Here is a 57,671-nt window from a genome sequence, read left to right as displayed (position 1 = left end):
CGTTTTAAATGGCGCACCCTAATACCTGCCGTAGCGGTGTATGGCGGTGTACACGTAATGAGCAAAGGCCCTTTTACCTTTCCTGAAGATAAAACCAGTTTTAAGGGTATGGTAATACTGCAACACCATTTTGGACGATGGGTATGGGTAAACAATATTATTTTTGACAAGGTAGGTACCACCTACCCCAGCACTAACTGGATAACCACTTTTACACACGGGCTTAGCAAAAGAGCATCGGGATTCCTTGAATTCCAGGCTATAAAAAGCGACTATTATGCCGATGCGATAGCCCGTGTGGGAGGCACATACCTGATACACGAAGACCTTCAGGTAGACGCCTCTATAAGCGGCAACTTTAAAGACACACCCTCTGTACTGTATGGAGGTGTGGGACTTTCATGGAGGTTTGATGCCGACTATAAAGATATACTTATAGGCGGCAAAGGCGACCGTGAAGACGAGTTAAAAGCCGAACAGGAAAAACAGAAAAAGGAACAGGAAAAACATAAGAAAGACCGTAAAGCAGCCCGCGAAGCCCGAAAAAAAGAACTTGAGCAGCCTATGGGGCCTGCAGAACCATAACAATACACATGATAACGATAAAAGAAGCCGTTACCAAAAAAGAGATAAAGGAATTTATTAAGTTTTCGTTTACGCTATACAAAGACAATCCTTACTGGATACCGCCATTGGTCAGCGACGAACTGGAAACGTTTGACAAAGAAACAAACCCCGCCTTTGACACTGCCGAAGCCCGGTTTTTTATGGCGTATAAAAACGGGGTTGCTGTAGGCAAAATAGCCGCTATAATTAACTGGCAGGAAGTAAAAGAGCAAGGCAAAAGCAAAATGCGTTTTGGCTGGCTGGACATGATAGACGACATAGAGGTAACCAAAGCCCTACTGGAAAAGGTTGCCGAAATAGGCCGCAAAAACAACCTGGAACACATGGAAGGCCCACTGGGTTTTAGCAACCTGGACAAAGCTGGTTTTCTTACCCTGGGCTACGACCAAATAGGCACTGCCATAAGCTGGTACAATCATCCTTATTATATAGACCATTTATTACAACTGGGCTTTATAAAGGAAAAAGAATACATAGAAGGTTATTTCCCTATAGAAAACATAGACGGCCCTACCCTGCAACGCGGCAGCGAAATGGTACAAAAGCGCTACGGAGTGCGCGCACTAAGCTTTACATCATCTAACGATATTATGCCGTATGTAGATGAAATGTTTGATGTGTTTAATGCTGCTTATGCCAAACTGGCATCGTTTGTAGCGGTAACCGACAAACAGAAAGCCTACTTTAAAAAGAAATATATAGGACTGATAAATCCCGGACTGATAAAGTTTGTACTGAACGAGGAAGGAAAAATGGTAGCTTTTAGCATTATGATGCCTGATTTTGCTCCGGCATTAAAAAAAGCTAACGGTTCGTTATTGCCTTTCGGGTGGTATCATTTGCTTAAAGCCAAAAACAAGATGGAAGCCGTAGCATTTTACCTTATAGGCATTTTACCGGAATACCAAAACAAGGGTATCCATGCCATATTGTTTTCAGAAAATTATAAAGCCATTTCTAAACTGGGCGTAAAACGCTGCATACGTACCCCGGAGCTCGACGAGAATAATGCAGTACACAACCTGTTTAAATCATTTGACTCGGTAATCCACAAAAGAAGGTGTACGTATATAAAAAACCTTTGAGCTTCTTAGCCTCTGAGCTTCTTAGCAAAAATACTTAGAAACTAAGAAGCTCGGCAGTTAAATAAAAAAGCCTCCCGAAAAGGAGGCTTTTTTGTATGGATAAGCTAAGATTACTTTTGGAATTTAGCGTATTTGTTTTTGAATTTGTCGATACGACCGGCAGTGTCAATAAGTTTAGATTTACCAGTGTAGAAAGGGTGAGAAGTACGAGAGATCTCCATTTTCACTACAGGGTATTCAACACCTTCGTGAATAATTGTTTCTTTAGTATCAGCAGTAGATTTAGTGATAAAAACCTCGTCATTAGACATGTCTTTAAAAGCAACTAGCCTGTAAGACTCTGGGTGAACACCTTTTTTCATCTTTTTGTTTCTTTATTTCGCTGCCCTTATTTTGCGGCTTCCTCTTACAGAAGGTATAAACTCAGGTACAGCTTTGTTTATATTAAATTCAATTCAGGCTGCAAAAGTACAATTATTTTTGTAATATCAAACTACTACGCATATTTTTTAAGAAGTGTAACATAAGGTATGAAGTTGCGACATATAAAGCATAAATCGTATATTTGTCAAACCAAAAACAAAACAATTGCATCATGAATGAAGCAGTAAAGAAAAACGGCATAACCTTTGGCCTTGTAATAGGAGGAATTTCAGTGGTTTTACTAACTTTAATGTATGCCATAGACCTAAAGCTGTTTGTAAACATGTGGATAGGTATTCTTACGTTTTTTGTAAATCTTGCCATCGGCATTTACGCTATCGCTAAAGTAAAAAAAGCACAAGGAGGATACGCTTCTTTTAAAGAAGCTTTTACAACTTATTTTATAGTAATGCTTATTGGCGCGGGTATATACTCTATTTACACTTTTTTTATATTCAATGTAATAGACCCGGACATTAAACCGGTTGTAACGGAGCACGTTGTAGAAACAACCGCTAAAATGATGCAAGGCATGGGTGCTAAAACAGCCGATATTACAAAAACACTTAATGAAATACGTAAAGCCGACAGTTTTAGCATAGTAGCATTGGCTAAATCATATATATGGGGCCTTATAATGCACATTATTATAGCACTTATAGTAGCAGCGGTAATGAAAAAGCAAGATCCTTTTGGGGGCATGAAGCCGGAAAGCCCGGAAAATATAGGCGGAGAATAATATAAATGGACATATCTGTAATAATACCCCTTCTTAACGAAGAAGAATCGCTTGGCGAACTACACAGCTGGATAGCGCGCGTAATGGCGCAGCACAATTATAGCTACGAAATATTTTTTATAGACGACGGCAGCACCGACGACTCTTGGGGTGTGGTAAAAAGCCTGTCTGAAAAAGACCCGAATGTAAAGGGCATACGCTTTTTCCGTAATTATGGTAAAAGCCAGGCGCTGCATGCAGGCTTTGGCCGTGCGCAGGGCGATGTGGTAATAACCATGGATGCCGACCTGCAGGACAGCCCCGACGAAATTCCGGGACTGTATGAAATGGTTATGGGCGGCGGTTATGACCTGGTAAGCGGCTGGAAGAAAAAACGCTACGACTCGGTTGTGGCAAAAAACCTGCCCAGCAAGCTGTTTAACTGGGCTGCAAGGCGCACATCGGGCGTACATCTAAACGACTTTAACTGTGGGCTTAAAGCCTACAAAAATATAGTGGTAAAAAATGTAGAGGTATCGGGCGAAATGCACCGTTACATTCCTGTACTTGCCAAGAATGCCGGTTTTGCCAAAATAGGCGAAAAAATCGTTATCCACCAGGCGCGTAAGTATGGTTCCTCTAAATTTGGTATGAACCGTTTTGTAAATGGCTTCCTGGATCTTATCACTATTTGGTTTCTATCAAAATTTGGCAAACGCCCTATGCACCTTTTTGGCGCTATGGGTGTGGTAATGTTTCTTATAGGTTTATTTTCGGCAGCATACATAGGCTTCCTTAAGCTATATAAGCTGTACAACCATGAAAAAACCATACTGGTAACCGAAAATCCGTGGTTTTACATAGCGCTAACCACCATGATAATAGGCACACAATTGTTTTTGGCCGGATTCCTTGGTGAAATAATTCTTCGTACAAAAAACAACGAAGAACGTTATAAAATCAGCGAAACTTTATAATTTTAGTATCTGATCAACGCGTTATAAAAAACAAGACAATTATGGAAATCGAAAAAGCTTTACTGGATAAGGTAAACGTATGGCTAACGCCTGCCTTTGACAGCGAAACACAGGCTGCTATAAAGCAGTTAATGGAAACGTCTCCCAAGGAACTGGAAGATGCTTTTTATCGCAACCTTGAATTTGGAACCGGTGGTATGAGGGGCGTTATGGGCGCCGGTACTAACCGTATAAACAAATACACCCTGGGCAAGGCTACACAGGGGCTTTCTGATTACCTAAAAACATCGTTCCCGGGCCAGGAACTAAAAGTGGCTATAGCATACGACTGTCGTAACAATAGTGACACTCTTGCAAAAGTAGTAGCCGATGTATTTTCGGCAAACGGAATTAAAGTATACCTTTTCTCTGAACTACGCCCTACCCCTGAACTTTCATTTGCCGTAAGGCACCTGGGCTGCCAGGCCGGTATAGTACTTACCGCTTCGCACAACCCACCAGAATATAACGGATACAAAGTATACTGGGCCGATGGTGGACAGCTGGTTCCGCCACAGGATAAAGAACTTATACAGGTTATAGAAGCGCTGGAATACAGTGCTATAAACTTCGATGCTAAGCCTGAACTTATAGAATATATAGGCGAAGAAATAGACAAGGAGTTTATAAAAATGTCGCTTGTAAATGCTACATTCAGTACTTCTGCCGAAGCAAGAAAAAACCTAAAAATAGTATACACCCCACTACACGGCACATCGGTAAAACTGATACCGGACCTGCTTGAAAATGCAGGTTACAGCAATGTAACCATAGTAGCAGAACAGGCAGTACCGAATGGTAACTTCCCTACGGTAAAATCGCCAAACCCGGAAGAACCGGAAGCACTGAAAATGGCAGTGGAGTTGGCCGACCAGCTTAATGCCGATGTAGTTATAGGTACTGACCCGGATGCAGACCGCCTTGGTGTGGCCGTGCGCAATGGTAACGGTATTATGACCCTGCTAAACGGCAACCAGACTATGGTGCTGATGACAGAGTTCTTACTAAGTGAGTGGAAGAAGAAAGGCAAACTAGACGGTAAGCAGTTTATAGCCTCTACCATAGTATCTACACCAATGATGCACGAACTGGCCAGCGCATACGACTTGGAATGTAAAGTGGGCCTTACCGGCTTTAAGTGGATTGCAAAAATGATTGTAGATTTCCCTGAACAGGAGTTTATAGGCGGTGGCGAGGAAAGCTTCGGTTATATGGTAGGCGACAGCGTACGCGATAAGGATGCTGTAACCTCTACCCTACTCCTTTGCGAAATTGCTGCACAGGCCAAGGCTAATGCCAGCTCACTTTTCCAGGAACTACTTAAACTATATGTAAAATACGGTTTCTATAAAGAATACCTTATTTCGCTTACCAAAAAAGGACGCGACGGTGCTGCTGAAATTAAGCAGATGATGTTAGACATGCGTGAAAACCCACGCAAGGAAATCAACGGACAGCGTGTACTTATGGTAGAAGACTACCAGTCGTCTGTAGCCAAAAACCTGCTAAGCGGCGAAGAAGAACAAATTAACCTGCCTAAGAGCGATGTGCTTATCTATTACCTTGAAGACGGTACCAAGATATGTGCGCGCCCAAGCGGTACGGAGCCTAAGATTAAATTCTATTTCAGTGTAAACGATACATTGGATGACGTGAAAAACTTTAAGCGTGTAGAAGAAGCGCTTGACCAGAAAATAAAGAATATCGTAGAGGAACTTGACCTCAAATAATTAGATGAGTGATTATAAAAAAATCGCGCGCTTAGCACTGCCTTATAAAAAGTACATTGGCCTCAATGTATTTTTTAACGTGCTAAGCGCGTTTTTTAGCACCATATCGCTGATAGCGGTTATACCTGTGCTAAAAGTTATTTTTCAGGACACAAAACCCGTAATTAATGAACCTCATTATACTGGGTTTACCGGGCTTAGGGGATATTTAGAAGATCTTCTAAATTACACTCTTAATATCCATATTCAGCAAGAGGGTATTTTTACTGTATTGATGTATATCATTACAGTGATTATTGTTATTTTCATGTTGAAAAACCTTACCACCTATCTGGCGGTTTATTTTATTACTTATTTACGAAATGGTCTTATAAAAGACATTCGTGAAAAAATGTATGATAAGATGCTTAAGCTTCCTGCTTCATACTATTCAGACACAACCAAAGGCGACATGATTTCACGCCTTACAACTGATGTGAATGAAATAAGTAATTCTATGCAAAACATATTGGAAATGGTTGTAAAAGAACCGTTGACTATATTGTTTACATTGGGTGTTATGATGGCATTAAGCATTAAGCTCACAACGTTTGTATTTGTATTCATTCCTGTTGCAGGTTTCCTTGTTTCAAAAGTAGGTAAAAGCTTAAAAAAGAAGTCACTACTACTACAACAAGAACAAGGCCAGGTACTTTCTGTCTTAGAAGAAACATTAGCGGGATTAAAGATCATAAAATCATTTACGGCCGAACCAATTTTTGGCAAGAAATTCAACACCACCAGCGATAAGCTTTTTGATCACAGCAACACTGTTGCAAACAGACAAAATTTAGCGTCACCAATGAGTGAATTCCTTGGAATACTGATTATATCGGTATTGTTAGTATATGGTGGCTACCTGGTTTTTGAAGATAAAACTATGGAAGCTGGTTTCTTTTTAGGCTACATCCTTATGGCGTATAACATCCTTACGCCTGCCAAAGATATTTCTAAAGCAAGTTATGGGTTAAAGCGTGGTACCGCCTCGGCTGAGCGTATTGTGCAAATACTGGAAGCTCCTGTAGCCATAGATGACAAACCGGATGCAATAGAAAAAAACGACTTTGTTACAGGCATTACACTCGAAAACATTACCTTCAGTTATACAAGTGAAAAAAATGTACTTACTGATTTTTCCCTTACCGTACCTAAAGGAAAAACCATAGCATTGGTAGGCCAGTCGGGTTCAGGAAAAAGTACCATAGCCAGTCTTCTTACCCGTTTTTATGATGTAAACGATGGTGCTATAAAAATAGACGGCCTGGATATACGCGACCTAAAACTGCAATCACTACGCAGCCTTACCGGGCTTGTTACCCAAGACAGTATTTTGTTTAATGACACCGTAAGGAACAACCTCCTTGTGGGTAAACCTGATGCTACTGACGAAGAGCTTATAGCAGCGCTTAAAGTAGCTAATGCCTATGAGTTTATTCAGGGGCTTGAAAACGGCATTGACACCAATATAGGTGACGGTGGCGGTAAGCTATCGGGTGGACAAAAACAACGTATAAGCATAGCGCGTGCGGTACTGAAAAACCCGCCGATTATGATACTTGACGAAGCCACTTCAGCGCTGGATACCGAAAGTGAAAAGCTGGTACAACAGGCACTGGATAATATGATGCAAAACCGTACTTCGGTAGTTATTGCGCACAGGCTAAGTACCATACAAAAAGCCGATGTTATCGTAGTAATGAAACACGGTAAAATTGTAGAACAAGGCACTCATGACGAGCTTATTGCACTCGACGGGACTTATAAGAAACTTGTAATGATGCAGTCTTTTGAATAATGTTTATTCGGTTATGCGGTCATTTGGTAATTCGTAAAGACCGAACTTAAAATACATTTATAGCCGCAGTAACTTGCGGCTATTTTTTTATCCACCTCCAGCGTAAACAATAACAAAAATATAATCCGTACAAGTCTGTTTTTACCGTACCTTTAGGAAACCAATACCTTAAAAGCACCTTATAGCTATGTACGTTTGTAACGAACACATTCCGCTACCCGACCCTGATACCGTGGTATGGAAGTACCTTGACTTATCTAAATTCCTGGATCTTCTTATGGCGCGGAAGCTCTTTATGGCGCGTTCAGACAAGTTTGAAGACCAATACGAAGGCACATTCAGCGAACCCACGTTTGAGGAAATGAAACGCCTTTCTATAAACGAACCGGGATTCTTAGACCGGTATAAAAACCTGCGGAAAAACATTGTGGTGAGCAGTTGGCACATTAATCCGTATGAGAGTTTTGCCATGTGGCAGATTTTTACCCGAAACAACGAAGGACTGGCCATACAAAGCACCATAGGGCGCTTACAGGAAGCCATGCAGCCCGAAACGCGTTTTGAGCAATACATAGGCGACGTTAAATATATCGACTACAAAAAGGAGTTTATACCGTTTGACAACGAGTTTTTCCCGTTCCTGTTTAAGAGGCATAGCTTTCAGTACGAAAAGGAAGTACGTATTGTAACAAATGTTTCGCGCTTTAACATGGAAATCAACGAGGGGTTAAAGATAGATGTGGATATTAATAAACTGATAGAACGGATTTACATTCACCCGAAATCTGAAAACTGGTATAAAAGACTGGTAACAGAACTAATGAACAAATTAGGATTTGATTTCATTATAGAAAAATCAGACCTGGAAAGTGACATCTTAATCTAAGAACATAAAAAAAGCCACTGATTAGTGGCTTATATTTTCTACGGCTTTAGGGTCGTGCTTGTGTTTAAACATCAAGGCAAAAGCTATGGCTATTACCAGTGCATAGGCCGCAAACGCCAGCCAGATGTTGTGCCAGTCACGCAGCTCTATGGCAGTGCTAAGAGTACCATCTGTAGCAACCGTAGCGCCCCTTTCTTTTATAAATCCAAGCAAATGGTTATTACTTTCTGTTGTATCAAGGTGAGATGCAAGGGCATTAACGGTTGTAAATTTCTCGGTAAAGTATTTTCCAATAACCCATCCGGCTATGGTGCTACCACCCCATGCCCCAAAACCATTAGTCATCATCATAAAAATACCCTGGGCAGATGAACGTATATTTTGCTTTGTAGTGGTTTCTATAAATAGTGAGCCTGATATATTAAAGAAATCGAAGGCCATACCGTATACAATGCACGACATGATAATCATCCACAGGCCATTAACCGGGTCGCCAAAGGCAAACAGGCCGAAACGCAGTACCCACGCCAGCATGCTGATGAGCATAACCTGCTTAATACCAAAACGCCTTAGGAAGAAAGGAATAGCCAGAATAAATAGCGTTTCGCTAACCTGCGATATAGACATGATGATGGTAGAATACTTTACTACAAACGAATCGGCATATTTAGGAAAATGCTTAAACTCGTCAAGGAACACATCGCCATAGGCATTGGTCAACTGTAACGCACCGCCCAAAAACATTGAGAATACAAAGAACAGTGCGGTTTTATAATTGGCAAACAACTTAAAGGCTTCAAGCCCCAGGGTTTCTACAAAAGTAGCATCACTCTTACTGTTTTGCGGTTTGCAGGGCGGCAGGGTAAAGGCATAAATTCCTAAACCTACAGCGGCTATACCTGCAATATAAAACTGGTATTCATTAGCCTTGCTCCCGGTAAGGTTGGTAATCCACATAGCGGCTATAAAGCCTATGGTGCCCCAAACACGTATAGGCGGAAAATCTTTAACCACATCGCCCCCATTGTTTTTGAGGAGAGTATAAGATACAGAATTGCTTAGCGCAATAGTGGGCATATAGCAGCACATAGCGGCAAGCATTACATTTACAAAAGTACCCGGGTCAGCAACCTGAGGAATATAAAAAAGCACTCCTGCGTATAATATTTGTAATGTACCGTAAAGTTTTTCGGCATTAATCCACTTATCGGCAATAATACCGGTAAACGTAGGCATAAATATAGAGGCGATACCCATGGTGCCAAATACAAGGCCAAACTGGGCGCTATCCCAATGGCGGGTACCAAACCAGTAATTTGCAATAGTGATAAGCCACGCTCCCCAAACAAAAAACTGTAGGAAGCTCATTAAAACAAGACGGTTTTTAATACCCATATAGCGTTGTATGTATTAACATATTATTAACGAAGGTAAAACTATCACTATTTTTCGTTTTTAAAAAACAGAACCTCGTTAAATATTACAACGTTAGCGCAAAAAGTTATTTTATTGCAGGTTTATGGTAAGCCCGAAAAGGCTGGTAGCAGCTGCTATGGTGTAGCGGGAGTAAGAGTAATCTAAGCGAAGGCTGTTAAAGCGCAGTGAAAAACCCGCCGAGATACCCGCAAAAGTACGCTTATCTACAAGGCCAAGCTCCTGCGAACGGCGGAAATTGTACCCCGCCCTTATATTAAAGCTCTTACCCGGAAAAAGCTCGGCACCTACTATTACGTGGCGCATGGCGTTATTAAAAAAAGACACCTTCTCCTCAGTGGTAGTGCCATCCAGGTCTTCGGTAGCGCGGTTAGGATTGCTAAAGGCTATGTTCCATTGTTGCAGGTTTTCCAGGGTAAGGTGCCAGCGCACCGGCACGTTTTCTACCTCCTGGCTTATACCGGCTATTACCTCCAGTGGAAGTGGTTCGTACTGGCCGGCATAGGTAGTAAACTGCGTACCTATGTTCCTTATGGCAAGGCCAATGTTTATATCGTTATCTTCATCAATATAAATACCCCCCAAATCTACAGCACCACCCCACGAGTTGTAACTCTCCAGGGTAGATGAAATCAGCTTGGCATTAGCACCAAGATAAATATCTGTGTACGGAACATTATAGGCATACCCAAACGAAAGTGCAATTTCACTACCCGAAAATGTACCTGTACTGGTGCCCTGCTCATCATATCCGGCAAAATCGCCGTAGTTTACGTAGTTTACCCCCATGTGAAAGGTTTGTACGTGTCGGTCGTAAGTATAAGCATAAGCCGCAGTACCGTATGTTACTTCGCCATAATAACTGCCGTAATTTACAGAAAGGTGGTTGTCCATTTCGGCATTAATGGTAGCCGGGTTAAAAATAGCCTGGTTAACGTCTTCATCGTAAAGTGTAACTACTTTTCCGCCCAGCGCTGCCTGACGTGGTGAGGTAACAAGGTTTAAAAACTGGTAGGTATACTTACCCCCTATCTGGGCAAAAGATGCCATGGAGGCAAGCAGAAACAATAGTAAGTACCGGTTTTTAAACATCATTATTGTATGGCGATTTGCATTAGTATAACGCAGTTGCGAAGATATTATTTTTTAAACAAAAAAACGGCTAAGATTTTTAGCCGTTTTTGATATTATAAGTTTGCCCAGTTATTTATAAGCTGAGCTATTTCTTAGAGTGTTTTTGCATTCTTAGCCTTTTGGTCGGTAATGGCATTTTCCAGTACCTCGTGCATATAACGTACGTAGTGGAATGTAACCCCCTCCAGGTAATCCTGCTTTATTTCTTCTATATCGCGCCTGTTTTCTTCACAAAGGATGATTTCCTTAATACCGGCACGCTTGGCAGCCAGTATTTTTTCCTTGATGCCTCCTACCGGAAGCACACGTCCGCGCAGGGTGATTTCGCCTGTCATGGCAAGGTTTTTCTTCACCCTTTTTTGTGTAAAAGACGACACCAGCGATGTAAGCATGGCTATACCGGCACTTGGACCATCCTTAGGTGTAGCACCTTCAGGCACGTGTATGTGTACGTTGTAGTTGTTTATCACCTCCGGGCTAATGCCTATATCCTCTGCATTGGCTTTTATGTATTCTAGTGCTATAGTAGCCGATTCCTTCATTACCGTACCCAGGTTACCCGTCATGGTAAGGTTGCCTTTACCTTTGCTTAGTAACGACTCTATAAACAGTATATCGCCGCCTACGCTGGTCCAGGCAAGGCCAGTAACCACACCGGCCACTTCATTGGTTTCATACTTGTCGCGCTCCATTTTTGGTGCTCCAAGTATCTTTATTATATCCTCATCGGTTACCTTAACGTTGTATTCCTCCTCCATGGCTATAGATTTGGCTACATTACGCACCACCTTGGCAAGCTGTTTTTCCAGGCCACGCACACCACTTTCTCGGGTATAGCCGGTAACTATCTTTTCAAGCTGTTTTTTACCTATAGTTACATCTTTTAAAGTAATTCCATGCTCCGTAATCTGTTTTGGCAACAGGTGTTTGCGGGCTATTTCCACTTTTTCCTCTATGGTATAGCCGGTCATGTTTATTACCTCCATACGGTCGCGCAGGGCAGGCTGTATGGTAGCCATATTGTTTGAGGTAGCAATGAACATTACCTTGCTCAGGTCGAAGCCCATTTCAAGGAAGTTATCGTAAAACTCTTTATTTTGTTCAGGATCCAGCACTTCAAGCAATGCCGATGACGGATCGCCCTGGTGGCTGTTGCTCAGCTTGTCTATTTCGTCAAGCACAAACACAGGATTACTGGTACCCGCCTTTTTAAGACTCTGGATGATACGCCCCGGCATAGCCCCTATGTAGGTTTTGCGGTGTCCGCGTATCTCAGCCTCATCACGAAGCCCACCCAATGAAATACGGATGTACTCGCGTCCAAGGGCTTCGGCTACGCTTTTGCCAATACTGGTTTTACCCACACCCGGAGGGCCATAAAGGCACAGTATAGGCGATTTCATATCCTTGCGCAGCTTCAGTACGGCAAGGTATTCTATAATACGTTTCTTAACATCGTCAAGCCCATAATGGTCGCGGTGCAGTATTTTATCGGCACGCTTCAGGTCGAAGTTATCCTTACTGTATTCATTCCACGGCAAATCCAGCAGCAATTCTATATAATTACGCTGAATGGCATACTCTGCCACCTGCGGGTTCATACGCTGTAGCTTGGCCAGTTCCTTATCAAACTGTGCCGAGGTTTTTTCGTTCCACTTTTTGGTTTTTGCCTTGGTACGCATTTCCTCTATTTCCTGGTCGTGGCTTACGCCACCCAACTCTTCCTGTATGGTTTTCATCTGCTGGTGCAGGAAATACTCACGCTGTTGCTGGTCCAGGTCAAAACGCACCTTGCTTTGTATGTCGTTTTTAAGCTCAAGCTTTTGCAGCTCAAGGTTCATAAAACGAAGTGTTTCAAGTGCACGGTCTTTAAGGTTACTCACCGCAAGCAAGTTCTGCTTATCAGTTACAGGAAGGTTCATGTTGCTGGAAACGAAGTTTACCAGGAACGAATCGCTTTCTATATTTTTTATGGCAAAAGTAGCCTCAGTAGGAATGTTCGGGCTTTCTTTTATAATCTGGATAGCAAGCTCTTTAATAGAATCGATAATGGTAGTAAACTCACCATCTCCTTCATCCGGTCGCTGCTCAGAAAACTCGCGTATTGTAGCTTTAAGGTACGGCTGATCGCTAACCACCTCAGCAATTTCAAAACGCTTTTTACCCTGAATAATTACGGTAGTATTACCATCGGGCATTTTCAGCACACGCAATATGCGTGCTACAGTACCCACAGTGTGTACATCGCCGGCACCGGGCTCTTCTACCCTTTCGTCTTTCTGTGCTACAACACCTATTACCTTACCTTCGGCATTAGCATCGTTTATAAGGCGGATGGATTTATCCCTGCCTGCAGTAATGGGTATTACCACGCCGGGAAACAACACCATATTACGCAGCGGCAGTATGGGTAGCGTAGCCGGAAGCTCCTCATTATTCATCTCCTCCTCGTCTTCGGGAGTCATTAGCGGAATAAGATCGGCATCGGTATCCAGTTCGTTTAGTGACAAACTGTCAATATTTAGAATTCTTTGTTTAGACATATCAGTTTACAGGTCATTTTGTCATTTATAACCGTACAGGCACGCTGCAGCATTTTTTACATAAAACGCTGTACTATGCAAATTTAGCATATTTATCCTGTAACAGCAGGTATTGCTGCACAATGTTAAGACAATGATTGTGCCAATAAAAAAATCCGCCATAAATGTGGCGGATTTCTGTATGGTAAGAATATGTAATTAATAATTGTAATCTATATTAAAAGAACCTGAGGTAACCGTATACAAGGTTTCTCCGGCATCATTTTTAACTACAAAGCTAAATGTCCCCGTTAGCCAGCCACCTGTATTACCCGAAATACCTACAGTACCTTCGCTCACGGTATACTCAGTACCAGTAGCGTCTTTATAAGTAATTTCAAATGGGCTGTCGGCAGCAGCAAGGTCATAAGTGCCGTTACTTACGGTTTCATTTGCATTTATAGTTATCCAGTGATCCGGACCTACAGCTGCAAAAGATATGCTCGGGCTTGAATATGCAACATAACCTATACTGTTTTTATAGTCGTAAGCAGTACCGTTTACGGTTGCAGCCATTTCATCGCCTGTAACATTATCTGTGGTATAAGTAATGTCTGTAAACTGTCCGCTGGTAAATTCCATAGTATCAGTATCCGATTCACCCATACCGGTAAAGCTGAACGTACCCGTTAACGTATGGTTTGTGGTATCTATATCCGTAATGGTTACCGTAGCCTCAGAATCGAAACTGGTATAGCCTATATCATCTGTAGCACTGGCATAGTACCCCATAATAACGTTATCTCCGGTGTAGGTACCTGTTTCGGCTCCATATACAACAATAAATACGCTTTTGCCCGAAGCATCAGTGGCTTCTATACCTATCATGCCCACACCTAACGTAGCGGTTATAGAAGTACCTGTAAATGTGGTACCCCCGGCACTAACAGTAAAAGTACCTGTAGAAGGTTCTGCAATGGTACCGGTATAGGTAATATTGGTAAAAATACCGTTAGTAAATACTATGTTGGGTTGGCCGTCGCCTGTGTATATACCGGTGAAACTAAAAGTACCGGTTATTTTATGGGTAGTAGTGTTTATAGATGTAATGTTTACGGTGCCGTTTGTACCTGAATCGTCACTGTTTACATAAAAATTACCTCCCGAGGTTATAGCCGGCGTGTACATTATGGTAGCATTAGTATACGTACCTACAGTAGTACCGGGAACGGTTATCATAAAGGTACTGCCATCCGATTTTATAGCAGTTAGTACTATAGAACCGTTAAGTACCGATGCCTGTGCTGTTGAAGCCTCATAGGTACTACCATTAAAATCTACCTGAAAGGCGGCAGGAGCATTGCTATTAGGGTCTTCGCCGGTTAGCGCCGGGTCTATAGGCTCTACGTCGCACGAGGTAAATCCTATAGCCATAAACAATATTACAAAGTAAGAAAGTAACTTTAATCTTTTCATAAATAGAATTTTACCTCCAAATATAATTTTTAATTTATTACAAGCCACATCATTGCAAAAAAAAACACCCTGAAGGGTGTTTTTTAACGTATTTCGAAATGTTTATTCGTCGTAATCTATTTTGTAGTTACCGGTAACTGTATGAATTACCTGACCTGCATCATTTTTCACATTAAAAGTATAACTACCGGTTGCAATACCACCGCTAAGGTTACTAATCGTAATTGTACCTTCGTTTATCTCATATTCCACACCACTGGCATCCCAAAACGTAGCCCTGTTTACAGATGATCCACTATTTGAAATATTATAAGTACCTAAACCCAGTGCAGCGTCGGTAGCAATATACAACATATGGTTAGGAGCCATAACTTTACAGCCAAATTCGGTACCGCTGTATTCAATATAAAGAAAATCTACAGAATAGTTGTAGAAAACACCATCAACAGTGGCTTTCATCTGGTCGCCCACTGTATCGTCTGTAATATAAGGCACATCTGTAAACACTCCATTAGTAAAATTTTTCATTTCACCATCTACAGATGTCCCTGTTCCTGTACCAGAACCTTCACCGGTAAAGCTAAAGGTACCCGAAATAGTATGGTTCACCTCGTCAATTTCTGTAATATTTATCGTTGCGGTAGTACCCGGACTATATTCTGGGTCAACAGTGTAACCATAGTAGTTTCCGGTTTCTTCACCCCCTGAATAATATTCAGCAATATATACCTGACTCCCTGTATAAGTACCTTCCGTATTTCCAAAAACTATAAAACCTATACTTTCTCCGCTACTTCCCCTTAATCCGGTAACATGAATCATACTCATACCCACACTTGCATAATAACTATCAGCAGTATAGGTAGCACCATCATAATCTACTTTAAACAAAGCATTTGTCGATGGGGTTTCGGTTATGGTACCGGTATAGGTTATGTTGTTAAAGATACCGTTTGTAAACGCTATATCCGGCTGGCCTGTACCTGTGTAAACACCTGTAAAATTAAACGTACCGGTTATTTTATGGGTAGTAGTGTTTATTGAGGTAATATTTACGCTACCGTTATACAATGAACCGTTACTACCTGTATTCATGTAACTTAAGGTAGAAGTACTGCTTGGCGTATATATCATTACAGCATTTGTATACGTACCGGTAGTAGTACCCAATACCGATATGGTAAAGTAACCTCCGCTTGCATTAGAGCCCGATATCATTATCATGCCGTTTTGTACTATGGCGCCTGTAGTTGTAGCCTGATAGGTACCACCGTTAAAATCTACCTGGAAAGCAGCTGCGGTATTGCCGCCGGGAGTTTCCTGTGCAAGATCCGGGTCTATGGGTTCTGTCTGGCAGGAAACCATACCAAGAGCTATAAATAGAAATGTAATAATTGAAAGTAATTGTCTTTTTTTCATGTGAGTAGTTTATTCAGCGCCAAATATATACCTTTTAACATTTTATTAGCAATAATTATATAGCTTTTATTCGCAAAAAAAGCCTCTGTAAAAAACAGAGGCTTCAATTATTCCTATAACTATTTTTTTTTAATAATTTACATCAAACGTACCATTGGTAATTTCATGCGAAGTAGTTCCTCCTCCAAAAGGTGTGGCTGTAAAATAGAACGAACCGGTAATATGATGGTTTGCAGTATCATGACTGGTTATAGTAAGTACGCCATCTGTTGCAGAGAAAATATCGCTTGTGCTGTTTGAGGCATTGTACTGGCCTACATACGTAAGCATATTAAAGTTATAGGTTCCCTGCGTAATGGTTGCCGGAATTGTAAGCCCCATAGTTTCAGAGCTGCCACGCGTAGCGCTAATCATTATGTTACCCATAAGCGACATAGCGTTTACCGATGTAGGTGTATAAGTAGCTCCGTCAAGTTTTGCGGTAAATACGTTATCTGTAGGCCCTGCTACCTGAGTAGCATATGATACGTTTGTAAACTCTCCGTTTGTAAACACCTTGGTTTGGTACTCATACACTATTTCCTCTTCAGTTGAGTTTACTTCATCAATAATATATCGGCCACCCGTAAACTGAAAAGTACCTGTTACAGTTTCATTTTCAGTATCAATTTCAGTAATAATTACTTTGGCAGTGTCTACATATCCGGGTTCAGCCCCGCCTTCTCCCCACACAGGTGTAGCTACATAGCCACTTTCTTCACCCGGTACCATATAAGCCATTGCCAGGATACCGTCGGCTGAACTTGGGTCAGGCTGTTGTGCCGCAAACTCAAATGTTCCTACATGCGGGTTGGGTACCGTAACCTGAAAAAAGCTTCCGTCGGGCATAATACCCGATATCGCAAGATATTCCTCATTATAAACAGCCTGTGTAGTGGCGGCTGTTTTAGTAGAACCATCATATTTCACCTTAAATACACCTGGCTCTGTAGTATTATTATCGTCATCGCCGGGGTTGTTGTCATCCGGGTTCTGGGCGGCCAGTACAGGATCTATTGGTTCGGTTTCGCAAGATGCCAGCGTTACCAGAAACAGGGCTATCAGGGCCCTAAGTACAGTTTTTTTCATTATTGGATTTCAATTAAAAGATATAACAATTGGTTGTTGCCAAAATTACACGATTTTATTAAAAAACCTATTCTTTTTTAGGCACACGGAACAATAAAATGATTCCGAACACAAAGAAAATGGTTAAAAACACCACTGAGTAACGCATACTACCAAACATTTGGTCTACAGCACCATACAGCCCCATACCTATTACTATGCCTATCTTTTCGGTTACGTCATAAAAACTGAAGTAGCTTGCAGTATCTGTAGTTTCGGGCAAAAATTTACTATAGGTACTGCGCGAAAGGCTTTGTATGCCCCCCATAACCAGCCCTACAAAGGCGGCTGTGATATAAAAATGCAGTGGTAGTGTTACAAAATATGCACATACACATATTACTGCCCAAACGATGTTTATAAAAATTAGTGCCTTAATATTACCCACCCTTGCCGATAGCTTTGAAGTAAGAATAGCACCCGCTACTGCCACAAGCTGTATAAGCAATATACTTACTATAAGCCCCATGCTTTTAGCATCATCATCGGGCCAGGCTATTTCCTCGGCTCCAAAGTATGTGGCAGCAAGCATTACGGTTTGTACCGCCATGCTGTATACAAAGAAAGCACCAAGGTAGCGTTTCAGGGTACGGTTGTGCTCCATTTGTCCCCATACTTTCTTTAACTCCTTAAAGCCATTTAGCAGCACATGCGTAGTAACCTTGTTAGCAATTTTTGTACCCTTAGGCAGGTAATAGTAGGTATACTGGCTAAACAATATCCACCATACCCCTACCGACACAAACGAAATACGCATGGCACTCACCGCAGCAGGGCTGCCCTCCGAACCTTCTATGCCAAATTTATCCGGAAACATAACCATACCTAGGTTAAACACCAGCAGTATTACGCTGCCCAGGTATCCCATAGAATAGCCACGGGCACTTACCGAGTCCTGCTGCTCCGGGTAGGCTACATCGGGCAGGTAAGAGTTGTAAAACACAAGGCTGCCCCAAAAACCAATAAGCCCCATAAGGTAGGTAAACAGGCTGAAGTACAGGTTTTCTTTACTGAACCAATACAGCCCGATACACGATAGCGAACCTATGTAACAAAAAGTTTTTAGGAAGTTTTTCTTATTACCCGAATAGTCCGCAATACCCGAAAGGAAGGGCGAGATGCAAGCTACAATAAGAAATGCAAACGCCGTGGTAAAACTCATTACCGCCGTGCTTTTCATTTCTGTACCTAAAAAAGCTACAGGCGTACCCTTAGGAAATGTTATATCATAAAAAATGGGGAATACCGCCGAAGCTATTACAAGGCTGTATACAGAGTTTGCCCAGTCGTAAAACGCCCAGGCATTAAGCAGCTTTTTACTGCCTTTTTCGAGTTGTGCCATAATGGTTACCGGTTTTTAAGGTAAACCAAAACTACACTATTTTTTGTTTCGTGGATTTGTTTATTTGCGGATTTGTTTATTTGTTAATGGATTGCCGGCAATAAAAAACCACCCCGAAGGATGGTCTTCATTATTTTAAATTATGAATTATGAATTCTAAATTACCCGAATTAACAAATCCACAAATAAACGAATAACCTATAAAAACTACTCCTGCTTTTTCAACTTTGATTTATAGTTCTTTTTCAGCTTATCCAGCTTTGGTGCTATAACCATGCTACAGTACGGCTGGTCGGGGTTTTGCGCATAATAATCCTGGTGGTAGTCTTCCGCCGAGTAAAATACGCTGGCCTTAGTTACCTTAGTTACTACCTTTTTCCCGAAAATATCCTGCTCAGTAAGTAGCTTTATAAAGTTTTCGGCAGCTGCCTTTTGCTCCTCAGTGGTATAAAAAATTTCGCTGCGGTATTGTGTACCCACATCATTCCCCTGACGGTTTATTGTTGTAGGGTCGTGCGTGGCAAAAAACACCTCAAGCAAGTCTTCATAGGCTATCTCGGCAGGGTTATAGGTTATTTGTATCGCTTCGGCATGGCCTGTATAACCACTACACACTTCTTTATAGGTAGGGTTTGGCACTGAGCCGCCTATATACCCCGAAACAACTTTCTCTACACCCTTCAGTTCGGTAAAAAATGCCTCGGTACACCAAAAGCAACCGCCTGCAAAAATGGCAGTTTCCGTTTTCTTGTCATTCATTGTTGTGTCTCCTTTGCTTGCTAATTTATTGTTGTTTGTTTTGTTGTATTTAAATCCCTCCAGCGGGTTGGTGTTCCCCTGGCAGGAAATGCCCATAAGGGCAAGTAGAATAATCGCAGCTTTTTTCATAGTGCTCCTTTCGTGTAAAGTTACGGTTTACCATCCGGTAAGCGGATGTGTTTAACATATAGATACATTTCTATATACGAAATATTGTGCCAAAAGGGTTTATTTTGACATAAATAGTTTGTTTCTTTGTTTTTAGGAAAAACCTGTCTTATATAATGATTGAAGCGAAAAAGATTCACAAATATTATGATGCACTACACGTACTAAAAGGTGTAGACCTAACCATAGCAAAAGGCGAAATAGTATCTATAGTCGGTGCATCGGGAGCCGGTAAAACCACCCTGCTGCAAATACTGGGTACGCTGGACAAGCCCGATACCGAAAATGGTTCTTCATTAATAATAAACGGACAGAATGTACTGCAACTGAAAGACAAGGCGCTGTCTAAATTCCGCAATAGGGAGCTGGGTTTTATTTTCCAGTTCCACCAGCTTTTACCCGAATTCACCGCGCTGGAAAACGTATGCATACCCGCCTATATAGCCGGAAAACCTAAAGGCGAAACCGAAGCCGAGGCAAAAAAACTATTAGACTACTTAGGCCTTAGCCACAGGATAGACCACAAACCCGGAGCCCTGTCGGGTGGTGAGCAGCAGCGTGTAGCTGTGGCAAGATCACTTATAAACAAGCCTGCTGTGATTTTTGCCGATGAACCATCGGGTAACCTGGATACGGTTTCAGCAGAGAACCTCCACAAGTTGTTTTTTCAGCTGCGCGACGAAATGGGGCAAACCTTTGTAATTGTTACCCACAACGAAGAACTGGCTAATATGGCCGACCGTAAACTGGTAATGAGCGACGGAAAAATAATATAATCCTTATGATTATCATCCTTATATACTGGCTATTACTGTTTTTCCTGTTTTTGCCAATAGGGTGTATTACCGTTAAGCAACTTAAAATACAAACATCGCACATAAGCATCATTTTGCTTATGGGTATGTTTACCTCCACCCTATTCTTTACTCTCGCTTCGTTTTTTGTTCCGCTGGGGGTGGTTTCATTTGTGGTTATTGCGTTACTAAGCGCCACAAGCTGGCTGTACTGTAAAAACGAATGCCTCCTTTACCTTAAAAACTTCAGGGAAGATTTCATTTCCCTCCCCGTATACCTAAAAGCCGGATTGTATATACTGGCTGCCGGAGCAGCCCTAAAGAGTGCCGGAGTACCGTTTATAACCGACAACGAAAGCTACTACATACAAAACATAAAATGGTTTAACGAATACGGTACAGTAAAGGGACTGGCTAACCTGCATGTGTTTTTTGCGCAGGCTTCGTTTTGGCATTATCTACAAGCTGGGCTTAACTTTCATTTTATAACCAATCGCATAAATGACATTAACGGTTTTACTTTTATACTGTGTATTTTCTTTTATTTTACCGAAGGCAGAAAGAAGGAAAATGCTTCGTGGCTGTTGTTAACAGCAGTGTTCTCGGTACTGTTATTCCAGTTTCTGGATACCCCTTCACCCGACCTGCCGGTATTAGTACTGTGTCCTATCATGGTATATTTTTACCTTGAACAAGGCAATGACAACAACCGTACAACTGCCCTGAGCCTCTTTATCTTCCTGTTGGTAATAAAAATAACGGTACTGCCTTTGGGCATACTATTTTACAGGGAACTATTTTCAAAAAAAACTTTGCCGCTCTTTGCTAAAGCAGCCATACCTGCACTGGCTATATGGATAACGAAAAACATTATAATAAGCGGCTATCCGCTATACCCCATTACAGCACCAAGACTAAACACCTCATGGACGGCACCGCGGAAACTGGTAGACTTTGTTGTAAAAATCACTTCAGACCACGGATACTATAAAGGAGCCGCCCCTGCCGGAAACCCCGCCCTGGGCACCAAATTACTATCATGGTACCACCTGCCCGGGATAGCCGGAATTGTTAATAAACTAGCGTTATTACTCTTTACAGTTACTCCCATATTAGCATGGTATAAAAAGCAAAAAAGCTTTTTTATGGTGTACCTGGCATTTGCACTGCATTTTATTACCCTGTTGGTTACATCTCCCCAGTTCAGGTACTTTCTACCGGGGGTAATTTTCCTGCTTCCATACACCCTTATGCTTGTTACAAGCCAATGCCCGGCCATACGAAAATACCTGTTAGTAGGCTGCTGTATTGCAGCATGGGTACCTTTTATAAACATAGGTTTAAAAGGATTTACAAAAAACAAGCTGAATAGCGAAACAGGCAGCCTTACCCTTACGCAACTTTACCTGCCCGAAATAAATACGCGCTTTAAAAACATGCGCTACCCTAAAACAAGAAAGGGGAACATGGAATATTATTACCCCGAAAAAGATTTCCTGTTATACGGCACCGCAAACGGCCCGCTGCCCTGCGTAAACAAAAGACAGGTAGAATCCATTGAAAAGAAACTACAATTGTATCCGCAGCTTATAGACAGTACCGATATAGGTAAAGGGTTTTATTCTAAAACCGAAGTACCACAATAACTCTTGCTTTTTGTTGGTTATCTTTGCTCCATGTTAAAACAAATGGACTTTACAGAACTAAAATCTTTCCTGGACGAAAAAGTTCAGCTATACAATCGCCCCGACTTTATAGAAAGCGACCCCATACAGATTCCGCACCTTTTTACACAAAAGGAGGATGCCGAAATAGCCGGTTTCCTGGCTGCCACCATAGCCTGGGGTAACCGTAAGATGATTATAAACAACGCCAAAAAGATGGTAGCGCTTATGGGAGAAAGTCCGTATGACTTTGTGATGAACCATAAAGACTACCACCTGGAATCGTTAGAAAACTTTGTACACCGCACCTTTAACGGTACCGATTTTGCCACATTTATAACAGCGTTGAGACATATTTATCTAAACCATGGCGGACTGGAAAATATATTTGCACAGCACAGCCGCGACAACTCTCTGCAACCGGCCATTACCGCTTTTAAAAAGGCATTTTTTGAAATACCGCACCAAACCCGAACCCACAAGCACGTAAGTGACCCCATGGCAGGAAGTGCCGCAAAGCGCATAAACATGTTCCTGCGGTGGATGGTACGAAACGATAACGCCGGTGTAGACCTGGGCCTATGGAGCACTATATCTATGAGTGCCCTATCCTGCCCTCTTGATGTGCACAGCGGCAATGTAGCCCGAAAGCTGGGACTGCTTACCCGCAAACAAAACGACGGTAAAGCCCTGGCAGAACTGGACACCCAACTGCGCCTGCTGGATGCCACTGACCCGGTAAAGTATGACTTTGCTTTATTTGGGTTAGGGGTATTTGAAGGGTTTTAGCGGAATGTAACCGAAAAATTTTATATTTGGAGGAAAACCACCTACCATGAAAGCAATACGTATTCTATTTACATTGTTGTTATTTATAGCATCCATAAGCTGCAAACAGGAAAAACATTTAGAAACAAGTAGCAATACAACCATTGTAAAACAGGACACCCCAACAAAACCCGCCAGACCCAAAGTACAGGAAAAACCAAAACAGAAACTAAAAGAACCCGAGAAGGATTTTATAAAAATTGAAGACCTACATACTTACGCAGTCAATGCCCCAACGATAGAACAACCTAAAAACATGGGCAATCCTTTTGGTGCGTTAAAGTTTGACAAAGTTATAGCCTACGATTATGAAGGCATTGAGGTTATGCATCCCAGCATTATTGAAAAAGGTGACTTTTGTCCGGTTGTACTGAAGCAACAGGTATTAACCACAAAACAGGTAGACAAACTAATTAAATGCTTTACAAACCCGTCAACTTATGGAGAAGAAAGCGCGGCTTGTTATCAGCCGCACTTGGGTTTCGTATTTTTCAATAACAGTAAGATTGTTTTAACTATTGATATTTGTTTGCATTGCAACAAAATGAATAGCAGCGCAATAATACCTGCCCAAAAGACATTTGCAGTTAATGAAGGAACCGCTGACGAATATTATGCTGAAGGATTTTCAGCGAAAGGCCGAAAAGAGATTGCTACTTTTTGTAAGGAAATAAAGTTTATGTATGGTACAGATAGCTTTATCAAAGAATTGGAACGCATGAATTATTAAACAAAAGAATCTTCTTCATATTTAAGTTAAGATACATTTTAAACAAAAATCAGAATCACCTACCGTGAAAGCAATACGTATACTACTTACATTGTTGTTATTTGTAGCCTCCATAAGCTGCAAACAGGAAAAACATTTAGAAACCGCAACAGTTAACACAGATACTATAACTCAGGATACATTGCCAAACCCAAACCGTAAAAAGCCTTATATTAAAATTGAAGACCTGCATACCTATGCAGATAATGCCCCTACGATAGAACGCCCCGAAAACATGGGCAAGCCGTTTGATAAGTTGATTTTCGATAAAGTTATAGCTTACGATTATGAAGGCAGCGGAGAGCCTTACCCAAGCATAATTGAAGAAGGTGATTTTAACCCCGTTGTACTAAAACAAAAAATTTTAAATACAGAACAGGTAAACAAACTAATAAAATCCCTAACAACTCCTTCGTCATACGGTGGCACAAGTGCATCTTGCTTCGATCCGCATTTGGCATTCCTGTTTTATAAGGATAATAAAATCGTTTATACCATAGACATTTGCCTGGACTGTAACCGTATGTCTACAACTACAGAAATCCCTGCTATAGAAAGCTTTAAAAGGGAATATCCTTTTGGTTTTAGCCTGGAAGGAAAACGAGATATATGCGCATTATGCCGTGAATTTAACTTCTACTACGGCAGCGACACCTACATCAAAAAAATAGAAAAGAGTCCTTTTAAATAAAATTACTTCCATATACTTACCTTCGTAGTATGTATTGATAAACCTTAATTCCTTTGGAATAATATTTGCATTGGGTTCTATGCATTTACAATCAAAAAAAAATGCGTAATTTTGCACCCTGAAATAAGCAGAAACACACTATGTTAGACAGGTTACAGTTTATAAAACAGCGTTTTGACGAGGTATCAGACCTTGTAATAAACCCGGAAATCATTGCGGACCAAAAACGCTATGTAGCATTAAATAAAGAATACAAAGACCTAAAAGCGCTGGTAGACAAGCGCGAGGAATATATTAAAGTACTGGGCAACATGGAAGAAGCCCAGGAAATTATAGCCGACGGCAGCGATGCCGAAATGGTAGACATGGCTAAACTTCAGATGGATGAGGCTAAGGAAAGGCTTCCGCAGCTTGAAGAAGAGATTAAGTTTATGCTGATACCAAAAGATCCTGAAGATGCCAAGAACGTAATGGTGGAGATACGTGCCGGTACGGGTGGTGATGAAGCAAGTATTTTTGCCGGCGACCTGTACAGGATGTATACACGCTACTGCGAAAACAAAGGCTGGAGAACCAGCGTAGTAGACGTAAGCGAAGGTACATCGGGTGGGTATAAAGAGGTTATATTTGAAGTTACAGGAGAAGACGTATATGGCACCCTTAAGTTTGAAGCTGGTGTACACCGTGTGCAACGTGTACCACAAACCGAAACACAGGGACGTATCCACACCTCTGCCGCTACCGTAATGGTACTACCTGAAGCTGAAGAATTTGACGTACAGATAGACATGAACGACGTACGTATTGACCTGTTCTGTTCATCAGGGCCAGGCGGGCAGTCGGTAAACACTACCAAGTCTGCCGTACGTATGACACACATACCTACAGGTCTTGTAGCACAGTGTCAGGACGAAAAGTCACAGCACAAAAACAAGGATAAAGCACTACAGGTACTACGTTCTCGCCTTTACGAAATGGAACTTGCCAAAAAACAGGAAGAAGATGCAGCCAAGCGTAACAGCCAGGTAAGCAGCGGCGACCGTTCGGCTAAGATCCGTACTTACAACTACCCTCAGGGGCGTGTTACTGATCACCGTATTGGCCTTACTATTTACGACCTTGACGGTGTAATGAACGGTAGCGTACAAAAGCTTATAGACGAGCTTCAGTTGGTAAACAACACCGAGAAACTAAAAGAAAGCGAAGTGTTTTAATCACTTGCAAAAAATACAAAAAGCTGCCTATAGGCAGCTTTTTTTGTTTCCACACTTCAACTTCTATCAGGTAATAATTATAAAGGCTGTAAGGGCAATAAAAAAAGGGGCGATTGCCCCTTTTCATTATTCATTACGGCATAAAACCGTTTGTTATTTCTTAATTACTTTAAAAGTAGCTGTAGCACCGTTTTGTCCGGCTGCCTTTACAAGGTACGTACCTGCAGGAAGGCTGCTAACATCAACTTTAGTAGTAGTTGCATTAATATTAGTAAACTCGGTTACTTTTTGCCCCAGTAGGTTGTGTATTGCTACAGAGCTGATGTTTTGCTTACCTGAGAAGTTAAGTACATCAGTAGCAGGGTTCGGGTAGCAGCTAAAACCGTTGTTACCAAACTCATCTACACCAAGCACAGCAAGAGTAACATCGATATCCAATGGTTCACTGTAACATCCGTCTATAACCTGTACGGCATAGTAAGTTCCGCTTTCAGCAATCATATAACCTTGAGGTAAAGGGTTAGTACCGTTTTCGGCATCTTCTTCAGTAGCATACCATATAAGTGTAGCACCTTCTGCAACCTCTACTGCTACCTGGCTGATAGGTAAACCTTCGTTAGTAAAAACAGTAAATTCCTGCTCATCGTCGCCTTCCGGCTCAGGAGTAACGTTTATTGTAGCCGTAATTGCTACACGTGCACTTTCACACTCACCCACTACCTGGGCAGCATAGTAAACAGTACCGCTTACTATTTCAGAGAACGGATCTAATTCATCAGTACCGTCTGCAGTAGCATACCATACTATCTCAGCATTACCTGTAGCTATTACAGTAAGCTCATTTATAAGAGCATCACCACAAAAAGATTGTTCAGCAGCTGCTTCAGGCGCCGAAGTAACGGTAATTGTAGCTGTAATTGCCGTACGTGTACTTTCACACTCACCCTCAACCTGGGCAGCGTAGTAAGTCGTACCGCTTACTATTTCAGAGAATGGATCTAATTCATCTGTACCTTCTGCTGTAGCATACCATACAATCTCAGCGTCGCCTGTAGCAACTACAGTAAGCTCGTTAATAAGAGCATCACCACAAAAAGATTGTTCAGCAGCTGCTTCCGGTGCAGCAAGGTTACATACCATCGCGCTAATATTAACCAGGTAATCTTCCACTTGTCCGTAACCAACACCATCTGAAGCATCACAAGGATCTTCAGTCGAATACAGATACGTTTTAAATACCCTCATCACTGTAATACCTTCTTCGGCAGTTGTAGGTATAGTAATATCAGCTGTTACCTGCTGGCCATCCGTTCCTGTAGAACCGAATAACGAACCTTCAATTTCGAACACCTCGCCGTCATCGTTAAACTCGCCATTCTTATTAAAATCTATAAATACAGTAAAGTAATCTGAAAATTGTCCTTCAGTAGTACCTTCTATAGTAATAGTGTAGGTTTGCCCGGCTGTAACCTCTGCCGGAGCCAAATCAGTAAACACCTCTACACCATCAGCGCTTGTATCGGCAGTAGAAGTATTATCTATTCCTGCAAACTGCACACGGGTAATAGGCTCTACGCCGTTATAAAAATCAACATCGCAGTAGCACGGAAGTCCGGTATCAGTAACCTGTACACCTGTAGTAGTTACACTTTCCTCTGATGCTATACAGGTAACAATAGCACGGTACCACAGAGTCTCATTAACCGTAGCAGTATAAGTAGCACTTGTAGCCTCAGCTATATCAGCAAAGTCAGTACCGTTAGCAGAACTTTGCCACTGGAAGCTAAGTCCGCCTACTAAATATACCGGGCTAAGCGAAAGATTCACTGTACCTCCATGACAGCTAACTGAAGTAGATGCAATAGGAGTAGCTACATCAGGAGTACCTGCACAGGCAGGAGATGCGGCTTGCAGCACCTGTACATTATCAAAATACACCAGCGCATCTATAGCATTATCGTCGTTTACTTCAGCCGATACCCTAAGGTAGATATTAGCCCCAGCGGTAGGTGTAAACTGTACTGTACGCACCGCACATGAAGCCGAAACGGTATGGTTAGCAGCCGAAACGGTTTCTATATCGGTCCACGGGCCATCTACAGATGTACCGTACTGTACAGTGAAACTACCCCAGTCTGGAGTATTAGGATACGCTCCGCCTGTAGAGTAATCTACAAGCTTATAGCTGTAGCTAAGCGTAGCAAGTTGTCCGTTTGACAAACCGATAACATCTGAATACGCCGACATTTCATAGTTATAATACCAATACAGATTGGCTGCCATAGAAGTACCGTCGCACCCGTCTTCACTATCGGTAAAGAAATCATAATACGGGTCGTACCAGCCGATTGTTTCACCATCAAAGTTTTGGGTGTAGTTAATTTGTGCGCTACTTTTTAAACATACAAAAAGTAGAATAAAGGCACATAATGCCTTTAAACAGGATAATTTTTTTCTCATAATGGTCTTAATGATTTGTTTTGAAGCGTAAAAATAAAAGTTTTTATCAGTACTGAAGTAACTAAATCACAACTTTAGCATTAAAAAGCAAAAATTTTAACATATGTTATATATTTCTTAAAAAGCTCTCGCAACAACATATAATTCAACGCGAAAACATTTTCGTTAAAAAATAATTCAAAAAATATTTTACGAAAACGTTTGAAGTTTATACATTTGCCAAAGAGTTAACCCAAACCCAAACTTAATTCTGATGAATAACTCATTACTGTACGAAAAGGAACTTACCTATCAGGCAGACAGGCGCAGGGCCGGTGTAGAGCTAATTAACATTGTAAGCGAGTTGTGGTACGACAAATCAATAGAGCTTGTACTATTCCGCAACCAGTTAATTGACAAAAGCATCGGCGAAATAATGAACCTGCACGACTATGCTGCCGAATTTATTAAGAAGCCCATTAACATTTTTGATACAGTAGAAATTGCCAGGGCAATAAAAGTAGCCGACCTGCCACCCAGTCGCCTGGATATAGGTAAGCTTACCTATGAGTTTCATGAAGAAAGCAATACCTGCCACGATGCTACGCTGTTTGTAGGCAACAAACTGAGCGGTGCACGCAAAAGCGGCAACATAAAACCAAAAGACGTAGTGCTTTATGGATTTGGACGCATAGGCCGCCTCCTTGCCCGCGACATGATGGAAAAAGTGGGTAAAGGTGCACAGCTTAGGTTAAGAGCCATAGTAGTAAGGGAAAAAGCAGATGCAAATATGCTGGCCAAAAGGGCATCGTTACTAAAATATGACTCTATTCACGGTGAGTTTAACGGTAGCGTGGTAGTAGACGAAAAAAACAAATCGCTTATTATTAACGGCACCACAGTACACATTATAAGTACTAACATACCAGAAGATATAGACTATACTGCATACGGTATTAAAAACGCATTACTTATAGACAATACCGGGGCATATACTACTGCCGAGGCACTGGAACGCCACCTTAAGGCCGACGGTATAGAAAAAGTACTGCTTACAGCGCCGGGCAAAGGGGTTCCTAATATAGTATACGGCGTAAACCACACCGAATTTGATCCTGAAAAGGTAGATATATGGTCGGCGGCATCATGTACTACAAATGCCATAACCCCTGTGCTTAAAGCTATTGAAGATACACTGGGCATAACAAAAGGCCACCTGGAAACCATACATGCCTATACAAACGACCAGAACCTGGTAGACAATATGCACAAAAAATACCGCCGTGGCCGCGCCGCTGCCCTTAATATGGTTATTACCGAAACCGGTGCAGGCAGCGCAGTAGCTAAGGCAATACCTTCTTTATCAGGTAAATTAACCAGCAATGCCATACGCGTACCCGTACCAAACGGATCGCTTGTGGTGGCAAACCTGGAAGTGGAAAGAGCCTCTAACAAGAGTGAAATAAACGAAATACTAAAACACTACTCGCTTGAAGGTGAGCTGGTAGAGCAAATAAAATACTCTGTAAACAACGAACTTGTTTCCAGTGATATAGTAGGAACATCGGCTCCGGCAATATTTGACAGCAATGCCACTATTGTAAGCCCCGATGGTAAAAATGTAATCCTCTATGTATGGTACGATAACGAATACGGCTACAGCCAACAGGTAATCCGCCTGGCAAAATATGTAGCCAAAGTAAGGCGCTATACGTACTACTAAAATTGTCTTCAACCTAATCCTTTTTCTTCATAATTGTGTGTAAATCTGCCCCTCCAATCCTCCGGGGCAGATTTTTTTTTGTTATTGCGCTGTCCTGAAACAGCTTGTATCATATAGGAAATAGACGTTGTGTGTGGTGTAAGTAAACATAAACCACCCCGCCCGCCTCGGCGGGCGGGGTGGGGAAACAAAAAAAACTCCCACCGTTACCGATGGGAGTTTATGTATATAAAATTGTGATACTCTTACTTAGCGCTTGCAGCAATAAGGTTTAGTGCGCTACCGGCTTTAAACCATTCTATCTGTCCGTCGTTGTAGCTGTGGTTAGCAAGAATAATATCTTTGCTGCCATCGGCATGAACAACTTCAAGGGTAAGAGGTTTGCCTGGTGCAAAATCTACAAGATCTGTAAAGTTAATGGTATCGTCTTCCTGTATTTTGTCGTAATCCGCCTCATTGGCAAAGGTAAGCGCAAGCATACCCTGCTTTTTAAGGTTGGTTTCGTGTATACGTGCAAACGACTTAACCAGTACCGCCTTAACACCAAGGTGGCGCGGCTCCATAGCAGCATGCTCACGAGATGAACCTTCACCATAGTTTTGGTCGCCCACCACTATTGTTGGTACACCCGCAGCTTTATAAGCACGTGCAGCAGCCGGTACAGCTTCGTAGCTACCAGTAAGCTCGTTTTTAACGCTGTTTGTTTTTTGGTTAAACGCGTTAACGGCACCTATAAGCATATTGTTTGAAATGTTATCCAGGTGGCCACGGAAACGTAACCACGGACCCGCCATAGAAATGTGGTCTGTAGTACACTTACCAAATGCTTTTATAAGCAACTTGGCACCTGTAATGTTTTTACCATCCCAAGGCTCAAACGGAGCCAGAAGCTGAAGGCGTTCAGATGTAGGACTAACCACTACCTGTACACCGCTACCATCTTCTGCCGGAGCCTGGAAACCAGGATCATCTACCGCAAAACCTTTTTCAGGAAGTTCATGTCCTGTAGGCTCATCCAGCATTACTTCCTCGCCATCTTCGTTGATAAGCTTATCGGTAAGCGGGTTAAAACCAAGGTCGCCGGCAATAGCCAATGCTGTTACAAGCTCAGGCGAACCTACAAACGCAAGCGTGTTAGGGTTACCATCGGCACGTTTAGAGAAGTTACGGTTAAATGAGTGAACGATAGTATTACGTTCCTCTTTTTCGGCACCTTCCCTGTCCCACATACCTATACATGGACCACAGGCGTTAGCAAACACAGTACCTCCAATCTCGTTGAACGTATCAATGAAACCGTCGCGCTCTATGGTATAACGTACCTGTTCAGAACCCGGTGTAATGGTAAACTTCGCTTTGGTTTTAAGTTTCTTGGCAGCAACCTGCTTAGCAAGAGAAGCCGAACGCGAAATATCTTCGTAAGACGAGTTAGTACAAGAACCGATAAGGCCTACCTGTACCTGTAGAGGCCAGTTGTTCTTTGCAGCCTCTTCCCTCATTTTAGAGATAGGCGTAGCCAAATCCGGAGTGAAAGGCCCATTTAGGTGCGGTTCAAGCTCAGAAAGGTTAATTTCAATAACCTCGTCAAAGTATTTTTGAGGCTCTGCATACACTTCGGCATCACCGGTTAGGTACGCAGCAACTTTATCGGCTGCATCGGCCACATCGGCGCGGTTTGTAGCACGCAGGTAACGGCTCATAGAATCGTCGTAACCAAAGGTAGATGTAGTAGCACCTATCTCGGCCCCCATGTTACAAATGGTACCTTTACCGGTACATGACATAGCCTGTGCACCTTCGCCAAAATATTCTACAATAGCACCGGTACCACCTTTTACGGTAAGTATACCCGCTACTTTAAGGATAACGTCTTTAGGCGCTGTCCAGCCACTTAGCTTACCGGTAAGTTTAATACCTATAAGCTTAGGGAATTTAAGTTCCCAGGCCATACCGCTCATTACGTCTACTGCATCGGCACCACCTACACCTATGGCAAGCATACCAAGGCCGCCTGCGTTTACGGTGTGGGAGTCGGTACCAATCATCATACCGCCAGGGAAAGCATAGTTTTCCAGCACTACCTGGTGGATGATACCTGCACCGGGATTCCAGAACCCGATGCCATATTTGTTAGAAATAGAAGACAGGAAGTCAAAAACCTCATTGCTTTGCTCCTTAGCACGCTTAAGGTCGGTGGCAGCATCTACTTTCGCCTGAATAAGGTGATCACAGTGTACTGTGGTAGGCACGGCTACTTTAGCTTTACCTGCGTGCATAAATTGTAAAAGAGCCATTTGGGCGGTAGCATCCTGGCAGGCAACCCTGTCCGGAGCAAAGTCTACATAGTCTTTACCCCTTGTAAATGCCTGCGAAGGTGTTCCTTCCCAAAGGTGAGAATATAGGATTTTCTCAGAAAGTGTAAGCGGACGACCTACAAGTTCGCGTGCTTTATCTACACGCTCGGCCATATTAGCATACACCTTTTTGATCATTTCAATATCAAAAGCCATATCTCTATAATTTATTATTTTTATTTTTTCATCTCTGTACAGAGGCGCCAAAAACTATCCTACCAGCTCTTTAGTAGACGGAGAGAATTTGGTAAGGTTGATACCTTCTACTGCTGCCTTGTACTCTTCAATATTAGGAATACGACCTAAAATTGCCGACAGTACCACAACCGGTGTAGAAGCCAGTAGCGATTCGCCTTTTTTGCGCTCGCTGTCTTCAACCACACGTCCCTGGAACAAACGGGTAGATGTAGCCATTACAGTATCTCCTTTAGCCGCTTTTTCCTGGTTACCCATACATAGGTTACAGCCAGGACGCTCCAGGTACATCATGTTTTCATATTCTGTACGGGCGGTGCTCTTAGGTAGAAGATCACTAAATTCAAAGCCTGAATACTTTTCTAAAAGTGCCCAGTCGCCTTCAGCTTTCAGTTCGTCGATAATGTTATAAGTAGGCGCAGCTACTACAAGCGGAGCGTTAAATTTAACCTCTCCCTGTTGTTCTTCCAGGTTCCTTAGCATTTGAGAAACAATTTTCAAATCGCCTTTGTGAACCATACAAGAACCTACAAAGCCAAGGTCTACTTTTTTATCGCCACCGTAGTACGAAATAGTGCGGATAGTATCGTGAGTATAACGTTTAGAAACGTCTTCGTTGTTTACATCCGGGTCAGCAATCATTGGCTCAGCAATAACGTCAAGGTCTATTACAACTTCAGCGTAATATTTAGCGTTCTCGTCCGGAGTAAGTGCAGGTTTAATACCTGATTCTATTTCCTCAATACGCTTGTTAGCCCTGTCTATAAGTCCTTGCAGTACATGATTGTGGTTATCCATACCTTTATCAATCATAATCTGGATACGGCTCTTAGCTATTTCCAATGATTCGATAAGGGTATCGTTTTGTGAAATACAGATAGACGCCTTAGCTTTCATCTCCGCAGTCCAGTCGGTAAATGTAAACGCCTGGTCAGCCAGTAGCGTACCAATGTGCACCTCTATAATCCTGCCCTGGAATACGTTTTCACCATCAAATTGCTGAAGCATTTGAAGCTGTGTAGCATGAACCACATCACGGAAGTCCATGTGCTCTTTCATTTCACCTTTAAAGGTAACTTTTACTGATTCAGGGATAGGCATTGAAGCCTCACCTGTAGCCAGTGCAAGCGCCACAGTACCAGAGTCGGCACCAAAGGCAACACCTTTAGACATCCTTGTGTGCGAGTCACCACCGATAATGATAGCCCACTCGTCTACAGTAATATCGTTAAGTACTTTGTGGATAACGTCGGTCATTGAATGATACACACCTTTAGGGTCGCGTGCAGTGATTACACCAAAGTCATTCATAAACTTCATTAGTTTCGGGATGTTAGCCTGCGCTTTTTTGTCCCAAACCGAAGCAGTGTGACAACCTGACTGGTAAGCACCGTCTACGCTTGGCGAAATTACGGTAGCTGCCATAGACTCAAGTTCCTGAGCCGTCATAAGGCCTGTAGTATCCTGAGAACCTACAATATTTACCTTAACACGAACGTCTGAACCTGCATATAAACGCTTGCCCGGTGTAACACCTACCGCATTCCTATTGAATATCTTTTCAACAGCAGTAAGGCCTTGTCCTTCAATAGAAATTTCTTTTGACGGAGCAAATACCGTTGGTGCTTCAATACCCAGAGTTTGGGCGGCAAATGTTTGTATTTTTTTACCAAATACCACAGCGTAAGAACCGCCGGCTTTGATAAACTCTAACTTTTGAGGCGTGAACGACTTAGAAAGGTCTATTAGTTCCTGGTCGCCGTTGTATAGTTTTTTAGTTTTTGTATTGATGGTTAACACCGTACCTGTAGCTACCGAGTAAACCTCCTCTAGTACCGGCTCGCCTTTGTCGTTACGCACAAGGTTGCCATCGGCATCGTGTTTTTTAACCCAGTTTTTAAGGTCGATACCTATACCGCCGGTAACGTCTACCGTAGTAAGGAAGATAGGCGAAATACCATTAGTACCACCTACAATAGGCGCTATGTTTACAAACGGAATGTAAGGGCTTGCCTGCTTACCGGTCCATAGTGCTACGTTGTTTACACCCGACATACGAGATGAACCTACACCCATAGTACCTTTTTCGGCAATAAGCATTACGCTTGCATCAGGGAACTGCATTTGCAGGTCTTTGATTTCCTGTTGTTGTGCAGGTGTCATCATACAAAGACCGTGAAGTTCGCGGTCTGAGCGTGAGTGCGCCTGGTTACCCGGTGAAAGCAAGTCGGTAGAAATATCACCTTCAGCAGCAATATAAGTAACCACTTTTATTTCTTCCTGTACTTCAGGAAGCTGTGTAAAGAACTCTGCCTTAGCATAGCTCTCAAGGATTTCTTTTGCAATTGCATTACCGTTAGCATAAGCCGCCTTTAAACGGTCAGTGTCAGCCTCATAAAGGAATACCTGAGTTTTTAGTACATCAGCCGCCGCTTTAGCAGTAGCAGCATCGTTACCAAGGGCAAGATCAAGCAATACCTCGATTGACTTACCACCTTTCATGTGTGATAGTAATTCGAAAGCAAACGCCGGAGTGATTTCCTCAACCACAGCGTTACCCAGAATAATTTCTTTAAGGAATACAGCTTTTACAGCTGCCGCCGGAGTAGTACCCGGCAAAGTATTGTAAATAAAAAACTTAACAGAATCTGCCCTGTGCGGATTGCCTGCATCTTGTATCTGAGCAATAATATCAGTTAATAATTCCGCCCCGTCTATTGGTTTAGGGTGAAGCCCAAGGGCTTTTCTTTCTTCAATTTCTTTTATGTAATCGTTATAAATAGCACCGAAAGCCATAATTAAATATTTATGTTCGTTTGTTAAAAAAGTCTGTAAATTTACTCAAACTTATTTCAATTAAAAAATTTTTATCGTTTCTTTAGATTGGTAAAATTATTATTTATAAACATTCTACTTTAATGAAAATAATTCAAAAGTTTTATGTTAAACAGGGGTTTCGTTAGGAATTGTTATTATTTTAACCTCATATTATCAAAATATAAAAATTCTGCCTAAAATTATACATTTGCAACAAACCACCCCAACGGTTTTATTGAGCTAAGCGACCGCTCAAACGTTTTAGTTTTGTGTAATTACTTACACCGATTTTTTCGCTTCCTTAGCAACGTAATGATAGTAGCGGTTGTAGTACACCATTAGCACTGCCATAAGCATACTAAAGCCGAAAAAACCGAATTGTATTGTATAAAAAGTTGCCCCGGAAGCGGTAGTAACGGTTTGGGAATACGAAATCCAGGAAGTGATAAGCATAAACCCAGACACTACTACAAACAATATCCCATACAGAAAACCCGTGGTTTTATTATTAGTAAACAGTTGCGCTACAAGCGCTATAAATAGCGCTATACACGGATAGTTAACCACACCCAGGCTGTCGTATTCCTGTAAAAACCATAATACGGTAAACAGGATAAAATATATTGCAGGGGCAAAACGAAGGAGTTTGTTCATTTTTAAAGCATTAAAAAAGACTGAGTTGCCCGCTCTTCCATTTCGAGCGAAATGCAATGAAGCCGAGAAATCTCAAATTGACTTATAATGAGATTTCTCTACTTCGCTACGCTACGGTCGACCCGAGGGCTTCACCCGAACAGGCAAAGCAAATGGAACGCACAGCAAACTTAGTATTACCGCAAATATAAGATTTTATGCCGTAATCCTTGTACGAGGCACAGCAGGGGTGCTTTTCTGCTGCCCGTATTTGAGCAGCATACCCAGGCCGGTAAGTACCGAAAGCAGAAAAAAGCCTAAAGCAGTAAACAGAAAGCGTGTACCGGCAGGGTCGCCCTCAGGGAAATCCCTATATTCTGAAACCACGGCAAGCATCATGTAAAAAGAGAACATTGTAAGCATGGCTCCCATGATAAGACCCAGTACCCTCTTGCCGAAAACCATTTGGAACAGCATTACCACCACCACTACCAGGGCAATGTAATTTACAGAACTGCTTGCGGTAAAATTTTCATAGGCCCAGTAAATGGCAAGGGCTGCAAAAAACAATTCAGGGAATAGTAAAAGGTGTTTTTTCATAATTGTTGATATTTGGTTACTTAAAATAACAACTTAATTTTCAACAATTTATTATATAATAAAAAAAGCTGTTTTAAAACAGCTTTTTAATTATCGTTTCTTCGGTGATACCTTCGGCATCGGCCTTGTAGTTTTTAATGATACGGTGGCGCAGCACTCCGGTGGCTACCGCCTGTACATCCTCTATATCAGGACTGAATTTACCATTTAACGCGGCATTGGCCTTAGCAGCCAGGATAAGGCTCTGCGAAGCACGTGGCCCGGCACCCCAGTCCAGATACGTTTTTACGTAGTCGTTGCTCAGGGCATTGCCGGGACGGGTTTTGTTTACCAGCTTCACGGCATACTCTATAACATTATCTGCAACCGGTATACGGCGTATCAGGTGCTGAAACTCTACAATCTCCTCAGCTGTAAACAGTGGGTTTATAGTTACCTTATTATCGGCGGTGGTGCTCTTTACCACCTGTACCTCTTCTTCAAATGTAGGGTAATCAAGCTTTATGGCAAACATAAAACGGTCCAGCTGCGCCTCAGGCAGCGGATAGGTTCCCTCCTGCTCTATCGGGTTTTGTGTAGCCAGTACAAAGTACGGCAGGCTCAGCTTATGGTTTTCACCGGCTATGGTAACCGATTTTTCCTGCATGGCCTCCAGTAGTGCCGCCTGTGTTTTAGGCGGTGTACGGTTAATCTCGTCAGCAAGGATAATATTACTGAAAATAGGCCCTTTTATAAACTTAAAGTTACGGTTTTCGTCGAGGATTTCACTTCCCAGTATGTCGCTTGGCATAAGGTCGGGCGTAAACTGTATGCGTTTAAAGTCGAGCCCCAGCGCCTGGCTGATGGTGTTTACCATAAGTGTTTTGGCAAGGCCGGGTACACCTACCAGCAGGGCATGCCCTCCCGAAAAAATGCTCAGCACTATCTGGTTTACCACCTCTTGCTGGCCCACGATTACTTTAGCTATTTCCTGTTTTAATGCGGCCTGTTTTTCTACTAATTTTTGTATCGCTGCTACGTCTGACATAGTTTCTGAATCGGTTTTTAAAAAATGAAGCTAAGGCTCATACCTTAGCTTCAAACTTATAAATAATTTTATTCCCTGCCTAATAATATCTGCAATTGCAGTTTATTTTTTCAGCCAGTTGTTTGCAAATTTACAGCCTTTATAGTCGCCACTAACCTTAATGTAAGCATCCTTAATTTTTTCGGCGCTCCACTTGGCTATGGTTTTTATCTGCTTTTCTTTAAGAGCAAGTTCTTTAATTTTTGTGTAGTCTAGCGCATAGTCTGCCGGGTGCTCATCGTAGCGGTTTGTTACCACATACAACTTATAAGTTTGAGTGCCACGACGGTCTACATCCAGTATCGGCTCAGACACTTCGTTATTCTTAAGCCCAGAAACCTCGTTATACACATTAGGGTCCATTTTTGTAAGCTCAAAACGGGTACCCAGTGAACTTGGGTTTATCAGTTGGCCACCGCTGTTCCTGGTCTCTTTGTCATCTGACTCAGAACGTGCAGCATCGGCAAAGCTTATGGCTCCGCTAGCTATACGTTGCCTGATTTTTTCAATCTTTTCCTTAGCGTCTTTAAGTGACTGTGGAGTTATCTTAGGCGACATAAGTATGTGGCGTACATCACGCTCCTGCCCGCGTATTTTTTCTACATAAATAAGGTGGTACCCAAATTCGGTTTCTACCGGATCTGAAATTTCTCCTTCCTCCAGGCTGAAAGCTGTATCCTTAAATTCTTTTACAAAAGCAGTTTTACGGTTTATCTTGTAAAACCCGCCACTGTTTTTAGAACCCGGGTCTTCAGAATACAGTACCGCTTTACTGTAAAAGCTGCTTCCCTCCTGCACATCCTTCTTTATCTGCTTAAGCCGGTCGATGACCTTTTGTTTTTCTTCCTGGGATATCACCGGTTTAACCACTATTTGCGAAATCTCCATTTCGGCACCAAACTGCGGTATTTCCTCCTTCTTGAATTTCATGTAGAACTGCCTCACCTCTTCCGGAGTTATTTCTACCTCATCAATTACTTTCTTCTGCATACGCGAAGTAAGTTCCTGAGTTTTTATCATCTCAAAAAGTTCCGTTTTAAACGAATCAAGGTCTTTCTTTTTAAAATATTCCACCATTTTATCAGAAGAACCCAGCTGCTCCACAAAATAATCTATACGGCGGTCCATCTGCTCGTTAACCTCGGCATCGCTTACAACAATACTATCCTGTATGGCCTGGTGGGCATACAGTTTGTCCTCCATAAGCTTGCCCAGCATTTCGCAACGGGAAATACCTTCGGTAGGTATATTTTGTGTTTGAAGTTCTTTGTACGCCAGGTCAATATCTGATTCCAGTACCACATAGTCGCCCACTACTGCTACTACGCCGTCTACCTTTACCTTACCGGGACGGGCTGCCGGACGCGGCTTTACAGTATCTTTAATAATCTCCTGGGCCACTGCAGGCAAACTCACCAGTGCAAGTAACAAAAACGCGGCAAGCCTGCTATTTATAAACTTCATACTTTTTATTTTTAATTGCATCATCCGTAATGTCGTTTTGGATCTTTTTAATTAACTCCAGTTTGCGGTTATTTATTATAACCTCTTTTAGTGTGGGCTTTATATACTCGTAGGGCGCCACCTGATTCCTGTCCAGCACCTTGTTTACCTTTACAAGGTACACATCGGCCGAATCAGGATACTGATACGATATACCCCCAGATATGTAGCGCGACCTGTTATCGGGCGATATAAACGGCAGCTTTTGGTACACTTCGTTCATATCTGTCCATATAGTATCGTTAAAGGCGTAGCTTTTAAAGTAAAGCGACATATCTGTAAGCGCCTTCCTGTCTTTTTTATTACCGCTAAGAAAACGCTGGCGCGCCAATGCAAACTTGGCATGGTCTTTTTCCATACGCAGGTAGCGCAGTTTTACCAGCATTCCCGTAGTACGGAAATTTTCTTTATTGTCGTTATAATACTGAGCCAATTGTTCATCTGTAACGGTAGTGTCTACACTCTGCTTTACCATTTCTTCAAGGTAGGCACGCGTATACAAATCCGTTTTGTACTGGCGTATCAGCTCATCAAGCTCTTCCTGCTTTTCTTCTCCTATGTTTACATTCGCAGCCTCATACATTAGCCTTTGCGAAGCCCACCGGTCTATAAAAGCCTTAACTATGGCAGCACTGTCTTTTTTAGATGTACCGGGTGGCACCAGTCCCTCTATCTCGCTTTTGGCAAGGTAGGTATCACCCACACGGGCCACAGCATCTTCCTTACGCACGGTATCATTCTTCCGTCCGCATGAAAATGCCCCCAAGGCCATCAATATATACAGCAGCGCTTTTTTACCCATTACTGGTTAAGCTCTTTTTTTACTTTTTCAAAAACATCAGTGTTCACTTTCACAGTAAACTCTTTCTTCAGGTCGTCTACCCATGTGTTTTCCAGGTACTGCTGGTAGTCGTTTATAACACGGCCTTTGGCTTCTTCAAGCGTTTTAGGCCCTGCAGGCAGTACTTTTTTGGTTTTTACCACATAGTAGTAGTTACCCTCTTTTACTACTTCGCTTACACCCGTTTTCCAGGCAGTAAGTTTTGGCATAGCATCGGTACCGGTTTCAAAGGTACCTGTTTTATCTATAATGTTTACTTTGTCTTTAGTGTTCAGTTTGGCCTTAATGGCTTTTACATCCTTACCTTTTAGTAGTAGCTGGCGTGCCTCATTTACCTTCTTCATATCGGTAGAAGAATAAATTTCTACCTCAGCCCTTTCTTTCCACTGGTAGGCATCTTTATGGGCATTGTAGTACTGCTGAAGTCCGACAGAATCCGTTTTGGCACGGTTCCATATTTCTTTTTCCATAAGGTCAAACAACAACAGGCCGTCGCGGTATTCATCCATTACCTGAGCAAACTCAGGGAATTCTTTTTCAAGGTTTTCGTTGTAGTAAGCGTTTATCTGCTCATTGGTATATTTATCAAACAGTACCTCAGCAGCATGAGCCACCGGCTTGGCAGTAATACCCAAGTTTTGCTGTGTAGAAACGTAGTTAAGGAAATCCCTGCCTGTAAGTTTCTTATCCTTGTTTATGGTAAGTATTGGCTGGGCATAAGCAGCACTCTGAGCAGGCATTTTCCAGGTCATGCTGTAAATACTGTCGGTAAGTGTTTTGGCAGCAAGGTCGAAAGTAGCCTTGTTTTTCTCAACACTGTATTTCTTTTTCAGGTTAGCCGTAAAGCTTTCAGAAATAAGCCTTGAACGCTCGTCGCGCTTAATGCGGTTTTCAAATTCGGTTTTAGCCTGCTCAAAAGTTTTTACAGGTTTCTTTTCTATCAGTTTTACAACATGCCAGCCAAATTGTGTTTCAAACGGCTGCGACATATCGCCCGGGTTTTTCAGTGCGAAAGCATGGTCTTCAAACTCCTGAGAAGTAAGCTCCCCGCTACTGAAAGTGTTTAGCACACCACCTTTTTCAGCACTCGATTTGTCTTCGCTAAACTGTTTTGCAAGTGCAGCAAAATCTTCACCCTGCAGTAGTTTCTTGTAAATATCTTCTATTTTGGTCTTTGCTTTTTCAGCCTCAGCAGCATCTTGCTTTTTAGGCTTCATGGCCATAATGTGTGCTACGGTAATTTCGCCACGGTTGTCCCTTACGTCAGTTACCTTAATAATGTGGTAACCAAAACGGGTACGTACCGGCTTACTCACCTGCCCTTTTGGAGTATTAAAAGCAGCAGTCTCAAAAGCATATACCATCCTCAGCACTGAGAAGTACCCAAGGTCGCCTTTGTTTTCTTTAGCAGAAGGATCTTCCGAAAGCTCGGCAGCCACTTTTCCAAAATCTTCACCGGCAAGCACACGCTTACGGGCTTCTACGGCTTTATTGTATGCCTTAAGGGTATCGGCAGGAGTAGCGTTTTCGTCGGCCATTATCAGTATATGCGATGCACGTACCTCCTTAAGCGAACGGTCATAGGCTTCCTGTAGCAGCTCGGCAGTAACCTTACTGTCGGTCAGGTAGTTTTTAGCCAGCTGGTTGCGGTAGCTTTTTAGCTCGCCCTGGTATTTTTTATTATCCTGAAGCCCCAGCTTGTAGGCTTTGTTTACTTTTAGTTTATAACCTATGTACAGGTCCAGGTAGTTGTTAAGGTCTTTTTGCGAATCGTCCTTTACCAGGTCCAGGTTCTTTTTATACACCCTTTCAAACTCATCGGTATAGTAAGGCTTGTCGTTAACGGTAAAAAGTACTTCCTTCGGTTGGGCCGGGGCAGCGGTTACAACCGGCTCGGCATTAGTAGTTTCTTTTGATGATTTACAACCGGTTACAACAACAGAGGCCGCTAAAAGGCCCGAAAAAAACCTGTTTAATTTCATTATAAAGCTTAATTTATATATCTGTGATACGGTTAACTAAACGCAGCAGTATACAAAATAGTATGCCTGCTTACGGTTTGCGACCCACAAAAGTAAACAATCAACGGTATTGTGCAAGGAATATGTGCTAAAAAGAGACTTAGCCACTAAGCTTCTTAGCTGCTAAGCCTGTGAGCAGGTTGAAACTTAAAACAGAAAAGTGAAGTTACACTCTCTTTGAGAAAGAACCGGAAAGAATCCTAAAAACTTTCAAAACGCGCGCAACCCGCTTTGGAAAAATGCATCTATAAATAAAAACCAGTAATCATGAAAAAAATATTCTTACTACTAACACTATGTAGTATTTTACTAACCGGGTGTAATAACGATAATGATAATAGCACTCCTACACTTAACGCGGCCTACCTTAAAGGAACATGGGTAGAGAAAGCACCGGCTGAAAATTATGTTTTTAAATTTGAGGATGCTACAACAACATTACTATACCAGGGTGAAATAAGTACAGAAAACTACAACTACGCCATTCAGGATGGGCGACTTGTAATTAGTGACCCTGAAGATGAAACCCGTAGTTTTACTTATGACATAGAGATAGTTGATCAAAATACTTTTAAGCTTACAACCTTGTATTTTTATCTGGATTGTGCCAATTGTGAACAGACGGTATCTACTTTTAAACGACAATAAGAATTTTGCTACAAATTCCCGAAAATTAACAGCATTCCGTTTATTTTGCCTTATACAAATAGACTTCAGGTACACACAGCGTTAGAAACCGTATATTAGCAAAAAAGTAATTTTGAAGCGTTTCCTGAAATACATCGTTCCGGCTGTGTTTGTCTGTTTGATAACAATGTCCTGTTCTGATAAACAGCCTGAGGTACGTACCGATGCTGTTGTATTAGGCAGGCTTATCAATTTGCCTGTAAAACCTGTTTCGGTGCTGTGGGTTTCTCAAAAAGTAGTTGAAAACCCCCGTGTGGATTTAGGGCCGACTGATTATTACATTAATGCAGTAATAAAACTGGATGATGCTGATTTTGAAAAGGTAAAGCAGCAATGCAGCACAGAACCTTACAGTGAAACTCAACTGGATAAAAGCTTTATGAAGCCCTGGTTTCCGCAGTCGGTAAAAGATTGTTTTAAAGATAAGGGAGATTACCTCCGGGTACCCATAACCTGGGCCGACCCCAAGATTTTTATTAAATCGCCACTGCTACAGGGATTTTGCTTTTTTACCAACAATAATGAGGTGTTTGTGCATTTGTATACGATGTAGTTTAATAGCGAATTAACCTTTATTGTGAGTCAGGTACCCATGGCTTTAAACTCCGTTTTATTTCATTCTGGCTGAAGCCTTCGCGACGTAAGGCAACTGTATCTGTTACCCGTTTTGTAAAATCTACCCTAACCTTCTCCGGATCTAAAGACGAATAGTTTATAACATAAAATTTCTTCAGCATATCTTCATAATTATCCGGGCAGACATCGCACGCCTCTTTGTACTTTTTATTATCTATATAATACACAATAAAGGCACTATAAGTTTTGCCTGAATTTCCACAATAACTGAACTTACCAATAGATACAACTTTATTTTCGTCAATTTCTTTATTATAAGAACCACTAGTGAAATACAAAATTGGGAATACCACTACTATAAATAGTGATAAAACAACAATGCCTCTTATTAATTCTTCCTTAGGCGTTAATTTCTCTATAGGCTTTTCAGTCATAATTACCTGGTAATTTTAAAATCTCTTTGTGCTATAAAAAACCAAAATCATTGCTTCGTTTTACAAGATTGCCGCACTCCGCTGCGCTGCGTTCGCAAAGACGGTGCGTGAAAAATGCATCTTTAAATAAAAACCAATAATCATGAAAAAAATATTTTTACTACTAACACTTGATTAGTTTACGTTCTTGAAATACAAATCTTCAATGCTTATTCGTGAAATCTCCTTATAAAATTCCAGTTCGTTCAAAGGGCCTATAATACGTTCTTCAGGGTAAATGGCAACGGTATCTGCAACAATAGGCACTATGTAATAACTGAAAAAGGATTTATCTTCCTTGGTGTTGAGGCGTTGTTTTACATAAATGTTATTTTCATCATTGCAATATGAAATAACTTCAGCAGCCACAAGACTTACATAATTACCATCCCCTGTTTCGTAAGCCAGGCAGGCATCTTCAGCTACATCAATGGCTATAATGTGGTATTTCCCCACAACCTGTTTGTTAGTAACAAATCCGCAGGAAGAAAAGCAAAAGGCTGTAAGTAATAGCAATGGGGAAAATTTCATTTTACAAATCAAATATTATAAGATTGACTTACTCCGTTACTCGCGATAGCGAGGGTTTTAATCGAGTGAAGCTCCCAACAACCAACAACCAACAACTATCAACCAACAACTATCAACCAACAACTACTTCTTTACAATAATAAAATTACTCCTTCTGTTTAGTTGGTGGTCTTCTTCGCTGCATTGTACACCATTGCTGCATTTGTTCAGCAGGCGGGTTTCGCCAAAGCCTTTTACGCTTTCTATACGTTTAGGGTCTATGCCTTTGCTCACAATATAGCTGTAGGTGCTTTTGGCGCGGTCGTCGCTCAGGCGTAGGTTGTATTCGTCCTTACCGCGGCTGTCGGTATGCGATTCTATCTTAATTACCACATTCGGGAAATGCTCCATTACATACACCACTTTATCGAGTTCTTTGGCTGCCAGCGGGGTGATGTAGTATTGGTCGAAATCAAAATAAATCGGGTTGATGTCTATCATTTCGGCATTCTCTTTTTTGGTAACCAAATCAGCATAGGCTGTTAGTTTAAAATCAAGCTCCACAGGGTCGGCAGAAATCACGCCCTGCTCGGTAGTGTATTCCGGTTTTTCGGCAATTACGGTTACACTCTCGTCACACGGAATGCTAAACTCATAATGCCCCTGCGCGTCGGTTTGCACCGATGTAGTTACCGTACCATCAGCCTTTACCGCCTTAACGGTAGCCGCCGCTATAGGCGAACCATCTTTAGTATTGGTTACAGAACCCTTAACTGTTTTTACACAGGGTTCGTCTTCTTTAGGTGTTACAAGGTAAATATCGTCATCGCCCTTGCCCCCTGCGCGGTTGCTACTCAGGTAGGTAAGTTTACCGTCGGCCGAAAGCACATAGGCAAAATCATCGCGGTTGCTGTTAACAGGCTTACCCATATTCTGCGGAAGCGAAAACTGCCCCACACCGCTTACGGTACTGGTAAATACATCGAGTCCGCCCAGGCCATAATGGCCGTCTGACGAAAAGTACAGTACATCTCCCTTAAGGAACGGAAACATTTCCTTACCCTCGGTATTAATCACCGACCCGGCATTTTTAGGGTTGCCCAGTTTGCCGTCGCTGTATATTTCGCAGTAGTAAATATCGGTTTCACCATAGCCGCCCGGCATATCACTTACAAAGTACAGCCACTTCCCATCGGGACTCAATGCAGGTTGCCCCACCGAATAATCGGCATTATTAAACGGTGCAGGTTGCTTTTTGTCAAAGCGTTCGCCGCTCACCCTACCGTATATTATCTGAACGTTATTGGTACCTGCCTTATCGTTTTGCAGGCGGTTGCTTTTACTTACGTTGTTTACGCTTACGTAGGCCGTTTTCAGGTCGGGCGAAAAAGCCACCGCAGCGTTGTGGTAATCGGTCTGGGCATTTTTAAGGAATACTTTTTCTTTGCCAAAGGTACCATCGGCATTCAGGTCGGCTACAAAAAGCGACAGGTACGGCTGCTGGTTCCATGCATAGGTTTTGGCACCGTCGCGCACAGTATCCTTAGCGGAAGTGTACACTACCTTTTTGCCAAAGAACACCACCCCGAAATCGGATTTATCGGTGTTTACCGCAAGATTGTCCAGTTTGTATTTCTCACCTTTTTGGGTCAATTCAACCAACTGTTCCTTTTGGCTTTTATTGTTTTGAAGTATCGTGTCTTTCGTTGCCAGATAGTTCCAAAGCAATGCATCGGCTTGTTCATAATGTTCCTCACCACGCAGCGCCAGTATGTAATAGCGCATGTCTTTTGCAGGGAGGTTTTTATTTTGTGTGTATGCCTTTTCATATAAGCGCATGGCAGCACCCGTATTGCTTATATAATAATTAGCCTCGGCGGCGTGGAGCAGTACTTCCTGCTTGGGATTCTTTTCCTTTTCAAGGTATTGCTCATATTCGGCGGCGGCCTGGGTATAGGCCAGGTCGCGGAAGTGTATCTCTGCCTTGCGCAGCACCCCTTGCCCCATCATGGTAGCTATGCAAAAAAACAGGGCTGCTGTGTAGTAGTATTTTTTCATAAGCTGATTAGAAGAAGCGTGGCGATTTTATACGGTTTGTTTTCGGGGCAAGCTCAAAGCGCAGCATAAACTCATGTGTACCTTTGTTGTACTTGTTCAGTTCGGTAACCGAATAGTCAAAAGAGTAGCCTACAAAAATATTGCGGTTTATCTGTATACCCGCCAGTGCGCTTACTGAGTCGTCCCAACGATAAGCGGCTCCCAGCGTTACCACCTCCTGCAACAGGAAATTGGCCGAAACATCAGCCGTTATGGGCGCACCGTTTACAATTTTAACCAATGCGGCAGGCTTAAACTTCACGTTTTCATTCAGGTCGAAAACGTAGCCCCCTATAACATAATAATGCAGGCGATCGGCCATCATGCTTTCCTGCACATCATTATAATAGTTGTTCTGTATAAAATTTGGCACCGAAACCCCGGCATACCACTTATCAGTATAGTAATAAATACCGGCGCCTATGGTAGGGTTAAATCGGTTATTAATGTTTGTATTAAGCAGCGGGTCGCCATCCTGGTAGTAGGTACCACGGCTCCAGTCAATGTTCATAACGCGTACGCCTGCCTTAAGCCCGAAAGCCAGCTTGCTTTCCTCGCCGGTGTGTATGCTGTAGCTAAAGTTGGCATCGGCATATACCTCGTCACTCGGGCCTATGCGGTCGTTTACCACGCTGAGGCCCACGCCTATATTCTCGTAATATTCGCTCCACGGAGTGTGAATGCTAAACGCCTGTGTTTGCGGTGCACCGCGTACGCCCACCCACTGGTTGCGGTACAACAGGTTAGCCTGCAGCACGCCCGGTGAACCCGTGTAGCCGGGATTTACCGTAAGGGTATTGTACATATACTGGGTGTACTGGGGTTCCTGCTGGGCATACGTAGCCACTGCCAGGAACAGCACAGGGATAGGGATATATTTTTTAATAACAGCGTAAATGTTCCGCATAAACCTTGGTAATATTGGCCATAAGTTGTAAAAATAGTGTTTTTTCTGTAGAGATGCATGGCATGTGTTGCACAATTTAAAAACTTACGAAATAAAAAAGAGACGCATGCAATGCGCCTCACAATAAAAACATATTGTAACAAAAAAGAGACGCATGCAATGCGTCTCTACAAATAAGGGATTGTTTTTTAATCTGTCTGAAAAATCAATTTTAAAGCTTAATGAAAAAGAATGCCACCGCAGCCCACTCTTTTTTAACACCACTGGCATAACCTATGGTGCTGTGGCTGCTGCTTTCTACAGTGCCGTTGTCTTTTACATAGCCTATAGTACTGTGGCTGCTGTTTTCTACAGTACCGTCTCTTTTTACGTAGCCTACTGTGCTGTGGCTGCTGTTTTCTATAGTACCATCACTTTTAATATAGCCTATGGTACTGTGGCTCTTGTTTTCTATAGTACCGTCGCTTTTAATGTAGCCTACGGTGCTGTGGCTGCTGTTCTCTATGGTACCGTCGCTTTTAATGTAGCCGGCCGTGCTGTGGCTTCCCGATTCGATAGATTGTGCCTGTACTGCTGCGCCACATAGCGCAAATGCTGCAATGAAGAAAACTTTTTTCATGGTTGTATAAAAATTTATTGGTTACGGTTGGTAGCTTACCCCTCCCCTACGGGAATTGTAAGTGTTTTTTTTGGTTTGGTTGTAAATGGGGTTGGCTCCATTTATAGTGCAATATAGTAACAATATTGTAATCTGCGTTTTCCTGAGTAAGAAAAAACGCAACTTTTATCTCTCCACCCCTTAATCAAAAACCTCGTTACTAATAAATTAAAACCAAAAAAAGCCGCTTTTCAGCGGCCCGTCCTAAAAAATATAATTACTAAAGTTTTATGTCATACAAAAAAAGTCCATAGGCTCCTTTGGAGGTAAAAACTGCTGCACGGCATTTTGTATTATTTCCTCCAGCCGGTGGTAATCGCGCGGTTTTGCTGCAAACCCCGAAGCCTGGCTGTGCTCGGCAAACTGTACGTCAAAATGGTTATTTCCGGTGGTGTACATTACCACATTACTGTTACCAAACGAACGGTTACCGCGTATAATTTTAAGCAAGGTATAACCGTCTATAGCAGGCATATTAATATCCAGGAAAATAAGACATGGGGTTACGGCATCAGTATTATCCATATAATCAATAAAGCTTTTACCGGAATGGTGTTCACTAAAAACACCCGAAAAACCGGTGCTTGTTATGGCTTCACGAAACAGGAGGCGGTCATCGTCATCATCGTCAATTAAAATAATATGGGCATTCATTGGGTTGATTTTTATTTCTGATGTAAAAGTACCCAGCCCATCCACATTTTTTTATCTATAACGGCAGGAAGGATTTTACCTTCGCCCAATGACAATATTGTTTCGGTAATTTGTTTTTCATTTTTAAGCAAAGACAATTTACCTCACATAACTATTGCTTTACCTCAAAAACACAATTACCACTTTATGTAAGCGTTACATTCGTATTTGCTAAAATAACCAATATGCAACGCAATTGTTTTTTACTTGCCGCACTGTTACTGGCAGTTTTTTCGGGTTATGCACAACTGTGCAGCGGCAGCCTGGGTGATCCTGTTGTAAAACTTGATTTTGGTACCGGTACCAGCAGCCACGGACCTGCACTGGGCAGCAGCATTACCAGCTACACCTATTCCAGTGCCGATTTTCCGAACGACGGCAGCTATACCATAGAAAAAACCACCAACACGCCTAACACCTGGTGGACCACCACAGACCATACCGGAAACGGGGGCTATATGATGGTGGTAAACGCAAGTACATCGGTTACCGATTATTTTTATAAAAATACGGTTACAGGGCTGTGCCCTAACACCACTTACGAATTTTCGGCGTGGATAATGAACCTGCTGAAAAGCCAGGACAACAGTACGCCAAACATTACTTTTACCATAGAAAAAACAGACGGCACCATACTGGAATCGTACAATACCGGAAATATTCCGCTGGCAAGCAGTGCCTTGTGGAAACAGTTTGGTTTTTACTTCCAAACGCCCGACGGTATAGATACCGTGGTAATACGCATGCGGAATAACAAAGTAGGCGCCATGCCCGGAAACGACATAGCACTCGATGATATTGCCTTTGCACCCTGTGGCCCCACAGTTACCTCACAAATAAGCGATAACTCTTCTACAAGCGCCCAGGTATGCGAAGGGCAAACGGTAAACTACACCCTTAGCGGCGAAATTGTAACCACCGGGGTATACACTAACCCTGCCTACCAGTGGCAGGTAAGCACTGATAACGGCACTACCTGGACGGATATATCGGCGGCTACAACTACAACTTACACTATAAGCCTTAGCACAGCCGGCGTGTATATGTACCGGCTTTCTACTGCCGAAACCAGTAACATAGCATCGCCTGCGTGCCGCGTGGCCAGTAACCTGATTACGATAACCATCAGCGATGCTCCCGATGCCCCCGTAGCCACCAGTAACCCTACCGAGTGTGGTAACCCTACGGGAAGCATAACCATAACATCGCCTACCGGTGCCACGTATAGTATAGACGGGGTGAATTATCAATCGTCTGCCACGTTTAGCGCCCTTGCCGAGGGTGACTATCCTGTTACGGCAAAAAACACCACTACAGGCTGTGTATCGGCAGCTACTACCGTACACGTAAGCGTAGGCAGCGGTATACCCGATGCTCCTGCCGCAACAACAGCTGCCCCTGCCACCTGCGCCGATGCAAACGGTACCATTACCATAACCAGCACCGAAGCCTTTTACAGTTTTGATAACGGAGCTACATGGACTACCGCTAACGTGGCTGCTGTACCTCCGGGGGATTACCAACTGAAAGTGAAAAACGCCCAGGGTTGCTCGTCTGATGCTACAACGGTTACCGTGCCGGAAGCTACGGGTTTCCCTCCCTTGCCTACCGTAAATGTTACCCAGCCCGACTGTATAACAACTACAGGCACCATTACTGTAACTGACAGTGAAGCCGCTTACAGTTTTGATAACGGCGCCATCTGGCAAACAACTGCTACAAAGAGCAACCTGGCAGCAGCTACCTATACAATTTTGACAAAAAACACATTAGGGTGTTTGTCCGATCCGCTTGAGGTAACCATAAACGCTTATGTAAATAACGAACCGCTACCCACAGCCGATGCCGCACAAACATTTTGCATATACAATAATGCTACTCTGGCCGATGTAGCTATAACAGGCACTAACATACAATGGTATGCAGCAGCTACCGGGGGTACCGCATTGGCAGCTTCTACCCTGTTGGCTGATGGTACGACCTACTACGCCAGCCAAACGGTAACCCTTTGCGAAAGCCTGCGGATACCCGTAGCCGTAACGGTACTGAATGTAGCTGCCCCAACCGGCGATGCAGCGCAACAGTTCTGTACTACACAAAACCCTACCGTGGCCTTACTGGAAGCCACGGGAACGGCAATACAATGGTACAGCACAGCAACAGGCGGCACCGCGCTTACATCATACACATCATTAACAGACGGGGCTACCTACTACGCCACGCAAACTTTAAGCGGCTGCGACAGCCAGACACGATTTGCCGTAACGGTAAGCATAGTATCGCCGTCAATACCTGTGAGCAATGCATCGGACATTGTGTGTGATGAAAGTAACGACGGCACCGAAACGGTAGACCTTACCGCTTACCAAACGCAGCTTACTACCGATACTTCCAGCGTATTCCTGTATTACACCTCTGCACAGGGAGCCGCACAGAAAATAGCCACGCAGCAAATTACTTCACCTGAAGCTTACGCACTGCTTAGCGGTACACATACGCTGTATGTAAGGATAGAATCGTCGGACAAATGCTACCAGGTGGTAACACTTACCCTGCAACTGGTAGATATACCCGTTATTACCGTAGACGATACCGTAACACTGTGCCAAAACAGTACGGTGACAGTAGATGCGGGCACGGGCTTTGATACCTACACATGGTCTACCGGAGAGGCTACTCAAAGCATTACTATAGATGAGGCAGGTACATACACAGTAACAGTTACCCAAAACCATGGCAGTACGGTATGTACAAGCGTAAAGGACTTTACAGTAATACTGTCTAACCCGGCTATTATAACAGGTTTTGAGTTAACCGACTGGACCGATGAAAATAACGTGATTGAGATATATGCTACCGGCCTGGGCGACTATGAATATTCTATAGACGGGGTTAACTGGCAGGACAGCAATACATTTACCGGACTGGTACCGGGTCGCTACCGGGCTTATGTACGCGATAAAAACGGTTGCGGCACCGTAAGCGATACGGTATACCTACTGAACTATCCTAAATACTTTACCCCTAACGGAGATTCTTATAACGAAACCTGGAGAATAGAATTCGGTACGCTGGAAGCCGGATTGGTTACAGAGATATTCGACCGCTATGGCAAGCTGATTACGGTACTGCAATACACCGAAAGTTGGGACGGCACCTATAACGGCCGCCGTATGCCTGCCACCGATTACTGGTTTGTGGTAAAACGTACAGACGGCACGGTACACAAGGGGCACTTTAGTTTGATGAGATGATATTAGGATTGTTAGATTTTTAGATTGATTGGATTTTTAGAAGGCTTCACTCGTAGTGATTTAAAACAACACAAGCCACCCAAAAGGGTAGCTTGTGTTGTTTTTTTATATATAAAGCGATTCTGATTACCGAATCACCGTATAACCAAAAAATTAATATTTTACTCCCAGTTTGGCGGCATTAGCCTTCGCCTGAGGGATTTCATTAGTAATATTAGCAATACGCGTAGCATCGCTTGGGTGGGTGCTTAGCAGCTCTGGAGTTGAAGACCCGCCTGCCTTAGCCGACATACGCTGCCAAAACTCAATAGCCTTGTCCGGATTGTAACCTGCAACTGCCATAAGTGTAAGGCCTACTTTGTCAGCTTCGCTTTCATGGCTGCGGCTAAACGGAAGTACAGCACCATATGTAGCACCTACGCCATAGGCTTGTTGTAGTATTGCCTGCGTAGTTTCGCTTTTACCCTGTGTAGCCACCTGAAGCCCGGCTGCACCCAGTTGTTGCGCCATTTCGGCGGTCATACGCTGGCCACCATGGTTCAGTAGTGCGTGCGCTACCTCATGCCCCAGTACGGTAGCAAGGCCTGCTTCATCTTTGGTAATTGGCAAAATACCGCTGTATACTACAATCTTTCCTCCGGGCATACACCATGCGTTAACTTCATCACTTTGTACCAGTTTATATTCCCACTCATACCCGGCAAGATAATCCGAATGCCCCAAAGAAGCCAGGTATTTTTCGGCTGCAGCCTTAATTTTTTGGCCTACAGATGTAACCATAGCAGCCTCTTTGGTACCGGTTATCACTTTGTTTTCTTTCAAAAACTGGTCGTACTGGGTAAAAGCAGTAGGAAAAAGCTGGCTGTTTGGCACAGCATTAAGTTGCGCTTTACCGGTAATAGGATTAGTACTGCATGCCGCAATAGTAAGTGCCATTGCACCTGCCATGGCTATGTTTCTTGTTTTCATGGTGAGCTGTTTTATGTTAAAGGCAAAATTATAAAATTAAGATGATAATATTTTTTGAAAAATTATCCTACAAAGTTAAAGTATTGTGAACATACAATCTAAATGCCATATTAAACTATGCGCGCATTGTATTTTTGTAACTTTGCGTAATTTTATACACAGAATCAATACTATATCATGAATACTCCTGCTCCATTACAATATAACGCTTCGGCTAAAGTGCCGGGAATTATCCTTACCACAGTAAAAATTCTTGAAAGCATATCGCCTAAACTTGCGGCAAAATTTGGCATAAAACTCTTTACAACTCCCATAAAACACAAGCTCCCGAAACGCGAAGTGGAAATGGACCACAACAGCACACAGCAAACGCTCTATATAAAATCGATAAACAAAAGCGTACACGTATACACCTACGGCACCGGGGAAAAGAAAGTACTGCTGATACACGGATGGAGTGGCCGTGGCACGCAGCTGTGCAGCATAGCCAATAAACTTGTAAAACGTGGCTATACCACCATAAGTTTTGATGCTCCCGCACACGGAAAGGCTCCCGGTAAAACCAGCGATATGACCGAGTTTATGGCTGCAGCCCTGCAACTCCAGGAAGAATTTGGCCCGTTTGAGTTTGCCATAGGGCATTCACTTGGGGCAATGGCTCTGTTAAACGCCATAAAACGCGGGCTACAGGTACAAAAAGCGGTTATTATAGGCGGGGGCGATATTATACAGGATATTATGGACAGCTTCTGGCAAAAACTAGGCATGAAAGTTGCTACCGGTAAGCTGATGATACGCATGTTTGAAAAGAAGTTTGGCGAAACCATAAACAGCTATTCAGCGTATATAGCAGCACAGGAAGTACGCATACCGGTACTGGTAATGCACGACGAAGACGATGATGATGTGCCGGTAGCAGCAGCACATCATGTAAAGGCGTATTTGGCTGATGCACAATTGTACATTACACAAGGACTGGGACACCGGAAAATACTGGGCGATAAAACCGTAATAAAAGAAATACTATTGTTTTTAGGACTATGAGAAATTTAATGATATTGCTGGCCATGGTGCTTACACTTACATCGTGCCAGGGACAGGAAAAGAAAAAAGATACCAAAGCTACTACAGCCAAAAAAACGGAAAATCAATTTCCCGTTACTAAAACCGACGACGAGTGGCGCAGCGAGCTTACATCAGACCAATATGATGTACTGCGCAATAAAGGCACAGAAATGCCCCACACCGGCGAATATGACGAGTTTTTTGAAAAAGGCTCTTACGTATGCGCTGCCTGTGGTAACCCATTGTTTAAAAGCGATAACAAATTCCACTCAGAATGTGGCTGGCCGTCGTTTGACCAGGCCATAAAAGGTTCGGTAATTTACAAGCACGATACCAGCTATGGCATGGACCGCACCGAGGTAATGTGCGCCCGCTGCGGCGGACACTTGGGGCATGTTTTTGACGATGGGCCTGTAAAAACCACAGGGCAACGCTTTTGCACCAATTCGGTATCTATAAAATTTATCCCGGCACCATAATTTAACGACAGATGTTAAGGTTGCGCTATTTCCCAAAATATATGGGTAAATGGCATAACTTAGTATTGTATAAACTACACGAAAGGAAATAAAAAAATGAGCAATTACAAAGTACAAAAAACCGAGGGCGAATGGAAAGAACAACTTGGTTTAGAACGCTATAAAATACTACGCCAGGCAGGCACTGAGTTTCCGCACAGTGGGCAGTACAACCTGCATTTTGAACACGGCACTTACTGCTGCGGTGCCTGTGGCGAACCGCTTTTTGAGAGCGACAGCAAGTTTAAATCAAGCTGTGGCTGGCCTTCTTTTGACGAGTCCATACCCGGCAAGGTAGAGTACGTTAAGGATAACTCTTTCGGTATGCAACGCATAGAAATACTGTGTGCTAATTGCGGTAGCCATTTAGGTCATGTATTTGATGACGGCCCTACCGAAACCGGCCAGCGCTATTGTGTAAACAGTGCCTCGGTGGATTTTAGGGAAGAGCATTAATTTTTTATTGATTATTTTATATTTTCAAACCACATAGGCACATAGTCAGAATTAGTATGAGGCATTAAACCTATGTGGTTAAAAAGATAATTTATGAATTTATTCGAACAAACAAACTGGCCCGAAGCATTTAAACCCCTTGTAGAAAAATACAAAGGGAAGCAGCACCCGTTGCATTACGGTAATATTTACCAGCTGTTGGTTATGGTGGTGCTTAGCGCTCAGGATAATGATGCACACATCAACAAAATTGCTCCTGATTTCTTTAAGAAATACCCTGATATGAAGGCATTGGCAAAAGCCAATACAGCTGAGTTAACTGAAGCCTTGAGCAGTGTGCGCTTTCATACCAATAAAATAGCGTGGCTACAGGATATAGCCTCGGAAATTAAAGAAGATAAAAACATCCCTACTACCTTGAAGGAACTTACCGCACTTAAAGGCGTAGGCAGGAAATCGGCCAACGTAATTATGCGCGAAGCCGGTGTACAGGCCGAGGGTATAGTGGTAGACCTGCATGTGGTACGGGTAGCGCCAAGACTGGGCATAACCAAGGGAAAAAATGCCGATAAAATAGAAAAAGACCTTATGGCTGCATTACCCCAAAGCATGTGGGCCGATGCCGGTATGGCAATATCATTTTTAGGCCGTGAAATCTGCCGTCCTACCAATCCTAAGCACAGCGAGTGTGTGATGAATACCGTATGCGAATATTGCCAGGCACACAAAAGCTAAGATTGAATATTGCAGCTACAGATTATCGCTTTGATACCATTCTGCATAAGAAGTATCGGTCTCTTGCAGCCTTAGTGAAAACAATTCTATTCCTTCCGGAAGTAACGGATTTATTTTAGAAGCAAAATCAATCACCATGTTTTCGCTTGTAGGCTGGTAGTCTACCAAAATAACATGATGCCCACGGTCCTTAAGTTCCTTAGCAAGCTCTATGTGTGGCGTATTTTGGTTAAATACCGTAGCATGGTCAAATACATCTACTATTTGTTCCTTTACAATTTTCTTCAGGTCGCCAAAATCAATCACCATACCGTACTTTACATTCGTAGTATCCGTAATAGGACTGCCTATTACCGTAACCGAAAGCTTATAGCTGTGGCCGTGCACATTCTTGCATTTTCCGTCGTATCCGTATAGTGCATGTCCGGTTTCAAAAGTAAACTGCTTGGTGATTCTGATTTTACCCATTGTAAAAGTATTAGAGGATGCAAAGTTAGTAAATAACACGTGGAAAAGTATGGTAAATAATCCTATATTTGATGCCACATTCACACACACAAATCAAATGGAAGATCTACAGACCAACCCTCTTTACGAACAGGTAATAGACGGGTTGCTTGAAAATAATTATAGTATTGTAGACGGTTTTTTCTCTCCTGAGGAAGTTTTTGCATTACGGGCTGATCTTTTATCTAAATACGAAGAAGATTCATTTAAAAAATCAGCGATAGGACATAATGCCGACGAACACATAGCCGATGCTGTACGTGGCGATTTTATCCTTTGGCTCGACGAAACTTCGGCTGGAGTTGAACGAATTTTTCTTGATAAAATAGCCGATTTTGCAGAATATCTTAACCGTACCTGCTATATGGGCATACGCCAAAAGGAATTCCACTATGCACTCTATCCCGAAGGTACCTTTTATAAGCGTCACCTGGATAATTTCCATAACAGCAACAGCCGCAAGCTTTCGCTTATTTGCTACCTGAACACCGAAAACTGGAATGAAGAACTCGGGGGACAACTGGCTATATACATACCTAAACCGGACGGCTCAGAAGAAACAATAAGTATAAATCCCGTACAGGGAAGGGTTGTAGTATTTGAAAGCCAATTACTGGAGCACGAAGTAATGCCCGTAAGGCAACCGCGCCTGAGCATAACCGGCTGGCTAAAAACAAGTAACTGATTTTGCTGCGATTTTGACAAATGTTTTTATAAAAAAGTTTGGATATAGCAGATTAATTACACTATATTTGCACACGCAAACGGGGGATTAGCTCAGCTGGCTAGAGCGCTTGCATGGCATGCAAGAGGTCATCGGTTCGACTCCGATATTCTCCACAAAAAAACCGCAAACATTTTAAATGTATTGCGGTTTTTGTTTTTATACCATTTAGTAAATCTTTATAAGATCTCCGGCTGGCGTAAATGTTGCTGTTAAATCCACACCATCTTTTGTAAGTACAAGTTTGTATTCGCCATCATCGGCTTTATACGCTTCTTTTATGGTATAGTTACCGTATTGTTTTTTTATTTTCTGCAAAGCATCGGCAGAAACGTCTGATACTTTAATCTTTTTGTATTCTTTCTCCTGGAAAATAACTCTATAGTGTGCAGAATTAAATGCAAACGCATTTGAGCCGGAAAAACAGAATAATATGGCCGAAATAATCAGAAACTTTTTCATAGGAATCGTTTTTAACACTATAAAAGTAGCAAACGCCCTCCTTGTAATATGTTTAAGATATATTAAAGTTTTTAAAAATTACTAATGCGAAAACACATTATACAGCAATGTACCCAGTAGTAAAACAAGTAAAATAACCAGTATACCTAACACAATAACTATCCATTTTAAAGTCTTCAGAATCTTCTTTAAGGTTTGATGTGTTTCATCAGTAGTCTTCTCAAGCAGGTTAAGCCCTGCGGCGGAAACAATAAAAAAGTCATCTATCCATCCTACTACCGGTATATCCGGAATAATATCGGCAGGACTAATAGCATAAACCACGCTTAAAACAGCTAATACCGATGCCCAGGTAACTTTATTTCTGTTATTTTCATCCATAATAATGTAATTGAGGGGTTAGTTTACAGTAAATATAAACAAATATCCCACTTAATACGGACAGACTCTAAAACAAAAAACCCTATCTGTTATAGATAGGGTTTTTC

At 42.5% G+C, this 57,671-nt stretch carries 50 protein-coding genes and 1 tRNA gene (1 of these 51 running past the window's edge); 23 read left to right on the top strand and 28 right to left on the bottom strand.

Features of this window, described 5'->3' with window-relative positions:
* Positions 1–585, top strand: the 3' portion of a protein-coding gene (locus ACLI1A_RS06480; protein WP_411407320.1) for a transporter. Its footprint begins 420 nt before the window's first position; only the last 585 of its 1,005 coding nucleotides appear in the window; the start codon falls outside the window, past its left edge; the stop codon is at positions 583–585.
* Positions 586–593: 8 nt separating this feature from the next.
* On the top strand, positions 594–1,712 hold the full coding sequence (locus ACLI1A_RS06475; RefSeq protein WP_411407318.1) for a GTP cyclohydrolase: 1,119 nt from the start codon (positions 594–596) through the stop codon (positions 1,710–1,712).
* 110 nt (positions 1,713–1,822) lie between these two features.
* Here ACLI1A_RS06475 and ACLI1A_RS06470 read toward each other — a convergent pair whose 3' ends face one another.
* A complete protein-coding gene (locus ACLI1A_RS06470) occupies positions 1,823–2,074 on the bottom strand; it encodes a type B 50S ribosomal protein L31 (RefSeq protein WP_411407316.1) in 252 nt (83 codons plus the stop codon).
* 233 nt (positions 2,075–2,307) lie between these two features.
* Here ACLI1A_RS06470 and ACLI1A_RS06465 point away from each other — a divergent pair, with 233 nt between their 5' ends.
* From ACLI1A_RS06465 to ACLI1A_RS06445, 5 genes are all read left to right on the top strand, one after another.
* Positions 2,308–2,874, top strand: coding sequence for a DUF4199 domain-containing protein (locus tag ACLI1A_RS06465; RefSeq protein ID WP_411407314.1), 567 nt, complete (start codon positions 2,308–2,310; stop codon positions 2,872–2,874).
* A 5-nt stretch (positions 2,875–2,879) separates the two neighbouring features.
* Positions 2,880–3,830 (top strand): glycosyltransferase family 2 protein, encoded by a 951-nt coding sequence (locus ACLI1A_RS06460; protein WP_411407312.1) that lies wholly within the window; start codon positions 2,880–2,882, stop codon positions 3,828–3,830.
* Positions 3,831–3,871: 41 nt separating this feature from the next.
* Positions 3,872–5,599 (top strand): phospho-sugar mutase, encoded by a 1,728-nt coding sequence (locus tag ACLI1A_RS06455; RefSeq protein WP_411407310.1) that lies wholly within the window; start codon positions 3,872–3,874, stop codon positions 5,597–5,599.
* A 4-nt stretch (positions 5,600–5,603) separates the two neighbouring features.
* Positions 5,604–7,433, top strand: a complete 1,830-nt coding sequence (locus ACLI1A_RS06450; RefSeq protein ID WP_411407308.1) for an ABC transporter ATP-binding protein — start codon at positions 5,604–5,606, stop codon at positions 7,431–7,433.
* Positions 7,434–7,620: 187 nt separating this feature from the next.
* On the top strand, positions 7,621–8,319 hold the full coding sequence (locus ACLI1A_RS06445) for a hypothetical protein (protein ID WP_411407306.1): 699 nt from the start codon (positions 7,621–7,623) through the stop codon (positions 8,317–8,319).
* A 21-nt stretch (positions 8,320–8,340) separates the two neighbouring features.
* Here ACLI1A_RS06445 and ACLI1A_RS06440 read toward each other — a convergent pair whose 3' ends face one another.
* The 8 genes from ACLI1A_RS06440 to msrA all read right to left on the bottom strand — a co-directional run bounded on the left by ACLI1A_RS06440 (position 8,341) and on the right by msrA (position 19,572).
* Entirely contained in the window at positions 8,341–9,714 is a 1,374-nt protein-coding gene (locus tag ACLI1A_RS06440; protein WP_411407304.1) for a nucleoside permease, read from the bottom strand.
* A gap of 111 nt (positions 9,715–9,825) precedes the next feature.
* Entirely contained in the window at positions 9,826–10,845 is a 1,020-nt protein-coding gene (gene porQ, locus ACLI1A_RS06435; protein WP_411408028.1) for a type IX secretion system protein PorQ, read from the bottom strand.
* Between the two features lie 134 nt (positions 10,846–10,979).
* Positions 10,980–13,430 carry an endopeptidase La gene (gene lon, locus ACLI1A_RS06430; RefSeq protein WP_411407302.1) on the bottom strand — a complete coding sequence of 817 codons (2,451 nt, stop codon included), beginning with the start codon at positions 13,428–13,430 and terminating at the stop codon, positions 10,980–10,982.
* A 198-nt stretch (positions 13,431–13,628) separates the two neighbouring features.
* On the bottom strand, positions 13,629–14,885 hold the full coding sequence (locus tag ACLI1A_RS06425; protein WP_411407300.1) for a DUF6252 family protein: 1,257 nt from the start codon (positions 14,883–14,885) through the stop codon (positions 13,629–13,631).
* A gap of 102 nt (positions 14,886–14,987) precedes the next feature.
* Positions 14,988–16,304: a DUF6252 family protein gene (locus ACLI1A_RS06420; RefSeq protein ID WP_411407298.1), complete on the bottom strand. Its 1,317-nt coding sequence runs from the start codon at positions 16,302–16,304 to the stop codon at positions 14,988–14,990.
* A gap of 129 nt (positions 16,305–16,433) precedes the next feature.
* Positions 16,434–17,432, bottom strand: coding sequence for a DUF6252 family protein (locus tag ACLI1A_RS06415; protein ID WP_411407296.1), 999 nt, complete (start codon positions 17,430–17,432; stop codon positions 16,434–16,436).
* A 67-nt stretch (positions 17,433–17,499) separates the two neighbouring features.
* Complete coding sequence (locus ACLI1A_RS06410; RefSeq protein ID WP_411407294.1) at positions 17,500–18,813, bottom strand: MFS transporter; 1,314 nt, start codon at positions 18,811–18,813, stop codon at positions 17,500–17,502.
* 207 nt (positions 18,814–19,020) lie between these two features.
* Positions 19,021–19,572 carry a peptide-methionine (S)-S-oxide reductase MsrA gene (msrA, locus tag ACLI1A_RS06405; protein ID WP_411408026.1) on the bottom strand — a complete coding sequence of 184 codons (552 nt, stop codon included), beginning with the start codon at positions 19,570–19,572 and terminating at the stop codon, positions 19,021–19,023.
* A gap of 284 nt (positions 19,573–19,856) precedes the next feature.
* Here msrA and ACLI1A_RS06400 point away from each other — a divergent pair, with 284 nt between their 5' ends.
* From ACLI1A_RS06400 to prfA, 6 genes are all read left to right on the top strand, one after another.
* Positions 19,857–20,516, top strand: coding sequence for an ABC transporter ATP-binding protein (locus ACLI1A_RS06400; RefSeq protein WP_411407292.1), 660 nt, complete (start codon positions 19,857–19,859; stop codon positions 20,514–20,516).
* Positions 20,517–20,521: 5 nt separating this feature from the next.
* Positions 20,522–22,180, top strand: coding sequence for an LIC_10190 family membrane protein (locus tag ACLI1A_RS06395; protein WP_411407290.1), 1,659 nt, complete (start codon positions 20,522–20,524; stop codon positions 22,178–22,180).
* 42 nt (positions 22,181–22,222) lie between these two features.
* A complete protein-coding gene (locus ACLI1A_RS06390) occupies positions 22,223–22,987 on the top strand; it encodes a TIGR02757 family protein (RefSeq protein ID WP_411407288.1) in 765 nt (254 codons plus the stop codon).
* A 46-nt stretch (positions 22,988–23,033) separates the two neighbouring features.
* On the top strand, positions 23,034–23,756 hold the full coding sequence (locus ACLI1A_RS06385) for a hypothetical protein (protein ID WP_411407286.1): 723 nt from the start codon (positions 23,034–23,036) through the stop codon (positions 23,754–23,756).
* A 64-nt stretch (positions 23,757–23,820) separates the two neighbouring features.
* Positions 23,821–24,486, top strand: a complete 666-nt coding sequence (locus ACLI1A_RS06380) for a hypothetical protein (RefSeq protein ID WP_411407284.1) — start codon at positions 23,821–23,823, stop codon at positions 24,484–24,486.
* Positions 24,487–24,626: 140 nt separating this feature from the next.
* Complete coding sequence (prfA, locus tag ACLI1A_RS06375) at positions 24,627–25,700, top strand: peptide chain release factor 1 (RefSeq protein WP_411407282.1); 1,074 nt, start codon at positions 24,627–24,629, stop codon at positions 25,698–25,700.
* A gap of 153 nt (positions 25,701–25,853) precedes the next feature.
* Here prfA and ACLI1A_RS06370 read toward each other — a convergent pair whose 3' ends face one another.
* Positions 25,854–28,160, bottom strand: a complete 2,307-nt coding sequence (locus tag ACLI1A_RS06370) for a T9SS type A sorting domain-containing protein (RefSeq protein ID WP_411407280.1) — start codon at positions 28,158–28,160, stop codon at positions 25,854–25,856.
* Between the two features lie 253 nt (positions 28,161–28,413).
* Here ACLI1A_RS06370 and ACLI1A_RS06365 point away from each other — a divergent pair, with 253 nt between their 5' ends.
* Positions 28,414–29,862 (top strand): glyceraldehyde-3-phosphate dehydrogenase, encoded by a 1,449-nt coding sequence (locus tag ACLI1A_RS06365; protein WP_411407278.1) that lies wholly within the window; start codon positions 28,414–28,416, stop codon positions 29,860–29,862.
* Positions 29,863–30,107: 245 nt separating this feature from the next.
* On the opposite strand, the gene ACLI1A_RS06360 is transcribed toward ACLI1A_RS06365, so the two are convergent.
* The 8 genes from ACLI1A_RS06360 to ACLI1A_RS06325 all read right to left on the bottom strand — a co-directional run bounded on the left by ACLI1A_RS06360 (position 30,108) and on the right by ACLI1A_RS06325 (position 41,853).
* Entirely contained in the window at positions 30,108–32,372 is a 2,265-nt protein-coding gene (locus tag ACLI1A_RS06360) for an aconitate hydratase (RefSeq protein WP_411407276.1), read from the bottom strand.
* A gap of 54 nt (positions 32,373–32,426) precedes the next feature.
* The gene (locus tag ACLI1A_RS06355; RefSeq protein WP_411407274.1) at positions 32,427–35,207 is read right to left on the bottom strand and encodes a bifunctional aconitate hydratase 2/2-methylisocitrate dehydratase; all 2,781 of its coding nucleotides are present in this window, start codon (positions 35,205–35,207) and stop codon (positions 32,427–32,429) included.
* A 300-nt stretch (positions 35,208–35,507) separates the two neighbouring features.
* Positions 35,508–35,882 carry a hypothetical protein gene (locus ACLI1A_RS06350; protein ID WP_411407272.1) on the bottom strand — a complete coding sequence of 125 codons (375 nt, stop codon included), beginning with the start codon at positions 35,880–35,882 and terminating at the stop codon, positions 35,508–35,510.
* A 195-nt stretch (positions 35,883–36,077) separates the two neighbouring features.
* Positions 36,078–36,461, bottom strand: coding sequence for a hypothetical protein (locus ACLI1A_RS06345; protein WP_411407270.1), 384 nt, complete (start codon positions 36,459–36,461; stop codon positions 36,078–36,080).
* Between the two features lie 73 nt (positions 36,462–36,534).
* Entirely contained in the window at positions 36,535–37,488 is a 954-nt protein-coding gene (locus ACLI1A_RS06340) for an AAA family ATPase (protein WP_411407268.1), read from the bottom strand.
* A gap of 102 nt (positions 37,489–37,590) precedes the next feature.
* Positions 37,591–38,991 (bottom strand): peptidylprolyl isomerase, encoded by a 1,401-nt coding sequence (locus ACLI1A_RS06335; RefSeq protein ID WP_411407266.1) that lies wholly within the window; start codon positions 38,989–38,991, stop codon positions 37,591–37,593.
* Positions 38,975–39,832 (bottom strand): hypothetical protein, encoded by an 858-nt coding sequence (locus ACLI1A_RS06330; RefSeq protein ID WP_411407264.1) that lies wholly within the window; start codon positions 39,830–39,832, stop codon positions 38,975–38,977. Before ACLI1A_RS06330 ends, ACLI1A_RS06335 begins: the two co-directional genes overlap by 17 nt.
* Positions 39,832–41,853, bottom strand: a complete 2,022-nt coding sequence (locus ACLI1A_RS06325) for a peptidylprolyl isomerase (RefSeq protein ID WP_411407262.1) — start codon at positions 41,851–41,853, stop codon at positions 39,832–39,834. The genes ACLI1A_RS06330 and ACLI1A_RS06325 overlap by 1 nt, the downstream gene beginning before the upstream one ends.
* Before the next feature lie 306 nt (positions 41,854–42,159).
* Here ACLI1A_RS06325 and ACLI1A_RS06320 point away from each other — a divergent pair, with 306 nt between their 5' ends.
* The gene (locus ACLI1A_RS06320) at positions 42,160–42,540 is read left to right on the top strand and encodes a hypothetical protein (protein WP_411407260.1); all 381 of its coding nucleotides are present in this window, start codon (positions 42,160–42,162) and stop codon (positions 42,538–42,540) included.
* 166 nt (positions 42,541–42,706) lie between these two features.
* Positions 42,707–43,132 (top strand): hypothetical protein, encoded by a 426-nt coding sequence (locus tag ACLI1A_RS06315; protein ID WP_411407258.1) that lies wholly within the window; start codon positions 42,707–42,709, stop codon positions 43,130–43,132.
* 19 nt (positions 43,133–43,151) lie between these two features.
* On the opposite strand, the gene ACLI1A_RS06310 is transcribed toward ACLI1A_RS06315, so the two are convergent.
* The 6 genes from ACLI1A_RS06310 to ACLI1A_RS06285 all read right to left on the bottom strand — a co-directional run bounded on the left by ACLI1A_RS06310 (position 43,152) and on the right by ACLI1A_RS06285 (position 48,454).
* Complete coding sequence (locus ACLI1A_RS06310) at positions 43,152–43,589, bottom strand: hypothetical protein (RefSeq protein ID WP_411407256.1); 438 nt, start codon at positions 43,587–43,589, stop codon at positions 43,152–43,154.
* Between the two features lie 174 nt (positions 43,590–43,763).
* Positions 43,764–44,159: a hypothetical protein gene (locus ACLI1A_RS06305; RefSeq protein ID WP_411407254.1), complete on the bottom strand. Its 396-nt coding sequence runs from the start codon at positions 44,157–44,159 to the stop codon at positions 43,764–43,766.
* A gap of 123 nt (positions 44,160–44,282) precedes the next feature.
* Positions 44,283–46,196, bottom strand: a complete 1,914-nt coding sequence (locus tag ACLI1A_RS06300) for an OmpA family protein (protein ID WP_411407252.1) — start codon at positions 46,194–46,196, stop codon at positions 44,283–44,285.
* 7 nt (positions 46,197–46,203) lie between these two features.
* Positions 46,204–47,142: a type IX secretion system membrane protein PorP/SprF gene (locus ACLI1A_RS06295; RefSeq protein ID WP_411407250.1), complete on the bottom strand. Its 939-nt coding sequence runs from the start codon at positions 47,140–47,142 to the stop codon at positions 46,204–46,206.
* A gap of 211 nt (positions 47,143–47,353) precedes the next feature.
* On the bottom strand, positions 47,354–47,761 hold the full coding sequence (locus ACLI1A_RS06290; RefSeq protein ID WP_411407248.1) for a 5-fold beta-flower protein: 408 nt from the start codon (positions 47,759–47,761) through the stop codon (positions 47,354–47,356).
* 267 nt (positions 47,762–48,028) lie between these two features.
* A complete protein-coding gene (locus tag ACLI1A_RS06285) occupies positions 48,029–48,454 on the bottom strand; it encodes a response regulator (RefSeq protein ID WP_411407246.1) in 426 nt (141 codons plus the stop codon).
* Between the two features lie 224 nt (positions 48,455–48,678).
* On the opposite strand from ACLI1A_RS06285, the gene ACLI1A_RS06280 reads away from it, so the two are divergent.
* A complete protein-coding gene (locus ACLI1A_RS06280) occupies positions 48,679–51,747 on the top strand; it encodes a T9SS type B sorting domain-containing protein (RefSeq protein WP_411407244.1) in 3,069 nt (1,022 codons plus the stop codon).
* Positions 51,748–51,900: 153 nt separating this feature from the next.
* On the opposite strand, the gene ACLI1A_RS06275 is transcribed toward ACLI1A_RS06280, so the two are convergent.
* Complete coding sequence (locus ACLI1A_RS06275) at positions 51,901–52,716, bottom strand: M48 family metallopeptidase (RefSeq protein WP_411407242.1); 816 nt, start codon at positions 52,714–52,716, stop codon at positions 51,901–51,903.
* A gap of 177 nt (positions 52,717–52,893) precedes the next feature.
* On the opposite strand from ACLI1A_RS06275, the gene ACLI1A_RS06270 reads away from it, so the two are divergent.
* From ACLI1A_RS06270 to ACLI1A_RS06255, 4 genes are all read left to right on the top strand, one after another.
* Complete coding sequence (locus ACLI1A_RS06270; RefSeq protein ID WP_411407238.1) at positions 52,894–53,760, top strand: alpha/beta fold hydrolase; 867 nt, start codon at positions 52,894–52,896, stop codon at positions 53,758–53,760.
* Complete coding sequence (gene msrB, locus ACLI1A_RS06265) at positions 53,757–54,260, top strand: peptide-methionine (R)-S-oxide reductase MsrB (RefSeq protein WP_411407236.1); 504 nt, start codon at positions 53,757–53,759, stop codon at positions 54,258–54,260. The genes ACLI1A_RS06270 and msrB (ACLI1A_RS06265) overlap by 4 nt, the downstream gene beginning before the upstream one ends.
* A 96-nt stretch (positions 54,261–54,356) precedes the next feature.
* A complete protein-coding gene (gene msrB, locus ACLI1A_RS06260) occupies positions 54,357–54,755 on the top strand; it encodes a peptide-methionine (R)-S-oxide reductase MsrB (RefSeq protein ID WP_411407234.1) in 399 nt (132 codons plus the stop codon).
* A 93-nt stretch (positions 54,756–54,848) separates the two neighbouring features.
* Positions 54,849–55,490, top strand: a complete 642-nt coding sequence (locus tag ACLI1A_RS06255) for an endonuclease III domain-containing protein (protein WP_411407232.1) — start codon at positions 54,849–54,851, stop codon at positions 55,488–55,490.
* A 15-nt stretch (positions 55,491–55,505) separates the two neighbouring features.
* Here ACLI1A_RS06255 and ACLI1A_RS06250 read toward each other — a convergent pair whose 3' ends face one another.
* Positions 55,506–55,958, bottom strand: a complete 453-nt coding sequence (locus tag ACLI1A_RS06250) for a 6-pyruvoyl trahydropterin synthase family protein (protein ID WP_411407230.1) — start codon at positions 55,956–55,958, stop codon at positions 55,506–55,508.
* Between the two features lie 97 nt (positions 55,959–56,055).
* On the opposite strand from ACLI1A_RS06250, the gene ACLI1A_RS06245 reads away from it, so the two are divergent.
* Together ACLI1A_RS06245 and ACLI1A_RS06240 are read left to right on the top strand one after the other, a co-directional pair.
* A complete protein-coding gene (locus tag ACLI1A_RS06245; protein ID WP_411407228.1) occupies positions 56,056–56,682 on the top strand; it encodes a 2OG-Fe(II) oxygenase in 627 nt (208 codons plus the stop codon).
* Positions 56,683–56,763: 81 nt separating this feature from the next.
* Positions 56,764–56,837: transfer RNA gene (locus tag ACLI1A_RS06240), tRNA-Ala, on the top strand.
* A gap of 52 nt (positions 56,838–56,889) precedes the next feature.
* Here the strand turns inward: ACLI1A_RS06240 and ACLI1A_RS06235 are convergent.
* Positions 56,890–57,183, bottom strand: coding sequence for a hypothetical protein (locus ACLI1A_RS06235; RefSeq protein WP_411407226.1), 294 nt, complete (start codon positions 57,181–57,183; stop codon positions 56,890–56,892).
* An 81-nt stretch (positions 57,184–57,264) separates the two neighbouring features.
* Positions 57,265–57,564, bottom strand: coding sequence for a YkvA family protein (locus ACLI1A_RS06230; RefSeq protein WP_411407224.1), 300 nt, complete (start codon positions 57,562–57,564; stop codon positions 57,265–57,267).
* Positions 57,565–57,671: the final 107 nt, after the last annotated feature.

The organism is Flavobacterium sp. RHBU_3 (assembly GCF_046613565.1).
In the GTDB taxonomy this organism is placed as follows: Bacteria; Bacteroidota; Bacteroidia; order Flavobacteriales; family Flavobacteriaceae; genus Flavobacterium.
The sequence above is the reverse complement of the archived record's forward strand: the minus strand, read 5'-3'. Positions and strand labels throughout refer to the sequence as shown.

Coding starts and splice junctions, on each gene's coding strand:
- ACLI1A_RS06335 (WP_411407266.1), bottom strand. CDS start 38,991: ATGAAGTTTATAAATAGCAGGCTTGCCGCGTTTTTGTTACTTGCACTG.
- ACLI1A_RS06400 (WP_411407292.1), top strand. CDS start 19,857: ATGATTGAAGCGAAAAAGATTCACAAATATTATGATGCACTACACGTA.
- ACLI1A_RS06310 (WP_411407256.1), bottom strand. CDS start 43,589: ATGACTGAAAAGCCTATAGAGAAATTAACGCCTAAGGAAGAATTAATA.
- ACLI1A_RS06330 (WP_411407264.1), bottom strand. CDS start 39,832: ATGGGTAAAAAAGCGCTGCTGTATATATTGATGGCCTTGGGGGCATTT.
- ACLI1A_RS06340 (WP_411407268.1), bottom strand. CDS start 37,488: ATGTCAGACGTAGCAGCGATACAAAAATTAGTAGAAAAACAGGCCGCA.
- ACLI1A_RS06470 (WP_411407316.1), bottom strand. CDS start 2,074: ATGAAAAAAGGTGTTCACCCAGAGTCTTACAGGCTAGTTGCTTTTAAA.
- porQ (WP_411408028.1), bottom strand. CDS start 10,845: ATGTTTAAAAACCGGTACTTACTATTGTTTCTGCTTGCCTCCATGGCA.
- ACLI1A_RS06415 (WP_411407296.1), bottom strand. CDS start 17,432: ATGAAAAAAACTGTACTTAGGGCCCTGATAGCCCTGTTTCTGGTAACG.
- ACLI1A_RS06355 (WP_411407274.1), bottom strand. CDS start 35,207: ATGGCTTTCGGTGCTATTTATAACGATTACATAAAAGAAATTGAAGAA.
- ACLI1A_RS06325 (WP_411407262.1), bottom strand. CDS start 41,853: ATGAAATTAAACAGGTTTTTTTCGGGCCTTTTAGCGGCCTCTGTTGTT.
- ACLI1A_RS06365 (WP_411407278.1), top strand. CDS start 28,414: ATGAATAACTCATTACTGTACGAAAAGGAACTTACCTATCAGGCAGAC.
- ACLI1A_RS06255 (WP_411407232.1), top strand. CDS start 54,849: ATGAATTTATTCGAACAAACAAACTGGCCCGAAGCATTTAAACCCCTT.
- ACLI1A_RS06455 (WP_411407310.1), top strand. CDS start 3,872: ATGGAAATCGAAAAAGCTTTACTGGATAAGGTAAACGTATGGCTAACG.
- ACLI1A_RS06395 (WP_411407290.1), top strand. CDS start 20,522: ATGATTATCATCCTTATATACTGGCTATTACTGTTTTTCCTGTTTTTG.
- ACLI1A_RS06290 (WP_411407248.1), bottom strand. CDS start 47,761: ATGAAAAAAGTTTTCTTCATTGCAGCATTTGCGCTATGTGGCGCAGCA.
- ACLI1A_RS06250 (WP_411407230.1), bottom strand. CDS start 55,958: ATGGGTAAAATCAGAATCACCAAGCAGTTTACTTTTGAAACCGGACAT.
- ACLI1A_RS06425 (WP_411407300.1), bottom strand. CDS start 14,885: ATGAAAAGATTAAAGTTACTTTCTTACTTTGTAATATTGTTTATGGCT.
- ACLI1A_RS06440 (WP_411407304.1), bottom strand. CDS start 9,714: ATGGGTATTAAAAACCGTCTTGTTTTAATGAGCTTCCTACAGTTTTTT.
- ACLI1A_RS06450 (WP_411407308.1), top strand. CDS start 5,604: ATGAGTGATTATAAAAAAATCGCGCGCTTAGCACTGCCTTATAAAAAG.
- ACLI1A_RS06320 (WP_411407260.1), top strand. CDS start 42,160: ATGAAAAAAATATTCTTACTACTAACACTATGTAGTATTTTACTAACC.
- ACLI1A_RS06305 (WP_411407254.1), bottom strand. CDS start 44,159: ATGAAATTTTCCCCATTGCTATTACTTACAGCCTTTTGCTTTTCTTCC.
- ACLI1A_RS06235 (WP_411407226.1), bottom strand. CDS start 57,183: ATGAAAAAGTTTCTGATTATTTCGGCCATATTATTCTGTTTTTCCGGC.
- ACLI1A_RS06270 (WP_411407238.1), top strand. CDS start 52,894: ATGAATACTCCTGCTCCATTACAATATAACGCTTCGGCTAAAGTGCCG.
- ACLI1A_RS06360 (WP_411407276.1), bottom strand. CDS start 32,372: ATGGCTTTTGATATTGAAATGATCAAAAAGGTGTATGCTAATATGGCC.
- ACLI1A_RS06230 (WP_411407224.1), bottom strand. CDS start 57,564: ATGGATGAAAATAACAGAAATAAAGTTACCTGGGCATCGGTATTAGCT.
- prfA (WP_411407282.1), top strand. CDS start 24,627: ATGTTAGACAGGTTACAGTTTATAAAACAGCGTTTTGACGAGGTATCA.
- ACLI1A_RS06390 (WP_411407288.1), top strand. CDS start 22,223: ATGGACTTTACAGAACTAAAATCTTTCCTGGACGAAAAAGTTCAGCTA.
- ACLI1A_RS06345 (WP_411407270.1), bottom strand. CDS start 36,461: ATGAAAAAACACCTTTTACTATTCCCTGAATTGTTTTTTGCAGCCCTT.
- ACLI1A_RS06295 (WP_411407250.1), bottom strand. CDS start 47,142: ATGCGGAACATTTACGCTGTTATTAAAAAATATATCCCTATCCCTGTG.
- ACLI1A_RS06410 (WP_411407294.1), bottom strand. CDS start 18,813: ATGGCACAACTCGAAAAAGGCAGTAAAAAGCTGCTTAATGCCTGGGCG.
- ACLI1A_RS06445 (WP_411407306.1), top strand. CDS start 7,621: ATGTACGTTTGTAACGAACACATTCCGCTACCCGACCCTGATACCGTG.
- ACLI1A_RS06385 (WP_411407286.1), top strand. CDS start 23,034: ATGAAAGCAATACGTATTCTATTTACATTGTTGTTATTTATAGCATCC.
- msrB (WP_411407234.1), top strand. CDS start 54,357: ATGAGCAATTACAAAGTACAAAAAACCGAGGGCGAATGGAAAGAACAA.
- ACLI1A_RS06275 (WP_411407242.1), bottom strand. CDS start 52,716: ATGAAAACAAGAAACATAGCCATGGCAGGTGCAATGGCACTTACTATT.
- lon (WP_411407302.1), bottom strand. CDS start 13,430: ATGTCTAAACAAAGAATTCTAAATATTGACAGTTTGTCACTAAACGAA.
- ACLI1A_RS06300 (WP_411407252.1), bottom strand. CDS start 46,196: ATGAAAAAATACTACTACACAGCAGCCCTGTTTTTTTGCATAGCTACC.
- ACLI1A_RS06315 (WP_411407258.1), top strand. CDS start 42,707: ATGTCCTGTTCTGATAAACAGCCTGAGGTACGTACCGATGCTGTTGTA.
- ACLI1A_RS06285 (WP_411407246.1), bottom strand. CDS start 48,454: ATGAATGCCCATATTATTTTAATTGACGATGATGACGATGACCGCCTC.
- ACLI1A_RS06350 (WP_411407272.1), bottom strand. CDS start 35,882: ATGAACAAACTCCTTCGTTTTGCCCCTGCAATATATTTTATCCTGTTT.
- ACLI1A_RS06245 (WP_411407228.1), top strand. CDS start 56,056: ATGGAAGATCTACAGACCAACCCTCTTTACGAACAGGTAATAGACGGG.
- msrB (WP_411407236.1), top strand. CDS start 53,757: ATGAGAAATTTAATGATATTGCTGGCCATGGTGCTTACACTTACATCG.
- ACLI1A_RS06280 (WP_411407244.1), top strand. CDS start 48,679: ATGCAACGCAATTGTTTTTTACTTGCCGCACTGTTACTGGCAGTTTTT.
- msrA (WP_411408026.1), bottom strand. CDS start 19,572: ATGAATGACAAGAAAACGGAAACTGCCATTTTTGCAGGCGGTTGCTTT.
- ACLI1A_RS06370 (WP_411407280.1), bottom strand. CDS start 28,160: ATGAGAAAAAAATTATCCTGTTTAAAGGCATTATGTGCCTTTATTCTA.
- ACLI1A_RS06475 (WP_411407318.1), top strand. CDS start 594: ATGATAACGATAAAAGAAGCCGTTACCAAAAAAGAGATAAAGGAATTT.
- ACLI1A_RS06460 (WP_411407312.1), top strand. CDS start 2,880: ATGGACATATCTGTAATAATACCCCTTCTTAACGAAGAAGAATCGCTT.
- ACLI1A_RS06420 (WP_411407298.1), bottom strand. CDS start 16,304: ATGAAAAAAAGACAATTACTTTCAATTATTACATTTCTATTTATAGCT.
- ACLI1A_RS06465 (WP_411407314.1), top strand. CDS start 2,308: ATGAATGAAGCAGTAAAGAAAAACGGCATAACCTTTGGCCTTGTAATA.